Origin of the sequence: Phenylobacterium sp. (assembly GCF_041691455.1) — a bacterium.
Lineage (GTDB): Bacteria > Pseudomonadota > Alphaproteobacteria > Caulobacterales > Caulobacteraceae > Phenylobacterium.
In genome coordinates this window covers 1-54,772 of the sequence record NZ_JBEPUO010000016.1, presented here as the reverse complement: position 1 = coordinate 54,772, position 54,772 = coordinate 1, and the positions used below count along the sequence as shown (strand labels likewise).

The following is a 54,772-nucleotide window of genomic DNA, read 5'->3' as shown; positions in this document are numbered from 1 at the left end:
CGTCCGGCAGAACTCGCTCGACGACAACCCGACCCTCAACGTCGCCATCGACGAGGAAAAGGTCGGTGCGCTCGGGATCCCGCAGGCCCAGGTCGACCAGACCCTCACCGTCGCCTGGGGCGGCAACTACGTGGACGACTTCGTCGACCGCAATCGGGTGAAGCGGGTCTTCGTGCAGGCCGACGCGCAGTACCGTAGCCGGCCCGAAGACCTGGGCGCCTGGTTCGTGCGCTCCTCGAGCGGCGAGATGGCGCCGTTCTCGGCCTTTTCGAAGATCAGCTGGGCGCAGGCGCCGAGCACGCTCGGCCGCTTCAACGGGGTGTCCAACTACGAGATCCAGGGCGACGCGGCGGCGGGCAAGAGCTCGGGCGAGGCGATGGACCGCATGCTGGCGATCGCGGCCAAGCTGCCCGGAGTCTCCGTCGCTTGGAGCGGGCTCTCCTACCAGGAGCGGCTCTCGGGCGGCCAGGCGCCGTTGCTGTACGCCGTCTCGCTGCTGGTGGTCTTCCTGTGCCTGGCGGCGCTCTACGAGAGCTGGTCGGTGCCGTTCTCGGTGCTGCTGGTCATCCCGCTGGGCCTCTTGGGAGCGGCGCTCGCGGTCGCGGCGCGAGGCCTTTCCAACGACGTCTATTTCCAGGTGGGGCTGCTGACCACCATGGGGCTGTCGGCCAAGAACGCGATCTTGATCGTCGAGTTTGCCGAGGGCGCGGAGAAGCGGGGTCTGCGGCCCTATGAGGCGGCGCTGGAGGCCGCGCGGCTGCGGCTGCGGCCGATCCTGATGACCAGCCTGGCCTTCATCTTCGGGGTGCTTCCGTTGGCGATCTCGACCGGCGCGGGCGCCCAGAGTCGGATCGCCATCGGCACGGCGGTGATCGGCGGCATGCTGACCGCCACGGCCATCGCGATCTTCTTCGTGCCGATGTTCTTCGTGATGGTGCGGATGATCTTCAAGAGCCGGCACGCGCCGCCGGCGGAGGGCGAACCGGACGCTGCGCAGGGGACGCCGGCGTGAGGCGCGCGCTCGCCCTTGCGCTCAGCGCCACGGCGCTGGCCGGCTGCACGCTGGAGCCGGCCTACGTCCGCCCGACGCCGGCCGCGCCGCAGACCTGGCCGGTGGGCGCGGCCTATCCGGCGGCCCGCGCCGCGACGCTGCCCTCGGTCAGCTACCGCGACATCTTCAAGGACCCGCATCTGCAGGCGATCATCGACCGCGCGCTGGCCGGCAACCAGGACCTGCGGATCGCCATGGCCAATGTGACCATCGCCAGGGCGCAGTACCGGGTACAGCGCGCTCAGCTCCTGCCGCACATCGACGCCACGGCCGGCGCCACCGAGACCCATGGAAAGGTCCAGGTGATCCAGCCGAACGGGACCATCGCAAGTCCCCGGGAAACCACGCGGAGCTATCAGGCCGACGTCGGCTTCAGCGCCTTCGAGATCGACCTTTTCGGGCGCCTGCGCTCGCTGAGCCATGCCGCCCAGCAGCAATATCTGGCGAGCGAGGCCGGCGTCCATGCCGCGCGGCTGACGCTGGTGGCCGAGGTGGCCGACGCCTACCTGACCTTCGCCGCTGACAGCAGCCTTCTGGCCATCGCGGCGGAGACCGTGACCAGCGCGCAGAAGAGCGTCGACCTGACCCAGGCGCGGCTCTCGGGCGGCGTCGCGCCGCGCACCGACCTGCGCCAGGCGCAGACCGTGCTCGACCAGGCGAAGTCGGATCGCGCCAACCTGACCACACTCGTCGCCCAGGATCGCAATGCGCTGGAGTTGCTGGTCGGCGCACAGGTGGCCGACGCCGACCTGCCGGCCTCGATCGAGAGCGTCGATGGGCTGCTGGGCGAGGTCCCCGCCGGACTGGACAGCCACATCCTGCTGCGCCGGCCCGACGTGGCCGAGGCCGAGCACCGGCTGCGTGCGGCCAACGCCCAGATCGGCGCGGCGCGGGCTAATTTCTTCCCGACCATCAGCCTGACGGCCCTGGCGGGCGCGGCGAGCCCTGAGCTGGGCGCGCTATTCAACGGCAGGAACTTCAGCTGGACGGGTTCAGGCTCGGCCGCCCAGTCGATCTTCGCTGGCGGGGCCAATGTCGCCAACCTGTCGCTGGCCAAGGGCCAGCGGGACCTGGCGCTCGCCCAGTACCAGCAGGCGATCCAGACAGCGTTCCGGGAGGTCGCCGACGGCCTGGCCCGGCGCGGCACCATCGACGACCAGATGGCCGCCCAGACCTCGCTGGAAGCCGAGGCGCGCGACGAATATGTGCTGGCCGACGCGCGCTACAAGGAGGGGATCGACCCGTTCCTGAACAGCCTCGAGGCCCAGCGCACGCTCTACAGCGCGCGCCGGATGCTGGCCTCCACGCGCCTGCTGAAGGCCGACAACCTGGTGACCCTCTACCGCACCCTGGGCGGCGATCAGCTGGTCGACGCCATGGCGCCGCCGAAGACCGCCAGGCCCTGACCGCGTACGGTCAGCGCGCCTCCACCACCGGCAATTCGATGTTCGTGGCCTCCGCGCCGGCGTGGAAGATCCGCTGGGTGGCCTTCTGGTAGTCGGCGGGCTTCGCGAAGAACACGTTGGGGACGAAGGTCTGCGGGTTGCGGTCGTAGAGCGGGAACCAGCTCGACTGGATCTGCACCATGATCCGGTGGCCCGGCAGGAAGACGTGGTTCGCGGTCGGCATCACGAAACGGTACTTCTCGACCTTGCCCGCGGGGATCGCCTTGGGCGTCACAAAGCTCTCGCGGTAGCGGCCGCGGAAGATGTCCATGGCGATGGGCAGCTCGTAGCCGCCCAGCTCCACCTGGCTCGGCACGACGTCCGGATAGACGTCGATGATCTTCACCACCCAGTCGGAGTCCGTGCCGCTGGTCGAGGCGAAAAGGTTGACGATCGGCGCGCCGGAGATCTGCACCGCTGCGGTCAGCGGCGGCGAGGCGTAGGTCAAGACGTCGGGCCGGCCGTCCACATGGCGCTGGTCGGTGGTCAGCCAGTAACGCCACTGATCGCCGTCGTCGTGCCGCACCGGGCGACGCACGTACGGCACGGGCTTGGCGGGATCGGAGACGTATTCGTCGAAGGCGGGCGCTGACCCGGCGGGAGCCGTGAAGCCGAGACCCAGGCCGGGCTCGAGGTAGAGCGGTTTCATCTGCGCCGCGCACCCGCTCTCGCAGGCCCGCGGCCACGTCTGCAGCCGGTTCCACTCCATCGTTCCGGTCTGGAAGATGAACACCGGCGGGGTATCGGCCTTCGGCGCGCCGGTCTTCAGGTGCGAGTCCAGGAACGGTTTCAGCACCTTCAGGCGAAATTCGGTGGCGGTGTCGCCGGGCAGCTTGAGCGCGTTCAGCTGGCGCTGCTCATAGTTGACGCCGGAATGCCGCCAGGGCCCCAGCACCAGGAAGTTCATGTCGTTGTTCGCGTCCTTTGGCTCGGTGGCCATGTAGGCGTGGATCGTCCCCCACATGTCTTCCTGGTCCCACAGCGCGCCGACCCACATGGTCGGGACCTTCAGCGGCTGGCGGGCGAGCTCCTTGTCGAGCGCCTGCTGGCTCCAGAAGTCGTCGTAGGATGGGTGCTCGGTGACCTTGAGGTAGTAGGGGATCTGGTCGAGCCCGGCGGCCTTGCCGTAGTCGCCCGCCGAGCCCGCGCGCAGGAAGTTGGTGTAGTCGTCGAAGGTGTCGCGCGGGATCGGCATGCCCTCGCCGCGGGCGCTCATCTGGCCGGTGAAATAGTCGAAATTGGTCTGGCGGAAGGCGCCGTAGTGGAACCAGTCGTCGCCCATCCAGCCGTCGACCATGGCGCTCTGCGGCACGGCGGCCTTCAGCGCCGGATGCGGGTTGATCAGGCCCATCAAGGTGGTGAAGCCGTCGTAGGACGAGCCGATCATGCCGACCCGGCCGTTGGTCTCGGCCACGTTCTTCACCAGCCAGTCGATGGTGTCCCAGGTGTCCGTTGAGTGGTCGATCCTGGTGTGGTTCAGGGGGCCGATCAGCGGGCGGGTGACGACGTATTCGCCCTCCGAGCCATATTTGCCGCGGATGTCCTGGTAGACCCGGATGTAGCCGTCGGTCACGAAGGGCTCGTCCATCTGGGCGAGTTCGGCGTCGATGTGCGGCGAGGAAAACCGCTCAGCCCGTTTCTTGGCGTTGTAGGGCGTCCGCGTCAGCAGGATCGGGGCGTCGCGCAGGCCCTTCTTCATGACGATGACCGTGTAGAGCTTCACCCCGTCGCGCATCGGGATCATCACCGTGCGCTTGACCCAGTCGTTCCTGGCGGTCGGGACGTCGAACCGGTCGGGAATGTCCGGCGTCATCGCCGGCGTCTGGGCCGCGGCGGGCAGGGCGGCGAGCGCCAGGGCGGCGAAGGCGCTGAGGGCGAAGGCTCTGAAGGTCATGGAGATGTCCTAGGCGCTGGCGAGCGCGCTCTGGAAGAGGATGGCGCCGTCGGCCGAGCCCAGCTCGGCCTCGAAAGCGCGGTCGGGGTGGGGCATGAGCCCCAGCACGTTGCCGCGGCCGTTGACGACGCCGGCGATGCCTCGCGCCGAGCCGTTCGGGTTATCGAGGTAGCGGAACACCACCTGGCCCTCGCCCTCCAGCCGGTCGAGCGTGGGTTCGTCGGCGAAGAAATTGCCCTCGCCGTTGCCGACCGTCATGGCCACCTGCCGGCGGCCGGCGTAGCCCGCGGTGAACCGGGTCTGGGCGTTGGTGACCTCCAGGTCGACGGCCTTGCAGACGTACTTCAGGCGCTCGTTGCGCAAGAGGGCCCCCGGCAGCATCCGGGCCTCGCAGAGCACCTGGAAGCCGTTGCAGATGCCGACGGTCGCCACGCCGCGCTCGGCGGCCGCCTTGACCTCGGTCATCACCGGCGAGAGCGAGGCCATCGCCCCGCAGCGCAGGTAGTCGCCGTAGGAGAAGCCGCCCGGCAGGACGATCAGGTCGAGGCCGTCGGGCAGGGCGGTGTCGCCGTGCCAAACCATGTCGACGGAAGCCCCCGTGGAGCGTTCGATCGCCACCTTGCAGTCGCGGTCGCAGTTGGAGCCGGGGAAGACGATGACGGCGGCTTTCATTCGGGGGCTCCCGTTAGGGTTGGCGCGGGGAAGCGCGTGCGGAAATCGAAGGCGTGAGCCGACGGCCCCCGCGCCCTGATGTGGTCGAGCCGCGCGAAGGACTCGGCGCGGTCGGGCAGGCTCTCGGCCGGGATCCACCACATGGCTTGGTAGGGCTGGGTCGCCGGCTCGAACCAGCGCTCGCGATGTTTCACGAAGTGGCCGTGGGCGCTGCGGTAGGCAAAGGCGGCCAGCGCCTCGGCGCTCTCCCAGACCGAGAGATTGGCGAGGATCATCGGGTCGATGTCCTCGGCGGGGATTTCGGAATCGAAGCCGGCGCCGACGGCGCGCCAGACGAAGCCGTGCGAGGCCTCGGCGAGCGCGTTGATCCGGTCCAGCGCCTCGCGGAACTCCGTGCTCTCGGCTGCCTCGATCGGAGCGGCCAGGCGGGCGACGTTGAACTGGGCGAGGTGGAAGCCGCTCATCTGCGGGTCCATGTCTTGAGGGAGTCGAGGTAGGCCAGGAGCTGCTTGTAGCCCTTCTGGTCGCCATAGGGGCAGCCTGTGGTCACCACCTGGCCGCCGCTTGCCCGCTGCATCATGATCGCCGGATGGCCCGGCGCGCCCTTCTCGGTGATCAGGTAGGAGGCGTGGCCGTCCTCGCTGGAATAGAACAGGTAGGGTTCGGCGGACTCGTGCGGCGCCGGAACCAGATGCGGCTGGGCCTTGATCCGGGCGGCCTGGGCCTCGAAGGGCTGGGCGCAGTCGAGGGCCATGGCGGCGGGGGCCGCGGCTTCGGGTTTCGGCGCACAGGCGCCCGCGAGCGGGAGGATGAGGAGGAGGGGGACGAGCCCCCTCACGCCACCTCCACGCGGTAGCTTTCGATCACGGTGTTGGCGAGCAGCTTGTCGCACATGGCCTTGACCTCGGCCTCGGCCGCCGCCGCGTCCTTGGCGGCGAGGTCGAACTCGATGGTGCGGCCGACCCGGACGTGTTCGACGTCGCCCCAGCCCAGGCCATGCAGCGCTTGCTCGACGGCCTTGCCCTGCACGTCGAGGACGCCGGGCTTCAGCGAGACGTGGACGATGGCCCGCACTAGTGGAGGCCGCCTTGGATCACCGTCGGCATCTCCTTCATGATGCCGAGCCGGCGGGCGACTTCGGTGTAGCTCTCGATGACGTTGCCGAGGTCGCGGCGGAAGCGGTCCTTGTCGAGCTTCTCATTGGTCGTGGAGTCCCAGAGCCGGCAGCTGTCCGGGCTGATCTCGTCGGCCAGGATGATGCGGGCGAAATCGTTCTCCCACACGCGCCCGTACTCGACCTTGAAGTCGACGAGGGTGATGCCGACCGCGCCGAACATGCCGGAGAGGAAGTCGTTCACCCGAAGCGTCAGCGCCATGATGTCGTCGATCTCCTGGGTCGAGGCCCAGTTGAAGGCGGTGATGTGCTCCTCGGAGACCAGCGGGTCGTGCAGCTTGTCGTCCTTCAGGCAGAACTCGATGATCGAGCGCGGCAGGGCCTGGCCCTCGGGCAGGCCCAGGCGAACCGACAGCGAGCCGGCCGCGACGTTGCGGCAGATGACCTCCAGCGGGATGATCTCGACCTCGCGGATCAGCTGCTCGCGCAGGTTCAGCCGGCGGATGAAGTGGTTCTGGACGCCGATGGCGCCCAGCTTGGTCATGATGTGCTCGCTGATCCGGTTGTTGATGACCCCCTTGCCCTCCAGGACCGCCTTTTTGGTGGCGTCGAAGGCGGTGGTGTCGTCCTTGAAGTACTGGATGAGGGTGCCTGGCTCGGGTCCCTCGTAGAGGATCTTCGCCTTGCCCTCGTAGATCTTCTTACGGCGGGTCATCGTCGCGCCTTCTCCGTCGGCGAGGGCTTTACCAGTCGGGACAACGAAAAGCGCGCGCGGCTCACCCTCGCGCGCGGATCCGACTCGGCGTCTCGCTTCATATGAGGCCTCACAAAATTAGCGGATGCCGGCCATGGGCGCAAACCGCGCCGCGGCTTAGCGTTTCGATTGCGACAGGGGGCCGGTCGGGATATGGGAACGCCCGTTCGTGCCACATTTGGGGACCACATGACGACCTTTGACGACCGTGAACGTGGTTTCGAGAAGCGTTTCGCGCTCGATCAAGAGCAGGAATTCAAGGCTTCGGCGCGGCGCAACCGCGCGCTGGGCGAGTGGGCGGCCGGCCTGATGGGCCTGGCGGACAAGCACATCGCCGAATACGCCCAGGCAGTCGTGAAGTCCGACTTCGAGCAGCCCGGCGAAGACGATGTGCTGCGCAAGGTGTTCGAAGACCTCAAGGGCGCCGGCGTCTCGGTGACCGAAGGCGACGTGCGCATGAAGATGGCTGAACTCCTGGCCCAGGCCCGGGAAGGCGTCCGCGAGGGCAAGTAAGCCTTCAGGTCTTCGCCGTTTCGAGCCCCTTTGCCGCCTCAACTATTGGACGGCTGATCTTCTTCGGGACGATACTGGACCAGGCTTCGAGCACGAGGTCGGCCAATTCGGTGTCGTCCAGGCGGTCGAGCTCGACATAGCTCCAGTAGCCCGTCCCCACCCGGCACTTCGAAAACGTCTCCGGCCGCACCTCGAACAGCAACTCCTGATGCGCCTTGTCGAGCTTCAGGATGGTGCGGTCGCGCCAGTGGAGCGCGAACGATTTCTTGCCCACGTTGAACCAGGGGTCGCCCTTGTAGGTGACCTCGTGGGCGCCCGGCAGGGCGAGGCTCAGGCGGCGGAGATCGTCGACGGTCGCGATGCCTTCTGCTCCTCCTGCTCGCCGAACACCCGCGCGAAGATGCGATCGACGGCCTTGAAATGGTAGCCGAGGTCGAAAAGCTCGGCGAGCTCGGCGTCGGAGAGGGTGACCTCTGGGTCGGCCTTCAGGAAGTCCAGGAAGTCGCCTTCGCCGCGCCAGACCCGCATGGCGTTGCGTTGGACCGCGGCGTAGGAGGCCTCGCGAGACATGCCTTTCTGGGTGAGCGCCAGCAGCACGCGCTGCGAATGCACTAGGCCGCCCAGCCGGTTCAGGTTCTTCAGCATATTCTCGGGGTAGATCACCAGGCGTTCGACGACGCCGGCCAGCCTGCGGAGCGCGAAGTCGAGGTGCACCGTGGCGTCCGGGGCGATGCCGCGCTCGACGGAGGAGTGGCTGATGTCGCGCTCGTGCCAGAGGGTGACGTTCTCCAGCGCCGGGATCACGGCCGAGCGGACCAGGCGGGCGAGGCCGGTCAGGTTCTCGGTGAGGATCGGGTTGCGCTTGTGCGGCATGGCGCTCGACCCCTTCTGGCCGACCTCGAAGGGCTCCTCGGCCTCCAGCACCTCGGTGCGCTGCAGGTGGCGGATCTCGGTGGCCAGCCGCTCGACGGAGGAGGCGACCACGGCCAGCGCCGCGAAATAGGCCGCGTGACGGTCGCGGGGGATCACCTGGGTCGAGACCGGCTCGACGGCCAGGCCCAGCTTCCCGGCGACGTACTCCTCCACCTTGGGATCGATGTGGGCGAAGGTGCCGATGGCCCCGGAGATGGCGCAGGTGGCGATCTCGAACTTAGCCATGGCCAGCCGCTCCTTGGCGCGGACGAACTCGGCGTAGTGGCCGGCGAGCTTAAGGCCGAAGGTGGTCGGCTCGGCGTGGATGGCGTGGCTGCGGCCGACGGTCGGCGTCAGGCGGTGCTCGTAGGCCCGGCGCTTCAGCGCGGCCAGCACCAGGTCGACGTCTTCCAGCAAAAGGTCGGTGGCGCGGCAGAGCTGCACGGCCAGCGCCGTGTCGTTGACGTCCGACGAGGTCATCCCCTGGTGCAGGAACCGCGCCTCGGGCCCCACGACCTCGGTCACATGGGTCAGGAAGGCGATGACGTCGTGCTTCACCTCGCGCTCGATCTCGTCGATGCGGTCGGGGTCCCAGACCGCGTCGCGGCCCTTCTCCCAGATCACGCGGGCGGCCTCCTTGGGGATCACCCCCAGCTCGGCCATGGCGTCAGCCGCGTGGGCCTCGATCTCGAACATGATCTTGAAGCGCGTCTGGGGGCTCCAGATCGCGGCGGCTTCCTTGCGGGCGTAACGGGGGATCATGTCGCCCCCTATGCGGGCGGGCTCTCTCCGGAGTCAAATTTTGAGGCGAAAAACCGAGGACCCACGGCGAGGCCCGCGCAGCGGGCGCCGTCAAGATTGACCACGGAAAACACGGAAAGGGCACGGAAGAAAGAGCGCCGGCGCTCTCCGTGTCCTTCCGTGGTTTGAAAGACTGAGCCTCCGCCACCGCGGAGGCCCGAGGTCAGTCGCCCTCGCCGCGGTCGGCGCGGGCCTTGGCGAGCGCTTCCTTCAGGCCGAAGGCGGCCAGCAGGTAGTGGAACGCGCCCCAGAGGCTGAAGGCGTAGGAGACGATCACGCCCTGGCGGGTGCCGAGCACCAGCGCCGTGCTGCAGGCCGCCTTCGCCGCCGCGCCGGCCGTGGCCAGCGCCTTGCCGCCCGGGCAGGCCGCCTGGAACGAACCCGTAGGCGCGCTGAAGAACCCGCCGATCGCCTCCCAGAGCGAGGTCGCGCCCGTATTCGCGAAGTGGAAGGCCGCGAAGTGGTCGATAGCCCAGCCGGCGAAGGTGGGGCCGAGACCCAGGCCGATCAGGTTCAGGAAGAAGAACAGGATCGCCGTCGCGGTCGCCCGCCGGCGGGTCGGCGCCATGTTCTGAACCACCCCGAAGGTGGGGCCGAGATAGACGTAGGAGAACAGCCCGGGCAGCACCAGCAGCGCGGCCGCGACCTGCCAGGTCCCGGCCGTATAGACCGCCACGATGATCGGATAGGCCACGGCGACGCCGATCGCCGGGACCAGCGCGTACCAGCGCGGGTGGAAGCGGGCCAGCCGGTCGGTGAGGTAGCCGCCGGTCAGGGTTCCGATCCCCTGGCCGATCCCGGCCACCAGGCCGGTGATCAGCCCCACGGTGCCGTAGGTCAGGTGGAAGGTGCGGATGAAATAGGGCGGCGCGAACTGGCCGCCGGCGTAGCCCGCGAAGGAGACCAGGGTCACCCCCAGCACCATGTTGACCACCGGCCACTTGCCGAACAGCGTGCCGATCACTGCCCCGATCTCGCGCATCTCCGCCCCGAAGCTGGCGGCGGGTTTGGCCGGCTCGTCGGGCGCGACATCCTCCACCAGCCCCGGCCGCGAGGCGGGTTCGGAATGCCCGCGCGGCGGCTCCTTGATCAAGAGCCTGATGGCCACGGCCACCGCCACGCCCGGCAGGCCGACCAGCATGAACGCCGTGCGCCAGGTGAAGTGGTCGAGGATCTGGCCGCCGATCACCGCCCCCAGCATCGAGCCGAGCGGGATGCCGAAGGAATAGACCGCGAGCGCCGAGGCGCGTTTCTTGGGCTCGAAATAGTCGCTGATCAGCGAGTGCGACGGTGGCGAGAGCCCGGCCTCGCCCACCCCCACCCCAAAGCGGAAGGCGGCCAGCATGGCGAAGTTGGCCGCCAGCCCGCAGAGCCCGGTGAACACCGACCAGATGACGATGGCGCCGGCGATGATGTTGACCCGGGAAAACCGCTCGGCGAACCGCGCGATCGGTATGCCCAGGAAGGTGTAGAGCAGCGCGAAATAGAGCCCGCCCAGCAGGCCCAGCTTGGTGTCGGAGATCTTCAGATCTTCTTTGATCGCCTGGCCGATGGTGGCGATGATCGTGCGGTCGATGAAGTTGAAGGTGTAGGCCGTGACCAGCAGCGCCAGGACCAGGCGCTTGTAGTTGTCCGAATAGACCGGCCGGGCCGGCGCGGACGACCCCGCGCGCGCGGAGTTGGCGGGTGTTGCGGTCATGGCCTGGCGTCGTCCCTATCTCGCGCCCGCTGGCCGGGCGGCGGTGTTTGGGGCGAGGTTAGCGGGGGGAGGGGTGGGGGGATAGACCCATGTCGGCGCGGCGAGCCCGCTCCCCTCACGGCACCGGCGCGGCGGCCAGGTAGTTGTTCCGTTTATCGATGTCGCCGACGGCGCTCATGATGAAGGCGCTGCAGGTTTGGGGGTAGTTGGGGGCCGCCGTCGAGTTGGTGGTGGCGATGGTCACCGTGCGGCGGACCGTGGGGCCTTGCGGGAGCTGGCCCAGGTCGCAGGTCGCCGACGCGGTGAAGCCGCCCAGCGCGGGGCCGGCGACACAGTGGCCGGGGCCGCCGGCGACCTTCATGGCGAGGATCTTCTGCACCTGCAGGGGCAGGAGCACGATCACCCTGGTCTGGCGGGAATCGTCGTCGTTCTGGTTGTTGATCACCGCGGTGCAGGTGAAGGCCTTGGGGGTCTTGGCGCCGGTGACCGAGACGATGTTGACGTCGGCCGAGCTGACGGCCTGGGCGCGGGCGGGACCGGCGTGGGCGAGGATGAGGCCCGCGGCGAGCGGGGCGGCTGCGAGGATAAGCTGGGAGACGAGGGTACGCATGAGGGAGCACTCCCTTTGGTTGCGATACCTGAGGTTGCGCCCGTTGCGCACAGAAGTCACTACCTGGGGTAGTTCCCGCCTTCGGGGGAAGGGCGGGGTCGTTGCTGACGCCGGCTCGCCATTTTCGCATTTCCCGGCCCGGCTCTAACGACCGCTTAGGCAAGGTCCCGTATTTAGGGCGTTGAGGGCAGCGGGCCGGGCGGGGTATCGCCTGTCCCGCTCATGCTATGGAGACCCTATGGAACTGGTGATCGGCACCAAGGCTTGGTCCACCTGGTCGCTTCGGCCGTGGCTCGTCCTGAAACGGACGGGCGAGCCGTTCAAGGAGACCCTGGTGGAGCTGCGCCAGGAGAACGGCGCCTCGGAGGCCGCGATCCTCGTCCATTCGCCGACCGGCCTGGTGCCGGCGCTGAAGGACGGCGACGTGGCGATCTCGGATTCGCTGGCGATCTGCGAATATCTGGCCGAGCGGTTCCCGAACCTGGACCTGTGGCCCAAGGACACCTGGACGCGGGCCTATGCGCGGGCGGCGGCGGCGGAAATGCACGCGGGCTTCGCCTCGCTGCGCGGCGAATGCCCGATGGATCTTTCCATGTGGCCCAAGGCCCGCGCGCTGTCGGACGCCACGCACAAGGACATCCGACGGATCGTCAAACTGTGGACCGGCCTGCTGACCAAGTTCGGCGGCCCCTACCTGGGCGGAGAGACCTGGGGGATCGTCGACGCCTTCTACACCCCCGTGGCGACCCGGTTCCGCACCTATGGCGTCAAGCTGTCGGACTTCGGCGACCGCGGCGCCGCGGCCCGCTACGCCGAGCGGGTGATGGAAGAGCCGGAGTTCAAGGCCTGGCTCGAGGGCATCTGACGGCCGGCCGCGTCCTGCCGGCTCGCGGCGGACGGAGCGCGTCATAAGGTCCGCATAGTTGGCGCGGGCTCGGCCGCGGGCCAGTCTGGCCTTGCCAGCGGCATGGATTGCCGCCGAATGGGGCTCCGCAGTCCGTGAACCTCCGCGAGCCCCCTTTCTTGCCACGCCTTTTGCCATCGCCGTCGGACTGGATCGCGCGGCTGAGCACGCCCGGGCGCTATGCGGTGGGGCTGGGCATGGTGGCGCTGTCCTGGGGGGCGGCGGAGCTGCTGCACCTGTGGACCGGCTCGCCCCGGCTCGGCGGACCGTTCCTGGTCGGCGTGCTGGTCACCTCCTACCTGGTGGGCTCGGGCCCCGGATACCTGGCCGCGATCGTCTCCTTCGTGGTCTACAACGTGCTGCTCGCCAATACCCGCTACAGCCTGGCGTCCTACACGCCCGAGGATGTGCTGGTGCTGCTGACCTTCCCGACGGTGGCGCTCCTGATGGGCAACCTGACGGGCCGCGTGCGCGATGAGGCCAAGCGCGCCGAGGCCCGGGCGCTGGCCACCGCCGTGCTCTTCGAGGGCACGCGAGAATTCTCGATCTCCGACGACCCGGCGCTGATCCGCGCCCGGCTGGCCGACCACCTGGCCGCCGCCGCGCAGGGCCGGGCCTTCGTCATGGCCGGCGAGGCGCTCTATTCGGCGGGCGGCGAGGCCCCGGCGCCGATGGTGCTGAGCGCCGCGCGCGCCCTGGCGCTGGAAGAGGGCGCCGAGCTTCGCACCATCGAGGCGGCCGGCTGGCGGGTGCGGCGGATGACCGGCGGCGGCGCGGCCGGCTGGCGCGCCGATCCGCCGCTCGGCCCCGACGAGGAGAGCCTCCTGCAGATCCTGGCCGACGCCGGGGCCGCGGCCACCGCGCGCGCCCAGCTGGCGGTCGCCAAGGCCGAGGCCGAGGCCCGCGGCCGCACCGAGGACCTGCGGAACGCTCTGCTCTCGTCGATCAGCCACGACCTCAGGACGCCGCTCGCCGCCGTGCTGGCCTCGGCGAGTTCGCTGCAGGAGTTTGGCGACAAGTTCGACGCCAAGACCCGCCGCGACCTGACCGCGACCATCCAGGAGGAGGCCGAGCGGCTGAACGCCTTCGTGACCAACCTGCTGAACATGACCCGGCTGGAATCCGGCGCGCTGGACGCCCAGAACGCCACCTTCGACCTGGCCGAGGTGGTCGATCGCACGCGGCGGCGCTTCGAGCGGCTGCGAGGGCAGCGGCGGATCGTCTGTGCGCTCGGCGAGGACGCCGGGGTGGCGCTGGGGGACCCGGTGCTGTTCGAGGTGGCCCTGGCCAATGTGCTGGAAAACGCGGTCCGCTACAGCCCTGACGGCGGGGAGATCGCGCTGTCGAGCTTCCAGCGCGACGGCGAGGTGGTGGTGCAGGTGACCGACGAAGGGCCGGGCGTCACCGCCGGCGAGCTGCCCCGGCTGTTCGAGAAATTCTACCGCGGCTCGGCCGCCAAGCGGACGCCGGGCACCGGATTGGGGCTCTCCATCGTCCGCGGCGTCATGCAGGGCATGGGGGGCCAGGCCAGCGCGGCCTTGCGGCCGGACGCGCCGAGTGGGCTGGTGTTGTCGCTGATCCTGCCCGCGGCGAAGGCATGACGAAAGGTACTGAATGAGTGGGGCTTTGGGCCGGCTGCTGATCGTCGACGACGAGCCGCAGATCGTGCGCGCGCTGACGCCGGCGCTGGCCGCGGCGGGGTTCAGCGTCACGGCGGCGGAGAACGGCGAGGCGGCGCTGGGCCAGCTGGCCGGCGAGCCCAGCGAGGTGGTGATCCTCGACCTCGGCCTGCCGGACATGGACGGCAAGGAAGTGATCCAGCGTATCCGCGAATGGTCCGACGCCCCGATCATCGTGCTTTCGGCGCGCGACCTGGAGAGCGAGAAGATCGCCGCGCTGGACCTGGGGGCCGACGACTTCGTCAACAAGCCGGTGGGCGTGGGCGAGCTGCTGGCGCGGATCCGGGCGGTGATGCGCGGGCGCGAGCGCCGGTTCTCCGCCCAGCCGAAGTTCCAGTTCGGCGAGCTGGAGATCAACTTCCCGGCCCGTCGGGTGATGATCGCGGGTGAGGAGGTGCGGCTGACGCCGCGCGAATACCAGCTGCTGCGCATCCTGGCGGGCCACGCGGGCCAGGTGGTCACCCACCGCCAGATCATCCTGGCGGTCTGGGGCACGGAGACCAACGCCGACGCCCAGTTCGTGCGCGTGCTGATGGCGCAGCTTCGCCAGAAGCTCGAGGCCAATCCGGCGAGCCCGGAGCTGCTGATGACCGAGCCCGGTATCGGCTACCGCCTGAGCTGCGACGACTAGCGGGGCGGCTCAGGGCTCGTTCGAGGGCCGGTCAGGCTGCCCGCGGTGCGGCTTGCAGGCGGCCACGACGACGAATTCACCGGGGATCGCATAGCCGTCGGCCCCCTTCCACGCGCCAATCGCCTCGAGGTAGCGCGCCTTGGCCCGCACCCGGGTCTCCGCGGCGAACCGCGCCCAGGCCATGGCGACCGGGCCTCCGACGAAGGCGGCCTCGCAGGCTTGATCGCCATGCGCGGCCGAGCGGCAGCGGACATTGAACGACGGCGAGCGCCGCCGGGGTCTTCTGGCGCGCGGCGGGCGGGCCGGACGCCTAGAGACCTGTCCGGACAGATCGGCGCGGTGTCCCGACAGGATGGCGGTTGAGCCGCTCGGCCGGGGGGTGGACACCGGTGATGTGGGACGCCTTGGTCCCGCGCTGCAGCGAGACGAGGCGTCATGGCGGCTGAACACACCGGCGAGCCCGCGGCGGACACCGTCGCCCGCGAGGCGGTGGAGATCGCCAAGACACTGGCCGCGGCGCTGGCGATCGCGCTGGTGCTGCGGGTGGGGGTCTTCCAGCCCTACACGATCCCCTCGTCGTCGATGGAGCCGGGCCTGGTGACCGGCGACTATATCGTGGTGTCGAAGTGGTCCTACGGCTGGAGCCGGGCCTCGGTCCCCTTCAACCTGCCGGTGATCCCGATGATCGGAGGCCACCGGCTCTTCGGCCGCGATCCTGAGCGCGGGGACGTGGTGGTCTTCCGCCTGCCGCGCGAGCCGGACGTCGCCTACGTCAAGCGGCTGATCGGCCTGCCGGGCGACCGGGTGCAAGTGGTGGGCGGCGAGGTGCGGGTGAACGGCCGCGCGATCCCGCGCCAGTTCGCCGGCCTGGCCGAGGACCACGACGCTCCCGGGCGGATCGTGCCGCGGGTCGTGGAGACCGCGCCGAACGGCAAGCGCTATGTGACCTTCGGCGGCTCGCGGGACGGGGACGGCGACAACACCGACGTCTATCTGGTGCCGGCCGGGCGCTACTTCATGATGGGCGACAACCGCGACAACTCGCTGGACAGCCGCTGGCCGATGGAAGTGGGCGTGGGCCTGGTGCCGGCGGAGAACCTGGTCGGCCGGGCCGAGGCGATCGGCGTGTCGTGGCGGGCCGGCGCTTCGGTCTTCAAGCCCTGGACCTGGCTAAACCTCGACCTCAGCCGGGTCTTCCGGCGGATAAACTAGTCACCGTCCGGGCGCGGCCTCGTAGCGGGCGCGGAACTCGGCGAAGCTGACCTTGCCGTCGTGGTCGCTGTCGAGGCGGGCGAACTCGGCCAGGCTGATGGCCTGGTCGCCGTTGAGGTCGAGGCGGTCGAATTCGGCGCGCAGGCTCGGCCGGGCGAGCGAGGGCAGGGCGACGGCGCCGAGCGCGGCTGCGATCAGGGCGCCGGCGATCAGATGCCGCGAACGACGGCCCGCGGCGCGCGGCGGCTCGTGGCCCTGCAGGCGACCGTCGATATAGCCGCGAAGCGCCTCGCTGGCCGACTGGCCCCGGTCGCGGCAGCTGGCCATGAAGGCCAGCTTGGTCGGATAGGGCAGGCGGATTTCGAGCGTCTCGCTCTTCTTCAGGCGGGGGCCCTTGGCGAAGGGTTGGGTGGACATGGCGCCTCGCGATGGCTGGCTGCGCAGGATCTGGGAGGCTGAACCAAGCGCAAATCGCGTGCCGGTGACAGCAAAAACCTGTCCGGACAGGCCCTAGGACGCCGCCCCGTGGCGCTCCAGCAACCGGACGATCTCCGCCTGCTGCGCCTTGGCGTCGGGCGAGCCGGCGCCGCCGCGGCCGCTCTGCCGGGTCGCGAGCAACATCGGCGTCGAGCCGTTTCCGTTGGCCCGCCGCGCATCCGCCCCACCCGCCAGCAAGGCGCTCACCGCCGCTGCGCATCGCGTGCGCACGGCGCGGTGCAGCGGGGTCACGCCGCTTCGGTCGACGGCGTTGGGATCGGCGCCCGCTTCGAGCAGGACCGCGACGGTGGCGGCCTGGGCGCCGGCGTCCCACCGCGGCGAGCCCGGCAGGCCGTCGGCGGCATAGTGCAGCGGCTCCGCGCCTCGCCGATTTCGCGCGCGGACGTCGGCGCCGAGGCTGAGAAGCCTGCGCGCCACCTCCGGCCTGTGGGCGGCGGCGCAGACATGCAGGGCTGTGTCGCCCGCATAGACATAGTGTCCGATCGCATCGAGATGGTGCGGCTTCGCATCCAGCCGTGTCGCGCCGACCTCGACGCGCCCCTGCGCCAGGGCCGGGAGGGCGGCCAGCAGCCGGTAGACCGAAGCGTCGTCATCGGAAGCGATGGCCTTCAGCAGATCGCCGAAGGCGGCATGGTCCGAGGTCATCCCGTTCCGTCCCGTGGCCCGTGAAAGCGCGCGCCCGAACTGTACGGCGGGCGCGGCCGGGACGTCAGCCCCAGAGCGCCGTTGGGAAACAAATCCAACTTCGGACGCTTTTCAGGTCGTTCTAGGGACGCTCAAGGCGGCCGCTTCGGCCCGGCAAGGTGTGGATGGATCCCAGCGGACTCCTCAACGGACTGGCGCAGGCCACGGGCTGGGTCATCGCGCACGCCCAGCTGGTGGCCGGCGTCCTTGTCGCACTGATCATCGCGGCCTTTCTGTTCACCCGCCGCGGCTCGAACTGAACGCCGCACGCCGGCAAGCTGAGCCGTAGGTCATCCACTGTTCACGGGTGGTGGCGCATAAAGGTCCAGCAGCGGCGGTCTATGACGAGCCAATCGACCGCCACTACCCCTTCCCCGAGGAGGCGGTGGCCGCCGCAGCAATCTCCCGCCGGTCCGGGGCGGGTGCGCTGCGAGGCAGCCGCAACGCCCAGTTGAAACCCTGGCGCAACACAAAGCTAACCAAGCAAATCCTTATAAAATCAGCATAAATCGAATCGCGACAATGCGACACGGTTCCGCTTGTTTGCTGAGGTGACATGGGCGCGGGAACGTCATCCGTTCGTAAGGGGACGAGATGGCCAAGCTGTCGGCGGTGCTTTGCGTACACAATGAAGAACGGCGCCTGGGCCCCTGCCTGGAGGCGCTGAAGTTCGCCGATGAGATCGTCCTGGTGCTGGACCGCTGCACCGACCGGACGCGCGCGATCGGCGAGGCGCACGGGGCGGTGATGGTCAGCGGGGTTTTCCCGCTGGAAGGCCCGCGCCGCGCGGCCGGCGTCGCGGCGGCCTCGGGCGATTGGATCCTGGAAGTGGACGCTGACGAGATCGTGGGCGCCGACCTGGCCGCTGAGGTCCTGGGCGCGCTGGATGACGGCGCCTGCGCGTGGCGCAAGGTTCCCGTGGACAACTACGTCGGTGGCCGGGTGATCCGCCGGGGCTGGGGCGGGGCCTTCGGCACGACGCTCGCCGCCAGGCTCTATCGCCGGGGGACGAAGAGCTGGGGCGGCGAGCGGGTGCACCCCAAGGTGACCTTCGATGGCGCGGAGGGCCCGAAGCTCACCGCGGCGATCCGCCATCAGTTCGGCGAGAACGTCTCCGACGTATTCCGCCGGCTCGACCGCTACACCGACCTGCGCGCCCAGGACTTGCGCGAGCACGGCGGCAAGACCGGTCTGGCGGACAACGCCTGGCGCGGGCTTCGGCGGTTCTGGAAATGCTACGTGAAACGGGGCGGCTGGCGCGAAGGCGGCTGGGGCCTCCTGATCTCGCTGATGGCTGGGCTCTATCCGCTGGTCTCGGCGCTTCGGGCCGATCTGGACGCGCCCGAGGCGGAGCCGGCGGTGCTGGCCCAGGCCGCCTGAGGCCCAGGTGCAGACGCCGTCGCTGTGGCTGGAAGCCGGGCGCTGGCGCCGGGCGGGGCGAACCGCGCGGCTCTGGTGGCGCGACGACGACGCGGCCGGTCCCTCGCCACGGCTTGACCGACTGCTGGCGATCTCCCGCGAGACGAAGGTCCCGCTGACCCTCGCGGTGGTGCCGGGCGGCGACATGCCGGCGCTGGCGGCGCGGCTGGCGGATACGGCCGGGGTCGCGGTCGTCCAGCACGGCGTCGATCACCAGAACCGCCGCGCCGGGTCCGTGGCGGGAGAGTTCCCGCACGACTGGACGGAAAGCCAGGTCGAAGCCGAGCTTCGCCGCGGCTGGCGGTTGATACAGGGCCTGCCCCGCGCCCAGCGGGTGTTCGTGCCGCCTTGGAACGACATCCATCCGCGACTGCAGGCGGCGCTGCGGGCCGGTGGCTATGCGGCGTGGTCGGCGAACGGCGCGCTGGGCGGCGGCGCGCCGGCCCGGGCGGACGTCCATCTCGACCTGCTGCGCTGGCGCGGCGGGGCGCGGTTCCGGGGCCAGGGACGGCTGCTGGCGGCGCTGGCCGCGGAGATGCGCCGCCGGCGGCGGGCGGGGCTTTGGGACGCGCCGATCGGCCTTCTGACCCACCATCTGGTCCACGATGAAGCGGCCTGGGGGTTCTTGGCGGACTTCCTGCGCTGGACCTCGCGCCGGCCGGAGTTCGCCTGGGTCTCACTGACGCACCTGGTTCGCGAAAACGGTGAGCGGGGTTTCTCGCCCGTCCGCGCCTGCTAGGATTGCGGCGGGGACAGCTTTCGCGAGACCGGATGACCGAACCGCCGTCAGAACCGAGCAATGAGGCGCGCCTGGAAGCGGTGCTCGAGAGCGTCAGCGACGGCTTCTATGCGCTCGATACGGCCTGGCGCTACGTGGTCTTCAACCGCGCGGCGGAGGAGTATTTCGGGGTCCCGCGCAAGGCGATGCTGGGGCGCAACATCTGGGAGATCTTCCCGCAAGGGATCGGCACGCCGTTCGAAAGCCACTGCCGCGCGGCGATGGACAAGGGGGTCTCCACGACCTTCGAGACCCCGTCGCGGATGCGGCCGGACCGGGTGGTGGAGCTGAGGATCGTGCCGATGCGCGGCGGTGGGGTGGCGATCACGCTGACCGACGTCACCGAGCGGCGCAACGCCGACGCCCGCCAGCGGCTGCTGGTGAACGAGCTCAATCACCGGGTGAAGAACAGCCTGGCCACGGTGCAGGCGATCGCCGCCCAGAGCCTGCGCGGAGCCGATGTCTCGGACGAGGCCCGCGAGCGGTTCATGGCCCGGCTGATGGCCCTGGCGCGGGCCAACGACGTGCTGGTGGCCGAGACGTGGACGGGGGCGAGCCTGACGGCGGTGGCCGCCGAGATGGCCAAGCCGCACGGCGACCGGGAGCGGTTCACGATCGATGGCCCCGACATGCACATGGGCCCGGAGACCGCGACCGCCATGGCGCTGGGGCTGCATGAACTGGCCACCAACGCGGCCAAGTATGGCGCGCTCTCGACGGCGGAGGGGCATGTGTCGCTGACCTGGGCGGTGGACGGCGAGGGAGAGGCGAGGCGGCTGCGCCTCACCTGGCGCGAGGGCGGCGGGCCGACGGTCGCCGAACCCGAAACCCGCGGCTTCGGCAGCCGGCTGATCGAGCGGGGCCTGGCGCGCACGCTGAAGGCCGAGGTGCGGCTGGCCTATGAGCCGACCGGCGTGGTCTTCACCCTGGCGGCGCCGCTGAACGAGAGCCTCAGCGAAGGCGTGGGCGCAGCGGCCTCCTAGGCCTGGTCGTGCGTCTTCACGCGCTCGAAGAAATAGGTGATCGGCACGCCGAGCGCGCCGCCGATCCGCCAGAGCTGGACGGCCGAGACGCTGCACTGGCCGGCTTCGTACTTGTGGATCTGCTGGAAGCTGACCCCGCAGGCGTCGGCGAGGGCGCGCAGGGTCATGTCGACCAGCCGGCGGCGCCGGCGGATGGCGAAGCCGATGTCGGTCTGGATCTGCTGGGCCGCGGCCGCGGACATCCGCATGGAGCGCAAGCCGGGCGTGGCCTCCGCGACCAGGGTCGGGCGGGCCGGGGCGGACGTGGCGCCATCCTGCCAGTCGAGGATCGCGGCGGTAGAGGCTCCATTCAGGTCCATGGGATGCTCCGTAGGCTGCGCCGGGGACTTGCGGCTAGGGTTGAGGGTCGCGGCTAAGGGCCGCGGCCAGCGCGCGCCGCTGGCTGCGCAGGACGGCGCCCATTCCGCCGAAGCCGATGATCATCAGACCCCAGCTGGCGGGTTCCGGGAGGCTGCCGCCGGCGGCGTTGTGGGCGCCGCGAGCGATGTGGACCGCTGTGGCGGCCGCCGCCGGGGCGGCCTGTTCGGGCACCAGGCCCTTGGCCGTGTCGGGTCCTTTGGCGGCGTCGGGCGCGCTTGCCGGATCGGCAAAGGCCGGCGCAGCCGCCAGCATGATCCCGGCCGCGATAGCGGCAGGCACGAATAGTCGCATGACACCCACTCCCTTTATCGCCGCCTGGAGGCCCTCACCTGGGCCTCGCACCCGCCGCGCACTCTGACTTAATGCTGCACTGCGGGGAGATGCAGCAAACGGCAGGACGATGCACAAGGTTGCACGCCCCTATGACGCCGGCATGTCAGCGGCGCCTCAATTGCTGCGCTGCGGCGTCAGGCGCCTTCGCGATAGGCCGGTCCGCGGGCCAGCGACCGGGAAAGCGGCAGACGCAGCAGGAGGTCGCCGCCGATCGCGGCCTGACTCGGCCCGAAGTCGCCGGTCAGATGCTGTCGCAGGGCGTCGGAGATCGAGGCGTCGGGCGCCACGGGATCGAGGGCGGCGAACTCGGCGAAGCGCCTGTCGTCGGCTTCGGGATCGCCGGTGAGATCGCCGACGCGTTCGAAGACCATGCCGTGGGCGGTGGGCGTGCGCCCGGCGTCGAGCGCCGGCGCCAGGACCAGGCCGTCGACCACATCGGCGCGGGCGGTCCCCACCCCGTTGAACAGGCCGAACAGCACCGCGCCGCTGGTGACGTCGATGCAGATGGCGGCGATCTGGTTGCCGAACGGCAGCATCCAGCCGTCGACCACGGTGCCGCCGGTGCCGATCCGCAGGCGCAGGAGGCCGCAGGCGTCGCGGCGGATCATCCCGTGGTCGTGCACGAACCGGCCGGGCGCCAGCACATAGGGTCGCGTGGAGCGGAAGAAGCCCTCATAGGCCTCGCCGCGCAGGGCCGTGGCGGCCAGGAACTGGTCCATCTGGGCCAGCGGCAGGCCCTGCAGGGCGCCGCCGACCCCGGAAAGGCCCTCGAGATCGGCGCCGAGCAGCTCGGCGAAGGCTTGCGGGTTGCGGTCCCAGTCGAGCGCCGTGAAGCCCGGGACACGTTCGGCGATCAGGCCGGAAAGGCGCGAGAGATTGTGCGCTGACGGCTGGACGGCGCCGCTCACCCAGCGCCCGACCACCGACTTGTCGACGCCGAGGTCCGCCGCCAGCCGCGCGCGGCTCATCGACAGCACCTTCAGCACGAGTTCGAGTTTCTTGGCGAAGGGTCCGCTCATCCGTTCTCTCTCTCCCAGATGGGATAAGCCGCCGTTAATTCCGCAGAACGTGTTCTCCGGGAGGAGGGGTTTGACGAGGAGCCCGCGAACGCCGCAACTGAGGCGATGACCCTAGCACCCGCCGGCCCGCGCCCGCTTGCCCTGATCACCGGCGCCTCGGCCGGGATCGGCGCGGCCTTCGCCCGGGCCTATGCGGCGCGGGGCTATGACCTGGCGCTGTCGGCCCGGCGCGCCGACCGGCTGGAGGCGCTGGCCGCGGAGCTTTCGGCGAAGCACCTGATCGAGGCCTTCGCGGTCCCGGCGGACCTGGCGGCGTTCGAGGCGCACGCGGGTGTGCTGGCGGCGGTGGCGGCGCGGGGGCGGGTGGTCGACGCCCTGGTCAACAACGCCGGCTTCTCGGTCGCCCAGAGCTTTGTCGGCGCGCCTTGGGAGCGCCAGCGCGAGTTCCTGATGACCCTGGTCGTGAACGCCTGCGGCCTGGCCTATGGGGTGATCCCGGGCATGGTCGAGCGGGGTCGCGGCGCGATCGTCAACGTCGGCTCCATGGCCGCCTTCGCGCCGGGCGTGGCGGGTCACAGCCTCTATCCGGGCGCCAAGAGCCTGAGCGTGAAGTGGAGCCAGTCGCTGGCCGCGGAGCTGAAGGGGACGGGCGTCAAGGTGACGGTGACCTGCCCGGGCTTCACCCTGACCGAATTCGCGGAGGCCAACGGCACCAAGGCCGTGATGGACGAGGCGCCGCGCCGCTTCTTCCAGACCGCCGAGCAGGTGGTGGCGACCACGCTTGCGGCCAACGACCGCGGCAAGACGGTGGTGGTGCCCGGACTGCACAACAAAATCGCTGCAACAATGCTGCGCTATCTTCCTGAGTCGCTGCTGATCGCGATCCTGACGCGGGCCTCGGCGAAGTATCACCTGGAGGACTAGCCATGGCCCATTTCGATGTCGTGATCATCGGGTCGGGCGCGGGCGGCGGCACGCTGGCCCAGCGGCTGGCGGCGTCCGGCAAGACCATCCTGATCCTGGAGCGCGGCGAGCAGCTGCCCCGCGAGGCGGAGAACTGGAGCTCGCGGGCGGTGTTCGTGCAGCACCGCTACCGCACCCAGGAGAAATGGTACGACAAGCAGGGCAAGCCGTTCACGCCCAACACCCACTACTGGGTCGGCGGCAACACCACCTTCTACGGCGCGGCGCTGATGCGGCTGCGCGGGCGCGATTTCCAGGAGGTGCAGCACGCCGGCGGGGTCTCGCCCGCCTGGCCGCTCAGCCTGACCGACATGGCCTCCTACTACGCCGAGGCCGAGGTCCTGTGGCGCGTGCACGGCTCGCGCGGCGACGACCCGACCGAGGAGGGGAACGAGGGGCCGTACGCCTACGCCGCGGTGCATGACGACCCGGGCATCGCGCAGCTGCGGACCCACTGGCAGGAGCAGGGCTGGAAGCCGTTCTCCCTGCCGTTGGGCATCAACCTCGACCAGGCCCATCCGGTGACCTCGGCCTGCATCAAGTGCAAGACCTGCGGCGGCTATCCGTGCCTCCTGAAGGCCAAGTCGGACGCCCGCTCGATCGCCATCGAACCGATCATGGAACTGCCGAACGTCACCCTGCTGACCGGGCGCAAGGTGACGCGGCTGGAGACCGATCCGGGCGGCCGGACGGTGACCGAGGTGGTCTGCCAGACCGAGCAGGGCGAGGAGCGTTGGAGCGGCGACATCGTGGTGCTGGCGGCCGGCGCGGCGAACAGCGCCGCGGTGCTGCTGGCCTCGGCCAACGCCGCCCACCCCGACGGCCTTGCCAACAGCTCCGACCAGGTGGGGCGGAACTACATGTTCCACACCCTGACCGCGATGGTCTCGCTGACCTGCGCCCATGTGGACGTGACCTTCCCCAAGACGCTGGCCTGCAACGACTTCTACTGGGGCGAGCCGGACGGCAGCTACGACAAGCCCATGGGGCACATCCAGCTCCTGGAATACATGTCCGGCCAGACGCTGGAGGGGCAGGTCTCCGACTGGCTGCCGCCGGGGCTTGTCCCCGACGCGATCTCCGAAGGCATCGCCGAACGGATGCTGTCGATGCTGGTGATCTCCGAGGACCTGCCGCTGCCGGAGAACCGGGTGCGGGTGACCCCGGACGGGCGGATCAACCTCGACTACACCTACAACAACCTGGAGGGCCACGAGCGGCTGGTGAAGAAGCTGCACGCCTCGCTGGACGGCTTCGTCGACCACGCCCACCCGGTCTCGCAGCACCATTTCGAGATCGGCAGCCTGCTGCCGCTCTACGGCACGGCCCACCAGGCCGGCACCGTGCGGTTCGGGACCGACCCGAAGAGCTCGGTGCTGGATCCCTGGTGCAAGGCCCACGACCTCGACAACCTCTATGTGGTGGACACCTCCTTCTTCCCCTCGATCGCCTCGGTGAACCCGACCCTGACGACGGTCGCCAACGCCATGCGGGTCGGCGATCACCTGCTGGAGCGGCTGGGCCACGGCGGCCGGCCGCCGAAGGCCCGCAGCGTGGCGCGGCCCCGGTCCCACAAGAGCGCTGAAAGCCTGGCCTGAGCCGGGAACCGCAAAGCCGGCAAAGCGTTGCCGTAACGGGACGACGCGGTCGCGAGACGCCGCGCGAGGGTCTGCGCTGCCGGGGGGTCTAGCGAATTGGTGTCAGCGAAGCTCAGCGCCGTCTTGGGGATGGCGATCGGCGTGAGTCTGGCCGGCGTCAGTCTGGCCGGCGCCGCGCGCGCCGAGGACGTCGGCGCGGCCGACACCACTGTCGAGAAGCTCAAGGACCTCTCGCTGGAGGACCTGGCGAACCTGACGGTGACCTCGGTTTCCAAGCGCAGCGAACCGCTCGGCGAGGCGGCCTCGGCGATCTATGTCATCACCCACGACGACATCGCCCGGTCGGGCGCCACAAGCGTGGCGGAGATGCTGCGGCTGGCGCCCAACGTCCAGGTGACCCAGACCAGCGCCAGCGGCTATGTGATCACGGCCAGGGGCTTCAACGGCAATCCCGGCGCCCAGAGTTTTTCCAACAAGCTGCTGGTGCTGATCGACGGGCGCAGCGTCTATTCCCCGCTGTTCTCGGGCGTCTACTGGGACATGCAGGACGTGCTGCCCGAGGATGTCGAGCGGATCGAGGTGATCAGCGGCCCGGGCGCGACGCTGTGGGGCGCCAACGCGGTCAACGGCGTCATCAACATCATCACCCGCGCCACCGCCCAGACCCAGGGCGGCCTGCTGGATGCCGGGGTGGGCGATCACGGCCGCCAACTCGGCCTGCGTTACGGCGGCAAGGTTTCCGAGGACCTGACCTGGCGGATCTACGGGCGCGCCGTGGCCGACAACGGCGAGCGGACCGCGGCAGGCGCCAAGGCCGGGGACGAGTGGTCGCGCGTCCAGGGCGGTTTCCGCCTCGACTGGGCGGCGCGGCCTGCGGACATGATCACCTTCCAGGGCGACGTCTTCCGCGGCTCGGAAGACGAGCCCCCGGCGGGTGACGAGAACGTCGGCGGCCGCAACCTCCTGGCGCGCTGGAATCACACCTCGGGCTCAGGGGCGGAGCTGCAGGTGACCGCCTATTACGACCACGCCGAGCGGGCCACGGAGGGCGGCGGCGGCAAGTTCAAGGTGAACACCTACAATATCGACGCCCAGGACAGCTTCACCCTCGGCGAGCGCCAGCAGATCGTGTGGGGCGGCGGGATCCGCACCAGCCAGTACAGGATCAGCGGGACGCCGACGTTCTTCTTCAACCCCGCGTCGGCCGACCTCAACCTGGCCAACCTCTTCGCGCAGGACACCATCACGCTCGCGCCGACGGTGCGGTTGACCCTCGGGCTGAAGGTCGAGGACGACCCCTATGTGAAGCCCGAGCCCCTGCCCAACCTGCGCCTGGCCTGGTCGCCCAACGGGGCGCTGACCCTGTGGGGCGCGGTGTCGAAGGCGGTGCGTTCGCCGACCCCCTTCGACCGCGATGTGGTCGAAAAGTTGGGGCCGACGGCGCCGCCGCAACTGATCGGCGACGCAGCCTTCCAGCACGAGAAGCTGACCGCCTACGAGGCCGGCGCCCGCTTCCATCCATCGCCGCTCGCCAGCTTCTCGGTTTCGGCCTTCTACAACGACTACGATCAGCTGCGGACCATCGAGCTGTCCCCCGGCCGAACCCTGCCGCTGGTGTGGGGCAACCTGCTGGAAGGTTCGACCTATGGGCTGGAGGCCTGGGGCGAAGTCCGGGTGCAGCCGTGGTGGCGGGTGTCGGGCGGCGTCAGCACCCTGCATGAGGACCTGAGGTTCAAGGCGGGCGCGGTCGGCATCGTCGGTCCCCGGCAGGACGGGGAGGACCCGAAGGTCCAGGCGTCGCTGAAGTCCTCCATGGATCTCGGCCGGCGTTTCACGCTCGACGGGGACCTGCGCTATATCGGGGCCCTGCCGGACGGCCTCGCGCCGGCCTATACCGAGCTGAACAGCCGGCTTGGCTGGAACCTCACCGATCGCCTACAAATCTCGGTGTCGGGCCGCAATCTGTTGCACGCCCGGCATGTGGAGTACCCCGGTGGTGAGGCCATCCAACGCACTGTCACCGCCGACCTGCAATGGCGCTTCTGAACGGGCCGCGGCGGATGCCAATGCGCTCTAGGCCGGCGGGTCCGGGATGGCGCGCCGCGGCGGCCGGCCTGGCGGTCCTGATTCTCAGCGCCGTTTCGCCGGCGCAGGCCCAGGGCCCCGGCGGCCTCGAGCTGGCGGTCAAGGCGACCTATCTCTACAAGCTCGCGCCCTTCGTCAGCTGGCCGCCGACGGCCTATGCCGCGCCAAACGCGCCGCTGGTGATCTGCGTCCAGGGCCAGGATCCCTTCGGACCGCTGCTCGACCGGGCGACCAGCGGCCAGGCGGTGGGGACCCATCCGGTGGTGGTGCGCCGGCTCGCCAGGCTCGATGCCGACTCCGGCTGCCAGATCGCCTATGTCGCGGGCGGACCCGCCCAGTCGCAGGCCCAGGCCCTGGAGGCCGTGGAGGACGCCCCGGTGCTGACGGTGACCGACGAGGCGCGCGGCAAGGGCGCCAGGGGCATCGTCCACCTGCTGCTGGAGTCGGGGCGGGTGCGGTTCAGCATCGACGCGGGCAAGGCCGAGGCCGGCGGCGTGGCGATCAGCTCCAAGCTTCTGGCGCTCGCCGTGGCGGTGAAGCGATGAGCGGGCCGCGCCGTTCTCTCGCCGACCGGCGGCTGGTGAACATCGCCTGGCTGAGCGTGGCCGCACTGCTGGCAATCGGCGCGCTGCTCGCCGCGCGCGCCGAGGTCGGCTACCGCACCCAGGCCGAACGTCAGACGGAGGTGCAGGCCGACATCCTGGCCGCCAGCGTCAGCGCCGCACTCGCTTTCGACGACCGCGAGGCGATGCGCGAATATGTCGACGCGCTGCGGGTGAACCGGGCCGTGGCGGCCGCGGCGATCTACAACGCCTCGGGCCGGGCGGTGGTGGTGTTCAACCGCCGCGCCGCGCGCCCGCCGCCCGCCCACTTGCACGACCTGAGCTCGCGCTTCGCCGACCGGCACGTCACGGTGACCCGTCCGGTGGCCGAGAAAGGCCAGCGGCTTGGAGCCGTCTACCTGGAGACCCTGCCGGAGCCCTGGACCACGGTGCTCGGCCGGCACTCCGGCCTGGCGCTGCTGACGGTGCTGGCGTTCCTGCTCCTGGGCGTGGTCACCGCGGCGGCTTCGCAGCTGCAGACCCGCGCGCGGCTGTTGGCCGAGGCCAATGAGCGCCTGCGCGAGGAGATGGTCGCGCGCGGCAAGGCCGAAGAGGAGCTGCGCCAGAGCCAGAAGATGGAGGCCCTGGGCCAGCTCACCGGCGGAATCGCCCATGATTTCAACAATCTGCTGCAGATTGTTCATGGCGCGTTCGAACTGATCCTGCGGAAGCCCGAAGACGCCGCCAAGGTCGCCTCCTGGTCCGAGAACGGCATCGCCGCGGCCGAACGGGGCGCGAGCCTGACCCGGCAGCTGCTGGCCTTCTCGCGCAGCCAGAAGCTGGAGCTGCGGCCGTTCATGGTCAGCGAATTGATCGACGAAATGCGCGACCTTCTGGTCCGTACCCTGGGTCCCGACATCGAACTGGTCTTCGCGCTCGGCGAGGATCAGGCGCCGGTGATGAGCGACCGCACCCAGTTGGAGCTGGCGGTCCTCAACCTGGTGATCAACGCCCGCGACGCCATGCCGAACGGCGGCCGGCTGACCATCGCGACCGGGGTGCGCCACATCGAGGCGGCCAATCCGCTGCTGGATCCCGGCGACTATGTCGAACTGAGCGTTACCGACACCGGGGAAGGCATGCCGCCCGAAGTGATGGATCGCGCGTTCGACCCGTTCTTCACCACCAAGGGGGTCGGCAAGGGCACGGGCCTGGGGTTGAGCCAGGTCTATGGCGTCGCGCGGCAGGCCGGCGGGGCGGCGCAGATCACCAGCGCTGCGGGACTTGGCACGACCATCACCCTCTTCCTGATGCGCTCGGCCAAGGGCGCTGAGCGCGAGCGTGAGCAACGGGAGCAGGCGCCGATCCTGGCCCCGGCCGCCGGGCGCACGGTGCTGGTGGTGGACGACGAGCCGCAGGTCCGGGCGCTCACCTGCGAGACCCTCGAACTGCTGGGCTACCGGGTGCTGCAGGCCGATGGCGGCCCGGCGGCCCTGGACGTCCTGGAGCACGAGACGCCGGACCTCATGCTGTTCGACTACGCCATGCCGGGGATGAACGGGGCGGAGCTGGCCGGGATCGTCCGCGCGCTGTTCCCCGACACGCCGATCGTCTTCGCCAGCGGCCACGCCGACACCGCCGCCGTCGAGGCGGCGCTGGGCGGGCAGGCCACGATCCTGCGCAAACCGTTCAATATGGAGACCCTGGCCCAGACGATCGCGGGCCTGTTGGGCGCCGGCGAATCCTAGCAGGCGGCGCGGCCTTGCAGCCTCGCCGCCTACGGGAGAGATGAGAAGCCGTCAGGGCAGATCGGCCGCGCGTCTCGAGGGGATTGATACCGAAGCGGCCGCGAATTCGCACCCTAGGGGAATTACGGTAGGAAAATTGCCTAGGACGGATCGACGGTGTGCGCCTAGCGGCGGCCGGCGAAGCCGATCTGGGTGAGTTCGGCGGCGGGTTCTGCGATGGCGGCGGCCCGCAGCCGAACGAGCTCGCGGGCCCGGACCCCGCAGAGCACGGCGTCGAGGCCGGTCATCAGCGCGATCAGGAAGCCGAGGTCGCCTTCGCGAAGGCCCTGGCGCCAGACGTAGGAGACCCAGAACCGGCCCAGCGCGCGGCCGATGTCGCCGAAGAGGCCGCCGGTCTCGCCGGCGTCGGCCAGGTCCTGGGCGCGCAGCGCGGCCCGGCGGTCGAGGCGGGACAGCATCTGGCTGACGTCGGGATCGGCGTGGCGGACCAGGGGGGTCTCGATCTCGCCGGAGTAGCGGCCGTCGAGCACCGCGGCCGGGGCGATCCGCCCGGCTTTCCAATGCTTCACGTGGCGGCGATAGAGCCGGGGGGCCATGACGTCGCCCAGGCCCGCGCCCCAGCCGCGGCGCACCAGGGTCTCGCCGACGTAATTGTGCAGCGGCACCTCGAACCAGTCGCCGTCCGGCCGGCCATGGATGGCGGCGCGCACCTCGTAGGCGAGCTTGCCGTCGACCTGCTCGTCGGTCTCGACCTCAAGCACCCATTCGCCGAGGCAGGCGGCGACACCCGCGGCCTTGCGCTGGCTTTCGAGAGGGAAGATCCCGTCGAGCACGCGGGCCCCGAACTGGCGGGCGATCTCCTGGGAGCGGTCGGTGCAGCGGTCGGCCACGACGACGATCTCGTCGCAGAACTCCAGCCGGCGCAGGCAGTCCGCCAGACGCGCCTCGTCGTTGTGCGCGCACACCAGAGCCGAAAGCTTCACCAGCGACCCCCGTCCCGAAAACACCCCGCGGCGTTAATCCGCCGTCAAGGTAAAGACGCCGCGGCTCAGCTTCGCCCCCCGTTCGCCACAATTGGGAATCTGTCGATTTCTCGACTCTGCGGCGGGATGTCGCGGAGGGTCAGAAGTTGGCGGCCAGCCGGACCCCGATGGTGCGGGGGCGCTGGGGGGTCACCTGGCGGACTTGGCCGACCAGGATAAAGGGATTGCCGTAGGCGAAGGTGTTGCTGGCGGCGTTGGCCGGGTTGGTGACGAACAGGCCGACGCTCCAGCGCCGGGCGACGACCTCGGCCAGCAGGTCGGCGTCGATCACCGTGTCGGTGCGCGCCGAAAGCGTCGGGTCGAAGGTGAGGCGGGCCGGGCCCACGATGCTGGCCTGGCCGACCAGCCTCAGGGACAGCTCGCCGACCAATGGGCGGTCGTAGCGCACCAGCAGGCCGCCGGACGCCCGCGGCGCGCCGGGCAGGCCCGAGCCCAGGTGGGCGGCGAAGTCCGGATTGGTGCGGGTGAACTTCGGCGCCGAAAGGAGCGCATTGGCCTGCACCGCCAGGCCGAACGGCCATTCGTAGGCGACCTCGGCCTCCAGCCCCTGGATGTGCGCGTCGCCGACATTGGCGGTGTAGGCGAGGCCGGAGAGCCGGTACTGGTCGGACTGGATATTCGACCACAGGTCGAAGAAGCCCGCCACGCGCAGGACCAGGTGACGGTCGAGGAACCGGCCCTTGGCGCCGATCTCGAAGTTCTCCAGCTTGTCGGGCTCGAAGGTGGTGCGCCGGGGCAGTACGGTCAGGAAGTTGGTCGTGTTGACGCCGCCGGGGCGGAAGCCTTCCGAGAACAGGCCGTAGACCAGGGGCCCGTCGGCGAACTCGTACTGGATGGAGAGCTTCGAGGAGACGCCGCTGAACGTGCGGCTCTCATTCACCTCGCGCGGCTCGGTCGGCGGGGCGCCGACGATGGCGGAGCGCACCTGCAGCTTGCTGTCGAAGGCGCGCGCGCCGGCCGAGGCCGTCCAGCCGGGGGCGAACCGCCAGGTCCCCTCGCCGTAGAGAGCGAGCTCGTGCAGGTGGTCGCGGCGCTCCTCGTTGTAGACGCGGGTGAGCGCACTCGACAGCCTGGACGCCAGGAGGCTCGGGGTGACCGCCTGGTTGGCCAGGATGTCCAACGACGCCGGCGTGCGCTCCTGCGACAGCGAGCCGTAGATCCCGGCCAGCCAATCGACCTCGCCCGCCCCGGTGGAGGTTATGACGATGTCCTGCACCAGGCGGCGGATACGCGCGGCTTCGGAATAGAGGCCGAGGGTGGCGTCGCTGTTGAACCTTTGGATGTCGCCGTTGGTGGCGTCGTAGAGGCTGCTGTAGTCGTGCTGCACGTAGGAGGTCGAGGCGGTCAGGTCCGCCCATCCGAGCTCGCCGCGCAGGGTCGCGGCGCCTCGGGCGAAGTCGTTGCGTGAGGCCTCGCGGACCTGGTTGACCCGGCTGGGGGCGTTCGCGCCGCCGTCGCCGTCGCCGAAGCTCTGTTCGGCGCGGAACGTGGAGGCCGCGGGGGGCGAGGCCAGGGGAGACGCCGGCAAGGTCGTGTACTGGGTGTCGCGCGAGTTCAGGCGCTGGCCGGCCGCGGCGAGGTCCAGCGTCCAGCGGTCGCCGAGCGCGAAGCGCAGCGCCACCCGGCCACCCGCGCGCGAGGTCGAGTCCACGTTGGAGAGCCGCAAGGGGACATTGTCCAGATAGCCGCCCTGTTCGTCGTAATAGGCCACCAGCCGAACGGCCGCGCGGTTCTGGACCAGCGGCAGGTTCAGATAGCCCTCGGCGTCGTAGGAGGGTGAGCCGCCCTGGGTGTTGGCCGCGGTGGCCTGGACGCCGCCCGCGATACGCTCGGGGTCAGGTTTGTTGGTGACGATGCGGTAGACGCCGGTCAGGGCGCCGGAGCCGTAGAGCGCGCCCTGCGGCCCCCGCACGGTCTCCACCCGCTCCACGTCTGTGAGCCGAAGGTCGGGGTCGGGGGCGTTATAGTTGATCGGTCCGTCGTTGAGATAGGTCGAGACCGTCGAGCGGGCGCGCCCGGTGAAGGCCCCGTCCGAGAGGCCGCGCATCATCAGCTTGTCGCGCCCGGGGCCGAGGTTGGTCATCAGGACGCCGACCAGCTGGCCCGCCGTGCCCCGCGTGTCGACCGCGCCGGTGGCGAAGAGCTGTTCCCCGGAGATGACGGAAACGCCGGCCGGCAGGGTGTCGAGACGTTCGGGCCGCTTGCGGGCGGTGACCAGCACCTCGGTGACCAGCGGCGCGCCGGGCGTAGCGGCGGCGGCGTGCGCGGCCGGCGCGAGCGCGGTGATGCGCACGGTCTGGGCGTCGACGATCCGGAAGCTGCAGGGGGCGCCTGAGAGGATGCGGGCGAGCGCGTCGCTCAGGCTGTACTCGCCGGAGAGCCCCGATCGGCCGCCCGCGCCGCAGCCCGAAGCGCCCAGCAGCGAGACATTGGCCTGCACGGCCAGGTCGATCAGGGCCTCGGCGTAGGGTTTGGGAGCGATCTCGAAGCGCCGGCGCGCTTCGGCGGCCTCAGCCCGGCTGGCGAGCGTGAGGAGACACAGTCCCAAAAGGGACGCGCACGTGAAGGCCGCCGGCCTGGATATGGCCCTTTGTCCCCCTCATGGCTTCGCCGCCGGATCGCTGCGAAGCACGATGCCGTCGCCTGAGGGTAACGCCTTGATCGGGGCGAGCAAGGCGAGGCGTCGAATAACCGCCGCCTGGTCGTCGAGCACGAGCACGCCGGAGACCCGGATCTGGGCCAGGGTGGGGTCGCCGATCACGATCGGACGGGCGAATTGCTGGTTGAGGTCGGCGACCACATCGCCCAGCGGCTGGTCGCGGTAGATCAGCCGCCCGCTCTTCCAGCTGAACACCTGCTGGGGATCGGCGGCGCTGACCTGCACGCTGGCCGCGCCCTCCAGGTGGTCGAGGCGCTGGCCGGGATGCAGGCGGAAGGTGCGACCGGCGGCGCCTTCGCTCGGCTGCACCTCGACGACCCCGCGCTCCACGGTGACCGAGAGCAGCCCGGCGCGGCGGCGGACGTCGAAGCGGGTGCCGACCACGCGCACGGTGCGGTCGCCGGCGGCGATCAGGAATGGGCGAGCCTTGTCGGCGGCGACGTCGAACACCGCTTCGCCCTCGGCCATGACGACGCGGCGGTCCTGCGCGCCCAATCGGACGCTGAGACTGGATGCCGCGTTGAGGTCGATCGCCGAGCCGTCGGCGAGCTTGACGCTGCGGTGCTCGCCCTTGGCGGTGGCGTAGGTCTGGGTGGCGGTCTGGAAGCCGCCGAAGGGCATGACCGCGATGGCGACGGTCGCCGCCGCAGCGAGGCCGCCGGCGACCAGCCAGCCGCGGCGGGCGGTCCGCGACATGGGGCGGCTCGGCCGGCGGGCCGGGGCGGCCGCCAGCGCATCGGCGATCCCGGCAGCCGAAGCCTCGAACTCCAGGGCGATGGAAAGCGTCGCGTCATAGGCCGCCGCGTTGGCGGGATGGGCGGCCAGCCAGGCGTCGAACGCCAGGGCCTCGGCCTCGTCGAGGTCGTGAGCCTGCAGGCGCACGAGCCAGTCGGCGGCCGCAGCGCGCCTGGCCTCATCGCCCCTGTTCCAGGCCTCACTCATCAGCGTACCCAACGTGGCGCAAACCGGCGCCTGACAAGGTTATTGACGTCACCGGGAGCCGCTGCCCCCCCGTCCAACTCGCCCCACAGGTGTGCAATTCTGAGTTGTTCATGGCGCAAGCTTCGCCGTAAGGGCCTTGAGCGCGGCGGAGATGTGCTTCTCGACGGCCTTGACCGAGATCCCCATAGCGCTTGCGGTCTGGGCGTGGCTGAGACCCTCCAGCTTGTGTAGGCGGAAGGCGCGGCCGGCCTGAGGCGGCAGGTCCTGGACGGCCGCGACCAGCTGGCGCAGGCGCTGGGACGAGGCGGCCGCGTCGTCGGCGGCGGGCTCGTCGGCCACGTCGACGCCGCCGATCTCGGTACGTGCGACCTGGCGCCAGGCGGTGTCGCGGGCCGCGGCCCGAGCCTCGCCGCGGGCCCGGTCGAGCATCAGGTTCAGCGCCATGCGGTAGAGCATGGCGGCGGGCGCGCCCACCTCGGCGGCGCGGTCGCGCCCGGCGATCTTCAGGTAGAGCTCCTGGGCGAGATCCTCGGCCACCGGCAGGGAGCCCGCGCGCGCGGCCAGGAAGCGCACGAGGTTCGCCCGGCGCTCCAGGTAGGCGGCCAGCAAGGGGTCGTCAGAGGCCTCAGCCATCGGCGACGCCCGCGGGACGGCAGGTCCACACCTGCCAGGCGCCGCCCCAGGGGGCGAGAACCACCGCCTCGTCGAGGATGGTCACCGCCGGCTTCAGCTCGCGCCAAAGCGCCAGCGGGTGGCTGGCCAGCCACTGGGTGACCCCGACCACGCCGCCGGGCGCGAGCAGGCGGCCGCAGCGGCTGAGGGTCTCGCGGACCGGGCCGAGGTATTCCAGGCAGTCGGCGATGACGATGGCGTCGAAGCGGGCCTCCGGCGCCAGGTCCGCCCCGTCGGCCACCTGGAACGCCGCGCGGCCCAGGGCGACGTCCTGGGCGAACCGGGCCTGGGCCCCGGCGATGGCGCGGGGCGCGATGTCCGTCCCCAGGTAGCTTGCCGGGCCAAGCCGGCGCATCGAGTCATAGAAGGCGCCCTGGCCGCAGCCGATCTCGAGGACGCGGGCCCCTGGACGCCGCTCGGCGATCATCCCGGCCAGCATGTGATGGTGGTGGCGCCGTTCGGGGTCGACCAGGCCGTCGTAGAGGCCGGCGGCGTGATGGGCGTCCCACTGCTCGGCGGGCGCGGCGCGGGGCGCGCCCGGGCCACGCGGCCGGAACACATGGGCCAGCCCCGGCCGGTCGAGCACGGCCAGTTCGATCAGGCGGCGTAGGCGCAGATAGGCCATGGCGCTGTGTGCCGCATTTTGGGGGGAGGCGCCTAGACCATGAGGCCCGCGCCCTTGAGGAAGCCGAGCAGGGCGGTGTTGAAGACGGCGGGCTGGTCGAGGTTGGCGCTGTGGCCGGCGTCGAGGATCACCACCTTCTTCGCGCCCGGGATCTTGGCGGCCATGTAGTCGGAGGCGGCCAGGAAGGGCGTGTCCTTGGCCCCGACGATGACCACGGCGGGGACGGCGATCGAGGGCAGGCTTTCGATCACCCGGGCGGTTTTCTGGGTGAGCATGCCGCGGGCGGCGCGGGCGAGGCCCGAGGCGTCCCGATGGCGGGCCAGCCGCACCTCGGCGCTGCCGCGTGCGCCGTCCGGCAGGCCCTCGGCCTCCAGCCGCTCGGCGCGGGCGATGGCGTTGGCGTTCCAGCCCTCGCGGGCCTGATCGTTCTTGTAGCCGGGGCCGGTGTCGACGATCAGCAGGGCCCGCGTGCGCTCGGGGTGCGTGGCGTGGAAGGCGAGGCTCATGTAGCCGCCGAGCGAGAGCCCGCCCACGACCGCGTCCTTGGCGCCCACCGCGTCGAGCAGGGCGGCCATGTCGGCGACCGTGGCGGCTTCGGAATAGGCGGCCTGGTCCGTCGGATAGTCCGAGCGGCCGTGTCCGCGCATGTCCCAGGTGATGACCTTGAAGTGCTTGGCGAGCGGCGCGACCTGGCCGGCCCACATGTCGCCGGTGGACGAATAGCCGTGGGTGAGGATCAGCGCCGGTCCATCGCCTGTGACCTCGTAGTGGATCTTGACCCCGTCACGGTCGAGCATGGGCATGAGCGGCCTCCATCTCTCGGCTCTCACGGCCGATGGAAGAAGGTTAGCCCGCCTGTGGACGGACGGCGAGGCTCAGACGGCCCGGTTAATCCTGTAGGGCGAGATCTTGGGCGCGCTTTGCGGCTCGGCGGCGGCCTTGATGGCGTCCAGCAGGCCGGACACCAGGATCGGCTTGGAGACGTAGCCATTGAAGCCGAGCGCCTTGTAATCCTCGGGGCGGCGGCTGGTGACGTCGGCCGTCAGCGCGATCACCGGGGTGTTGCGCTCGGGGCCGGGCAGGGCGCGAAGGCGCTCGACCGCCTCGATGCCGCTCATGCCGGGCATGTGGATGTCCATCAGGATCACATCGAAGGACTGCTCGGCGACATGCCGCAGGGCCTCGGCGCCTGAGGCGGCCTTGACCGAGCGGTGGTGGAAGGCGGTGAGGATCTCCTCCACGACGCGCAGGTTCATCGGGTCGTCGTCCACGTGCAGGACGACGAGCGAACGACCGACGGTGGGATAGGGCTGCGACAACGCTGCCGGGCTCCAGATTCAGCCTAAATTCTGACGGCAGAACGTTGAGGTAAGGCTGACAAGCTCGGTTAACGCCGATTAAGCGTGAATCCTCACCAGGCTACTGGGTTTGCAGTTCCTCGCCGGTGACGGCGTAGGCGCCGTCTAGCCAGCCCAGCACCTCGCGGGCCGCGGGATGGTCGAAGGCGGCGTAGCGCTCGCGCAGCTTGGCCCGGCGGGCTTCGCTGAGGTCGCCGAGGTTCGCGTCCTGCAGCACGTTGAGGTCGGCGGTGAGCTGGGCGGCGAGCTCCGGCCCGCAGACGGTGAGCGCGGCCTCCTGGAAGGCCCGGCCATAGGCATAGGCCTCGCCCTCAGCGTAGCTGGCGGCGAGCGTCAGCAGGGGAATGGCGCTGAGCATGGCCTGGGAGGCCGGGTTCGCCGCGTGGCCGGCGATGTGCGGTCCGATCACGGCCGGGCGGCCGGTGAAGGCGCGCAGGTGCAGATGGCGGCTCATCCGGGGGCCGTCGTTGACCGGATAGTTGTCCCACAGGAACGGCTTTCGTCCCATCTGCTCGGCGACCCGGGCGAGGTGGCCCGGGGAGAATTCCAGGGCGCAGACCTCCTCGCCGGTCCACATCAGGTCGATGGCGGGGTCTAGCGCCGCGCCCAGGTCGGCCAGGTAGTCGGCGGGGCGCTGGCCGAACACACGGTCGAGGACGGCGTCGTCGGTGTAGTAGCTGGGACAGACGATCAGGCGCTCGGCCCGGGTGCGCTCGGCGGCGAAGTCGACGATCTCGGCCTGTCGCCGGGCCAGGTCGGAGAGGTCGCCGCGCATATCGTCGAAAAAGATCGCCAGCCATTCGCAGCCGGCCGCGCCCAGGGCCGCCAGCTTGCGGGTGAGGTCGGTCTTGGTCTCGGGCGTGAAGTCGAAATGCAGCTCGAACGGCGAGAGGCCAACGCCGAACTTCACCCCGGCAGCGCGGCAAGCCGTGGCGAAGGTTCCGATCCTGGCCATCTCCTCGGCCGGATGCGCCTCTCGCCAGCGGCGGCGCAGGAAGGCGTCGGCCTTGGGCGCGTAAAGGTAGAAGCCGTAGCCGTGGGGCGCCAGGAACTGCATCAAGGCGGTGCGCTCGGCCCAGCTGTAGGGCCGGCCGAAGAAGCCCTCGACGATTCCGAGCGGTGGGGTCATGGCCCCGATCCTTTCGGAGCCGCCGGCGAAGTCAATCGCCGCGGCGTTCAGGGCTTGAAGGTCGCGAGCAGGACCATGAGCTCCGGCTCGTCCACCCGGCGGGCGGCCTCGACGAGGGGGAGCCAGAGCTTCTCGCGCTGGCCGAGCTCGGGATAGGCCTCAGCCTCGCTTTCCACCAACAGCGGGAACACCGCGACCCGCACATGCTGCAGGCGGCCGTTCTTCAGGCGTTTGTCATAGGCGTAGGTCCCCGTCGGGCGCTTGGCGACCTTGCCGCGCACTCCGGATTCTTCGAAGGCCTCCTGGGCGGCGGACTTCCCCGACTTCATGCCCTTGATCGGCCAGCCCTTGGGGATCACCCAGCGATGGGTCTCGCGGCTGGTGATCAGCAGCACCTCGACCTCGCCCTCGGCGTCGCGGCGCCAGGGCAGGGCGGCGAACTGGACGCGCGGCTCGCGGTCGGGCTCGTGGCTGGAGGGCTTCTCGGCGCGGCGCTTGGTCATGCTCAGCCCCACGTCCGGTCGGCCAGGCGCGCCAGCCAATAGAAGCCCGCGCCCAGCAAGCCCGCCACCGGCATGGTGATCACCCAGGCCCAGACGATGCCGCTGGCGACGTTCCAGCGCACGGCCGAGACCCGGCGCGCGGCGCCGACGCCGACGATCGCGCCGGTGATGGTGTGGGTGGTGGAGACCGGCACGCCGATGTTGGTGGCGAAAAACAGCGTCAGCGCGCCCGCGCTCTCGGCGCAGAAGCCCTGCTGTGGCGACAGGTGGGTGATCTTCGAGCCCATGGTGTGGACGATCCGCCAGCCGCCCATCAGCGTGCCGAGCGCCATGGCCGCCTGGCAGGAGATCACCACCCAGAAGGGCACGTGGAAGGCGCCGGTCAGCTTGCCGTGGGCGTAGAGCAGGACGGTGATGATCCCCATGGTCTTCTGGGCGTCGTTGCCGCCGTGGCCCAGCGAGAAGGCGGCCGCGGAGACGAACTGCAGCCTGCGGAACACGCCGTCGGCGAAGGCCGGCCGAGCTTTCACGAAGGCCCAGGAGACGATCAGCACCAGCAGCAGCGCCAGCGCCAGGCCGAGCGCCGGGGAGACGACGATGCCGGCCACCGTCTTCCAGACCCCGCTCCAGATCACCGGGCTGAAGCCCGCCTTGGCGAGACCCGCGCCCAGCAGGCCTCCGATCAGGGCGTGGGATGAGGAGGACGGGATGCCAAAGAGCCAGGTCACGATGTTCCAGGTGATCGCCCCGCCGAGCGCCCCGAAGATCACCGCGTCGGAGACGATGCCGGGCGAAATGATCCCCTTGCCGACCGTCTGGGCCACGTGCTGGCCGAAGATGGCGAAGGCGATGAAGTTGAAGAACGCCGCCCAGAAGACCGCGTAGCGGGCCGGCAGCACCCGGGTCGAGACGATGGTGGCGATGGAGTTGGCGGCGTCGTGAAGCCCGTTCAGGAAGTCGAACGCCAGCGCGACCGCGATCAGCACGATCAGGAGGAGGCCGGGGCCTGCGAGGTCCATCTAGAGGTGCTCGATCAGCACGGCGCTGATGCGGTTGGCCACGTCCTCGAAGCGGTCGACGACCTTTTCCAGGTGGTCGTAGATCTCGGCCCCGACGATGTAGGCCATCGGATCGGCGCGGGCCGGGCCGCGGTAGAGGGCCTGGATGCCGGCGTCGTAAAGGCTGTCGGACTGGTCCTCCAGCGCCGTCACCTCCTCGGCGATCTTGTTGAGGCGCCCGGCGTTGGCCCGCAGCGAGCGCAGCAGCGGGATGGCCTCGGCGGTGAGGTCGGCGGTCTTCACGATCACGTCGCCCAGCCGGACCATGTCGGGCTGGAAGGTCCGCTGCTCGAACAGCATGATCGCCTTGGCGGTCTTGTGCATCTGGTCGATCGCGTCATCCATCGAGGAGATCAGGTCGCGGATGTCGCTGCGGTCGAAGGGCGTGATGAAGGTCCGCCGCACGGCCAGCAGGACGTCGCGGGTGATGTTGTCGGCCTCGTTCTCGTGGCGGGCCACGTCCGCGCAGAACACCGGCACCTGGTCGCCACCGTCGAGCAGCTGGCGCAGCGATTTCGCGCCCGCGACCAGCGTCAGGGCATGGGCCTCGAAATGGTCGAAGAACTTGCCCTCCTTGGGCAGGAGGGCCTGGAACCAGTTCAGCATTGGGGCCTCTTGCGGGGGAAGGTCATGAGCGCTCCGCGGCGGTGCGCAGCCTGGTCGGCAGTAAGGCGCCCCGGGCCCGGAGCACAGGGTAGGCCGCGCCTTCGATGAGGTGGGAGTTGACCTGCTTGAGGTCGCGGAGCGCGTCGAGGTGCAGCGAACTGGTCTCCACCGTCGAGACATTGCCGGACTGCAGGCGCTGATAGTGCGCGTTCACCGCCTCGGTCTCGACGGCGCGGAAGGCTTCCTTCTCGGCGACAAGCAGGCGGGCTGAGGCCTCGTCGCGGCTGACGAACAGCGAGGCGGCGAGCCGGACGTTGGCGGCGACCCGGTCGACGAGGCGCACGAGATCGGCCTGGCCCTCGGGCGAGAAGGACACGCCGCGTTGCAGGCGCCGCTCGGCGATGCTGAGCAGGTTGCGGTCCACCAGATCGCCGGCGTGCTCCATATTGGTGGCGAAGGCCAGGATCTGGGCCAGACGCTCGGCGTCGGCGGGCTTCAGCGTCTCGGGGTCGATCGAGATCAGATAGGCCTTGATGGCGCTGTTCAGCCGATCGAGCACATCGTCGAGTTGCTTGATCGCCTCGATGCCCCCGCGGCTGGGTGCGGCGAAAGTGCCGCGCAGGCCGGCCAGCATGGCCTCCAGCGTATCGGCCATGCGCAGGGCCTCGCGGGTGGCCGCGCCCAGGGCGAGCGGCGGGGTCTCGCGGATGGCCGGATCGAGGTAGAGCGGCGCGCCGGGCTCGATCCCCTCCGCCCGCTGCGGCAGCAGCCGCACGACCAGCTTCGCGTAGCTGCGGATCCACGGCAGGAAGGCCGCGGCCAGGACGAGATTGAAGAGGGTGTGGAAGTTGGCCAGCGCCCGCGCGGGATCGGGGCCCAGCCGGACGGCGTAGGGCGCCAGGAAATGGAAGGCCGCAACCGCGCCTGCGACCCCGACCACGCGCGTCAGGAGATTGCCGAACGGCACGCGCTGGCCGGCCGGGTCGGACCAGTTCGCGCCCTCTAGCAGGGGGTTGATCGCCGAGCCGAGGTTCGCGCCCAGCACCAGCGCCAGGCCCGCATCGAGCGGCAGCATGTTCTTGGCGACCATCGACATGGCGAGCAGCACCGTCACCACGCTGGAATGCGCCGCCCAGGTGAGGATTGCTGCGCCCAGGATGGCGAGCGGCAGGTATTCGCCCGCGTGGGTGAGCAGCACATGGGCCCGGTGATCGGCGACGATGGGGCCCAGCAGCGTGAGGAACTGGTGGAGCGCGGTCAGCACCAGGCCCAGGCCGATCAGGACGCGGCCGAAGTCGTGCGGCGCATTCTCGGCGCGGCGGAAAAGGACGACGCCCGCCAGCACCAGCAGGGGCGCGAGCGCGACCACGTCGAAGGAGAGCAGCTGGACGACGACCGTGGTGCCGACATTGGCCCCCAGCATCACGGCAAGGGCCGGGGCGAGTTCGACCAGGCCGCCGGCCGAGAAGGCGGTGAGCATCAGGGCGGTGGCGGTCGAGCTTTGCAGGGCGACGGTGACCGCCGCACCGGCGCCGAACGCCTTGAAGCGGTTGGAGAGCGCCGCGGTCAGGAAGCTCCGGAGCTTCGGCCCGAAGGTCCGCTGCACTCCGGTCTGCACCATGTGCACGCCCCACAGCAGGAGCGCGGCGAACCCGGCGAGGTCGAGGATGACGAGGTAGAACGAGATGGCGAAGCGCCTCGGAGAGCGGGACTCAAGGGTCGGAAGGGGGACCTAGAATGATCCGCGTCCGGAGCATTGCAAGGACGGATGAGCGCGCGGAATGAGCTTTCTGCGCCTCGCCGCGTTGCGCCACGGGCGTCAGGTCGGCAAAGTCCGGCGCGCTTGAACCAAGGAGTCTCGATGGCAGGGGTGATCTCGCTCGGCGAGTGCATGGTGGAGCTGAGCCTGACGGGGCCGGGAAGCGCGTTGGTGGGATCGGCCGGCGACACCTTCAATACCGCCGTCTACCTGCAGCGGCTGGGCTGGCCCACGGCCTACGGAACGGCGCTGGGCAAGGGCGATCCCTTCAGCCGCGCGATCCTGGCGCGGATGGCCGACGAGGGGATGGACGCGAGCCTCGTGGTGGAAGCCGAAGGCCGGGTGCCGGGGCTCTACGCCATCGAGCGCGACGCCAAGGGGGAGCGACGTTTCTACTACTGGCGGGGCGAGGCGCCGGCGCGGGACTATTTCCAGCTCATCGACCTCGGCAAGCTGAAGGCCGCCATGCTGGGGGCGCGGCTGATCTACGTCTCGGCGATCACGCTGGCGGTCATCGGCGAGGCGGGCCGGGGCGTGCTGCTGCCGCTGCTGCAGGCCGCGGCGGGCGCCGGCGTCGAGGTGGCCTTCGACACCAACTACCGCGCGCAGCTCTGGCCCGGCGCAGAGGTCGCGCGGCCGGCGATCGAGGCGGCGATCGCCACCAGCCGCTACCTCTCGGTCAGCACGGCCGACGTCGCGGCGTTCGGCGGCGGGGACGCCGAGGCCTTCGCACGGGCCTGGTCGGCCAAGGGGGTCGAGGTGGTGCTGCGCTACGATGACCGCCGGATCGAGGTGCTGACCGAGCCGGACACCGAGGGCTTCACACCCGAGCGCGCCATCCCGGTGGTCGACACCACCGGCGCGGGCGACAGCTTCAACGCGGGCTACCTGGCCGCCCGGCTGAAAGGCCGCGACATCCGCACGGCGGTGGCGCAGGCGCGCCGGCTGGCGGCGGTCGTGGTGCAGCATCCCGGCGCGATCATCCCGAAGATGGCGATGCCGGAGTAGGGCGCCTTCAGACGTCCTTGCGGTAGACCAGGAAGCCGGATTTCTCGGCGACCTGGTCGTAGAGGCGCATGGCGGTCAGGTTGGTCTCGTGGGTCTGCCAATAGACGCGCGGAGAGCCGGCGGCGCGGGCCGCGTCGTAGACGGCCTCGATAAGCGCCCGGCCGATCCCGCCGCCGCGGGCCTGGGCGTCGGTGAAGAGGTCCTGCAGGTAGCAGGTGAGCGCGACGGCCGTCGTCGAGCGGTGGAAGAGGTAGTGGACGAGGCCGACCAGCCTGCCATCGCGCTCGGCGACCAGGGCGTGGACGGGCTCGTGCGGATCGAAGAACCGGGCCCAGGTGGTCTGGGTGACCGCCTGGGGGAGGGCGGTGGGACCTGAGCGGCCGTAGAAGGCGTTGTAGCCGTCCCAGAGCGGCAGCCAGGGGTCGAAGTCCGCCTCGCGGATCGGCCGGACGATGAGCGGGCCGGCCATGCTCAGAGGTTCACGACGCCGCCGGCCTTCACATAGCCGTCGACCACGTCGCCGAGCACGGTAAGCGGCACGGCGCCGGTCTTGACCAGAAGGTCGTCGAAGGTCCGCAGATCGTACTTGGCCCCCAGGCCCGCCTTGGCCCGGTCGCGCAGCCTGTTGATCTCGGTGTGGCCGACCTTGTAGCCGCAGGCTTGGCCAGGCGTGCCGCAATAGCGGTCGATCTCGCTGGTCATGGCCGCAGGCGTGCGCCCGGAATTCTCCACGGCCCACTGCACCGCCTGTTCGCGGCTCCAGCGCTTGGCGTGCAGGCCGGTGTCGACCACCAGGCGCACGGCGCGGAACTTCTGGGCCTGCAGGTAGCCGAGCCGCCCGGCCCAGTCGTCGTCATACATGCCGATCTCGTCGCCGAGCTGTTCGGCGTAGAGGGCGTAGCCTTCGACATAGGCGTTGAAGCCCGAAAGCAGGATGCGGATCAGCGGCAGCTTGCCGGTCTCGGTGAGGTAGGCGCCCTGCCAGGTGTGGCCTGGAATCGTCTCGTGATAGGTGAGGCTCGGCAGGGAGAACTTGGGCCAGTTCTCGGTCGATTTCAGGTTGATGTAGTAGGTCGAGGGCCGTGAGCCGTCGATCGAGCCGGTGTTCATATAGCCCTGGCCGGCGCCGTCCTGGATGTCGATCGGCACGCGCTTGACGACGACCGGCGCCTTGAGCTTGAGGTCGAAGGCCTTGGAGAGCTTTGGCCGGACGCCGGCGATCAGACCGTTCAGGTAGGCGATCACCTGCTCGCGGCCCTCGTCGGTGTTGGGGAAGAGGTATTTCGGGTCCTTGCCGAGGGCGGTCATCCGCGCGCCGACCGAACCCTGGGTGAGCCCCTGGGCCTTCAGGAGGCCGTCCATGCGGGCCTCGATGGCCTTGTTCTGCTCGAGGCCCATGGTGTGGACCTCCTCGGCCGTCAGCGTCGTGGTGGTGCCCTCGCGCAGCAGCCAGCGGTAGTAGGCCTCGCCCTCCGGCAGGCGCCAGACGCCGGCCTCGTGGGTCGACTTCGCCTGCAGCCCCTTCAGGACGGCGAGTTGGGCGGCGAGCGCGGGATAGACTTCCTTTTCGACCAGGGCCACGCAGCGGGCCTCGTAGTCGCCGGTCAGGTGGGCCTCCTTGACCTTGCGGCCGAGCGCGGTGGCCAGGCGGGCCTTGGCGGCCGGGATGGCCAGCAGGCCTTCCTGCTGGCCGATGGCGTTGGCCAGGATGAAGTCCGGGGCGACGACGCCCAGGCCCGCGTCCTTGCGGACCCGCTCGGTCTCCTGGCGCACGACGCGGGCCATCTCGTGGACGCGGGCGAGATAGGCCTCGGCGTCGGCCTTGCCGGCCACCTTGTGCTGGCTGTCGAGGAACTCCGGCGTGGCGGAATAGGCGCCGCTCTGCTGGCTCACGACATAGGGCTGGCCGCCTCGCTCATCGCCGAGTTCAGGGTGTTGTCGCCATAGTCGAAGGGCGCGGCGTCGCGGCCGAGTTCGAAGGCGTACTTGACCACCGCCTTGTTGAGCCGCGCAGCGGCGGAGAGGCCGGCGTCAGGGAAAGCCTCGAGTTTCGTGAGCCCCGTGCGGCAGAGCGCCCGGTCGGCGGCGACGTGGGCCATGGAGGCGTCGCTGAGCTTCGATTTCAGCGCCACGCGCGCGCCGGTGTCGAGGCCGTAGCTGGTGGCGCCTTCCGGACCGGCGGCCAGGATCTGCTCGGAAAGGCCATCGAAGTAGCGGTTGATCGCCGCGTCGCCGGGCGCGCCCGCGGCCTTCGGGGCAGCGCCCTTGGCCTTGGCGGCGACGAGACCGGCGGCGGCGGCGGTCAAGAGAAGGCTGCGGCGGTCGAGGCTCATGGAACGTCCTTGTTTTGCGGGCGGCGGCCTCAGCCGCCGGTGACCTTGATGTCGTTGTCGTCGGAGTTGCGGTCGATGCGCTTGTTGTAGGGGTCGACGCCGGCGAAGACCGGCTTCCTGGCCACCGTGACGGTGAAGGTCTGGGTCCCGGACCTGACCGGCAGACGTTGCATGGAGAGCACGTCCTTGGCCGAGAAGTCCTTCTTGCCGGGTTCGGCCGTGAAGACGCCGACATCGACGGTCTCGCCGGTGAGCGGCGCCTCGGTCTCCTTGCCCTGGCCGTTGGCGTAGAGCTTCCTGGCCTCGACGGTCAGCGTCACGTCCCAGCGGCCGTCGGGACGCTTCTTCGCCGCGGCGGTCTTGGTCTTGAAGTCGTAGAGGGTGATCTTCTCGAAGAGGTCGGTGATCAGCTGCTGCTTGTCGGCCGGGGCCTCGGCGCGCAGGTCGGCCACGAACTCGGCCGCGGTCGGATAGGGCGCGGCCTTGAAGGCGTAGTCGTTGAGGAGCTTGCGCAGGGCGCGGTTGACGGCCTCCTCGCCGATCTCGTCCTGCAGCCGGTACATGACCAGCGAGCCCTTGCGGTAGTGGATGTACTGCTGGTTCTCGACCTTCTCGAGGGGCTGTTCCTCGGCGGGGTCGCCGCCGCGGGCCTTCAGGTACGAGTCGAGTTCGTACTTGAGGAACTTCCGGATCATGTCCGGCCCGTACATGTGCTTCATCACCATCAGCGCCGAGTATTGCGCGAAGGTCTCGTCGAGCATGGTCGAGCCCTGCTCGTCGGCGCCGATCACCTGGTGGGCCCACCACTGGTGGCCGAGCTCGTGGGCCCCGACGTAGGTCACCATGTCGATGCGCGAGGGATCGGACTTGGCGTCGGCGATGAACACCAGGCCCTCGGACCAGGGCACGGTGTTGGCGAAGGACTGGGCGAAGGCCCCGTCCGGAGCCGGGAACTCCAGGAAGCGGAGCTGGCGGAACTGATAGGGGCTGAAATTGGCGTCGTAGTAGTCGAGCCCCGCCTTGGCCGTGCGCATCATCCGCTCGACGTTCCACGGGTGTTCGGGGTGGTAATAGACGCTGAGCGCCACGCCCTTGTAGGCCTCGGTTTTCACCGCGTAGCGGGCCGACTGCATCGAGAAAAAGTCGAGAATCGGCGCCTCGGTGACGAAGCGCGCGGTGCGCCGGCCGTTCTCGACGGTGGAGGACACCTGATAGCCAGGCGCGATCGGGGTCTGGTCGGCGTCGGTGGTCAGCGTGATGTCGGCGTTCACCCAGTCGGCATCGTGGCGGATGAAGGTGAACCGCGGGGCCGCCGGATCGCCGAGCTTGGGCATCCGCAACTCCGGCGGCAGGCCGTATTTGCGGCGCTTGGCGCGGTCGGTCAGCATGCCGTTGCGGTCGACGCCGAAGCCGGGAGCGATGTCGGTGTCGTTGATGAAGGTCCCGTTGTCGACCACGCCGGTCCACGGCGCGCCGTTCTTGAAGCCGCGCTCCTCGCGCACCGTCTGGAAGGCGACCGTCCGCCGCTCGCCCGGCTGCATCGGCGTGTCGAGGGCGAAGATCTTGTAGCTGAACCTGGCGAGATCGGTCTTCAGGCGCCCGCCCTGGACCGCCAGGCTCTGCACCTTCAGGTCGCGGTCGAAGAAGCGGACGTGGATTTCGGAGAGTGGCGCGCCCGTGCGGTTCTCGATCAGGTAGACGCCCTTGGTCACCACCTTCGGGGCGTGGGGATAGAGGTCGACGTTGAGCTTCACCGAAACGATCGTCGGCTGCGGCGTGTCGTGGAATTTCCACAGCGCCTTTTCGTAGTCGGCCTGGAATTTCTCGGTGTCGAGGTGGGTGCGGTAGGGATTCCAGACGTTGGTGTTGAGGTAGATGTAGACGCCTGAGGCGACGAAGGCGGTGAGCCCGACGGCCATGACCACCCCCGCGGTCCCCTTCAGCCGCTGCGGAAGCCGGCGCAGGCGCGGCATGAAGCGGGTCTCCGCGCCGCGCCGCCACAGGCCGTAGGCCAGCACCGTCAGCACCAGCGCGAAGGCCGACCAGTAGAGGCGGAACCAGTAGGCGCCGATCCAGAACCGGCCCTGGCCGTTCATGTCGGAGAGCGGCGTGTTGGGCCCGCTGCCGTACTGGTAGAGTCCGTGCTCGAACCCGAGGTTGCCGAGCACCAGGGTGGAGATCAGGAACAGCACCATCAGGCCCCAGCCCACGAACTTGTGCGGGCTGAGCGCCTGGATGAAGATCGCCAGGACCGCGTAGAGGATCACGTCGATTGACTGCGGCAGCAGCCACCAGAGCAGGTACTCGCCGATCTGGAAGCCGAAGTAGCCCTTGATCGCCTGGATGATGACGGCGACCAGGATGCTGACGGCGAAGGACGAGATCAGCACCAGCGAGATCGCGAGCGTCTTGGGGGCGACGAAGGCCCAGTCGGGCACGGCGGTGGCGTCGATGATCTCATGGGTGCGGCGCTCGCGTTCGCGCCAGACGAGCTCGCCCGCGTAATAGATCGCGATGATCAGGCTCATGAAGCTGAAGATCCCGCCGAGCGCGCTGATCGTCACGCGGGTCACCGGATAGATGCGGCCGCCATAGATGCCGATGTCAGTGGAGAACCAGAGGTTCACGACCGAGAGCAGGGCGGCCAGCGCCAGGAGCACGAAATAGGCGGGGCTCTTGAACACCTGGCCCATGTCGAGGCGGGTGCGGGCCCAGAGCTGGGCGCGCGCGGTCTTGGCGTTGAACACCGGCTTGGGCAGGGGCCCGCGCGGCCCAGCGGGGGCCGCTTCGTCGGCGCCGGCCGCGAGCTTGGCGGCCCGGCGCTGCGAGCGCGAGGCCTTGCCGGTCTCGAAGTGGAAGAGGAAATAGGCGAGGGCCAGGAAGGCCAGCGCGATGCCCAGCCAGATGAGCTTGTTCCAGAGCAGATAGCCCTCGATCGGCGGCAGCCGGGCGTTGCGCTCGCTGGCGGTCCAGTAACGGGTGGCGAGGCCGAAGGCGCCGGCCCCGTTCGGCTCCCAGAGCGCGGCCACGGTCTCCATCCCCTGGCGGGTCAGCGCCAGGCTGAAGATCGCGCGCAGCACGATGAAGCCGATGACGCCGACGTAGGTCCACATCATCGAGCGGGTGACGGTGGCCAGGGTGAAGAAGATCGCCGAGGAGGTGAAGAGCACCGGCAGGGCGAGGAAGAAGTAGGCGTAGAGGTAGGCGTTCGGAATGAATGGCCCCAGCGTCTCCTTGTCCACCCAGGGCATCAGCGAGCCCAGCCAGAAGCCCAGCGGCACGGCCACGAAGCTCAAGGCCGCGGCCAGGTAGGCGCCGGCGAAGCGGCCGAACAGATAGTCGAACTTGCTGACCCGGGTGGCGCGGATCAGCGGCCCGAAGCCGGTGTCGTCGTCGCGCACCACGACGTTGGCCACGAAGGCCGTCGTCACGAACATGTAGATGACCGAGAAGATCAGGCTCGACTGGGCGATCACCCAGGGCGCGTTCTTGTGGACGTTGGCTGTGTTGCCGAGCTGGATGTTGTCGGAGGCCACGGCCCCGAACGCCAGCAGCACGAAGACGATCGCCGCGACCCAGAAGATCGGCTGGCGGACCTGGTAGCGGAACTCGAAGCCCGCGATCTTGAGGAACATGCCGGCGCGCCTCACGCTGCCTTGCGGGACGAGGCGAGGGTGGAGAAGTAGACATCCTCCAAGCCGCCCACGACCGGTGCGAAGCCGTCGCCGGGATCCTTGTCGGCGGCGATGTGGATCACGGTGCGGCCAGCGAAGAGGCGGGTGGAGATCACCTGGTATTTGACCCGCGCCGCGTCGAGCTCGGCCTTATCGATAGTCTTCATCCAGATGCGGCCCTTGAGGCCCGCCATCAGGTCGCCCGGGGCGCCTTGGCTGACGATGCGGCCGTCGACGATGATCGCCATGGCCGGGCAGAGGTCGGCGACGTCCTCGACGATATGGGTCGAGAGGATCACCACCACGTTCTCGCCGATCTCGGCCAGCAGGTTCAGGAAGCGGTTGCGCTCTTCCGGGTCGAGGCCGGCGGTGGGCTCGTCGACGATGATCAGCTCCGGATCGCCGATCAGCGCCTGGGCGATGCCGAAGCGCTGGCGCATGCCGCCGGAGAAGCCGGCGAGCGCCTTCTTGCGGACGCTCCACAGGTTGGTCTGGTTGAGCAGGCTCTCCACCGTCTCGCGGCGGGCCTTGGCCTCGGCGACGCCCTTCAGGACGGCCATGTGGTCGAGCATGTCGTAGGCCGAGACCCGCGGGTAGACGCCGAAGTCCTGCGGCAGGTAGCCCAGGGTGCGGCGCAGCCGCTCGGGCTCGGCGATCACGTCGATGCCGCCGAACTGGATGGCGCCGGAGGTCGGCGTCTGCAGGGTGGCGATGGAGCGCATCAGGGTCGACTTGCCGGCGCCGTTGGGACCGAGCAGCCCGAACATCCCCTTCTCGACCTCGAGGTTCACGTTATCCAGGGCGCGCACGCCATTGGCATAGACGTGCGTCAGGCTCTTGATCGACAGCATGGGGCTCCCCTCGTTTGGCGCGGCACGCTGAACCTGTTCCCGCACGGGTGGCAAGTGAGCGAAGTGTAACCTTTTCGCGCGCCGGCGTTACGTGGGCGGAGCGCGGCGGGCCTCAGCCTCCTTGGCCGTCGGGGCCAGCCAGGTGACCAGGTCCCAGGCGTTGCGGATTCCGAGCAAAAGCAAGGCGATGACCACCGCGCCGAGAGCGTCCGGGGCCCAGGTTTCGCGCATCTGCAGCGTCCAGGCCGCGGCGAGCATCGCCAGATAGGCCGTGGTGGGCCAGACGCCATAGCACCAGAAATCCGTCCAGTGCGGCGCCTCGGGCGTGACGCGCTTGGTGCGCAGCATCCAGCAGACGTTGAGCCCATAGGCCAATCCGAGGGTTGCCAGGACGGCGACCGCGACGGCGGCGGCCTCCTGCGGGAGATGCGGAACCGCGGTGAGCGCGCTGGTGACCAGGACAACGGCGAAATGGAAGACGGTGGGCGTCATGTAGATCTGCGCGCCGCGCATCGCCTGCTCGCGGCCGACGTTGCCGGTCAGGGTGGCGACCACGAACAGCAGGCCGATCAGCGCCCCGGCCGCGCCGCCGATCAGGAGGTAGAAGCTGTCCCAGCCTTCGAACATGGCCTGAGCCTAGCCGGGGGCGCCCCTGCAGAGTCAACGCGTCTTCATCACGCTTCGGCACGCAAGCTTAAGCGTACAGCGTTATCTGGGCGGGCGATGGCCTATCTGAACCTACCCCCCGTCCCGCCGCCGCCGCCGGCCGGCTACGTGGCTCGCGCGCCCGCGCCCGCCAGGCCGCCGCAGCTCCAGGTCGAGGCGAAAGCCCCGCCGGCGTCCGGTTCGAGCCATGGTCCGGCGGTGATCCTCGGCGGCGCGCTCGCCAAGCCCGCGCCGCGTGTCACCCGGCAGGAGCCCGACCCGCCCAAGCCCCCCGCGCACCACGTCGACCGGGTGATCTAGAGCTGGCCAGTTGCTCCCCCGAGAAGCGGGAAAGGAACTGATTGCGCGGCGTCTCATGGATTCCATCAAAGCAAGCCCAGCGCCTTGAAGCTGGCGACGCCGTCGCGCGCGACCACGAGGTGGTCGTGGACGGCGATCCGCAGGGAGCGGCCGGCGTCCACCACCTGGCGGGTCATGTCGACGTCGGCGGCCGAGGGCGTCGGGTCGCCGGACGGGTGGTTGTGCACCAGGATCACCGCGCTGGCCGACAGTTCCAGCGCCCGGCGGACGACCTCACGGGGATAGACCGGAGCATGGTCGACGGTGCCGCGGTTCATGGTCTCGTCGGCGATCAGCTGGTTCTTCTTGTCGAGGAAGAGGACACGGAACTGTTCGCGGGCCTCGTGCGCCAGCGCGGTCTTCACATAGGCCAGCAGCGCCGACCAGGACGAGATCACCGGGCGCTTGCCGACCGCCTCGCGGGCGGTGCGTAGCGCGGTTTCGTGCAACAGCTTGAGGTCCAGAGCCAGTGTCTCGCCGACGCCTTTGACGGTCCTGAGCTCCTCGGGCGTGGCGCCCAGCACGCCGCCGAGCGAACCGAAGCGGGCGAGGAGCTGCTTGGCCAGCGGCTTGACGTCGCCCCGCGGTATCGCGCGGAACAGGAAGAGTTCGAGCAGTTCGTAGTCGGGCAGGGCCGCCAGTCCGCCGGCCTGGGCCCGCTCGCGCAGGCGGTCGCGGTGGCCGGCGTAGTGAGGCCTGGGCTTCGGCGCCCGCCGGACGACCCGCCAGAGGTCAGGCTGCGGCGAGGTATCTTCAACGGCGGATGGCGAGCTCATGGGGAACAATGTTCCCTATGTGTTCCAGTTTGGCAAGACGAGATCGGGACCTGGTGAACCTCGTGCCCGGAATTGAACCCGTCTCGCCCGACATTATGTGTTATGTTTCAGACATCGCTGGCACAGGCCCCTGGGCGCCGGCGGCTGAGAGCCTCGGCTGGCGCAGGCCCCACGCTCCCGCTCAAGCGGTCGTGGAGAGTCCGGTGGCGACTTACAGCTTCTTCCTATGCCGGGCGGACGGCCTGCCCATCACCCTGGAGGTCCAGGACCACCCCTCGGACGAGGCGGCGGCGCGGCTAGCGCGCGGCATCCTGGCCGGCCATCCGGCCGCCGATTTCGTCACGATCGCCCGAGGCGAGACCACCCTGGGCGCCTACCACCGAGGCGGCGAACGCGCCGTGGTAGGGCCATCGGAAAGCCCGGCGTCGGACTGACCGGATGGCGCGCCGTCAGATGAGCGCCAGCGGCGTCTTGGCGAGGTCGCCATGCCAGACGCGACGGGCCTGGGCCATGTGCTGCCGGGCGGCGGCGGCGTGGCCCTGCTTGGCCTCGGCCTCGGAGAGCACCTTGAGCGCCAGCGCGTCCTGCGGCCAGCCGGAGAGGCTGGCGTTGGCCTCGCGCACGGCGTCGTCGGGCTTGCCTGCGGCGAGCTCGGCGGCGGCCAGGCTGCGGCGGACCGGATACCACCAGGGCGGCGGGTCGAAGTTCTTAGCCACCGGATAGACCTTCTCCTGGCGGGCCGCGGCGCGGGCGAACAGCTCCACAGCCTTGGCCGGATCGCGGGTCAGCAGGGCCGCGCGGCCGCCCAGGACGTCGGCGGCGATGCTGGCGATGTCGGCGTTGCCGGTTTCCCCGGCCTTGATGGACTCCACCAGCAGGCTGAGCACCCGCTCGGCCTCGCGCCGCACGCCGGCCGCGTCGCCTTGCGCCGCGAGCGCCTCGCCCTTGGCGTAGTGGCGGTAGATGCGCACCAGGCGCGGGTCGTTCGGCCCGTCGGTCAGGGCCGCGGCCAGGGCCGGCGCATAGCGGCCATAGGCGACGAGGCGGCGGGCGTTGACGGTGGTGCGGCGGTCCTGCTGGCGTTCGACGCGGCTGAGGCCGGCCGGCACCATGACCGTGGCGATGTCGGCGCTGGCGGGGAAGGCGACGTCCCCGTGGTCGGCGTATTTCAGGGCCAGCTTGGCGTCGCCCGCCATCAGGGCGCCCGCGAGGCCGAAGGTGTAGTTGTGCAGGTAGTACATCTGGCTGGACAGCGGGCCCGAGTAGCCCATGCGGGCCTCGGTGTCGGCGTCGACCTTCAGCGCCTGGGCGTCGACGATGGCCACCTGCTCGTACTGACCGACGTGCATCAGGGTGTGGGCCGCCATGTGCACCAGGTGGCTGGCGCCGGGCGCGAGGCCGGCCAGCTTCTCGGCATAGGGCAGGGCGTCGGCCGGGCGGCCGGCGAACTCGGTGGCGTGGATGTAGTAGTGGATGGCCGCGGTGTCGTCGGGGCGGCGGGCGAGGACCGCCTTGTTGAGCTCGAGCGCGCGGGCGACGGCGGTGGGGTTGCCGCCGCGGCCGGGGATCATCAGAGCCTGGGCGGCCAGGTTGGCGATCTCGTCGTCGGCCGGATAGCGGCGGGCGAGGTCGTCCATCGCCTTGCCGAAGTCGAGGTCGCGGACCAGCGGCTTGTCCTTGGCGTAGCGGACAACGAGCGCGTCGATCAGGGCCGCCGAGCGCGTATCGCCGGGCTTGAGCAGCGCCTTGGCTTTCTGGGCGTGGGCCAGGGCGGCTGCGGTCTGGGCTTCGGTGACGCCGTAGTTCAGCGTGGGGCCGAGGCCCAGCGCGACCCCCCACTCGCAGAGCGCGCAGGCAGGATCGAGTTCGGCGGCCTTGGCGAAGGCGGCGCGGGCCTCGTTGTGGTTGAAGGCGTGGTAGAGGTTCAGGCCCTCGACATACCAGGCCTGGGCCTCGGGGTTCTTGGTGTCCGCGGGCGATGAGCCATTGCCGACGCCGGCCAGCATGACGGCCGTGGTTGCGGCCTGGAGGGCGCCCGGATGCTCGGCGCCGCAGATGTAACCGATGCCGATCTGGGTGGCGTCGGCGCCCACGGCGGTGGGGACAGCCAGCAGGAGGGCGGCCAGCGCGGCGGCTGCGGCTTTCATGGCGGTCCTTCCCGGGTCATGGCCGGAGCGTCGGGCGTTTTCAGCCCTGGGGCAAGGGTGACGCAACGGACCTCGACTTGGGCTTCGGCCGGAATTCGAGACGCGGGTCGCGGACGCAGGCCTTCACCGGCTTGCGGACCTCGCCCTGGACCGCCCAGCATTCCTCGAACACCGAGCAGTAGCAGTATTCCAGGCTCACGCCCTTGGCGTTCATGCCGGCGTCGAGCAGCTCCCAGTAGCGGGCGTTCTGCGGGGTCATGTCGATCCGGAAGACCATCGCGCGGTCCTTCGCGGCGATGAAACGGGTGGGCTCGTTGTCGTGCAGGTCGACCAGCAGGTCGCCGGCCTTCTCCGCCTCGGCGGCCCCCATGGCCGTGCGGACGAAATCCTTCACATCGGTGACGTAGCGCCCGCCGAGCTTGATCTTCAGGCTTCGCTCGTCGGCCGGGCCGACGCCGTTGTTCAGGAGTTCGATGGAGATGCGCTCCGATCCGTCAGGCGTGGCGTCGCTTACGCCGGAGACCAGGTAGGGATAGGAGTTGGCTTTCAAGAGCCGGGACTCGATGCGGGCGTTGTAAACCGCGATGCCGATCGAGCAGATCGAGATCACCAGGGCCGAAAGAGCGGTGGTCCACTCCAGCCACCGCGGCAGGTTGGAGCGGCCGTGCGGGTGGTGCGGCGGTTCTAGGATGTCAGGCGCCATGCTGTCGAGCTAGGCGATTTGGCCCGGGCCCACAAGCCGCCGGGGGCTCAGGCGGCGGGGATCCAGATGCCGTGGGCCAGCCGCTTGACGGCCTCCGACTGCCACGGGAAGACCCGCGCCTCATAGGCCCATTCATAGGTCCGTTCATCGCCGTCGGCCGTGCGGGCGCGGACCTTGAAGACCACCGTCGCGGAGAGGCCGGTCTTCACCGGCACCTCGCCGAAGGCCACGTCCTGCAGGTCCACCAGGGTTTCACCGCGGCTCTTCAGCATCCGCTCGACCGCCTGGCGACCGCGCCCGCGGTAGGCGTGCTTCATCCGCCAGAAGTTCCAGATCAATAACACGATCGTCAGGAGGCCGGCCGCGATGGCGATCAACGAGGCGAACTGGTGGGGCGTCATCGCGAAGCTCCTCAGGCGCTGATCACTGGCGGCTTATAGAGGCCGGCCGGCGAGAGGGTGAAGACCTCATAGCCCGTCTCGGTGACCCCGATGGAGTGCTCGCACTGGGCCGACAGCGACTTGTCGCGAGTGACCGCGGTCCAGCCGTCGGCGAGCAGCTTCACCTGGTATTTGCCGAGGTTCACCATCGGCTCGATGGTGAAGAACATTCCCGGCCGCAGGAGCTCGCCTGAGCCCTTCTGGCCGAAATGCAGGATGTTGGGCGCGTCGTGGAACACCTTGCCCACGCCATGGCCGCAGAAGTCGCGGACCACCGAGCAGCGCATGCTCTCGACGTAGGACTGGATGGCGAAACCGATGTCGCCGGTGCGCGCGCCGGGCTTCACGGCGGCGAGGCCCCGTTCCAGCGCCTCGTAGGTCACATCGATCAGCCGCTTGGCGCGGGGCGCGACCGCGCCGACGCCGTACATGCGGGAGGTGTCGCCGTGCCAGCCGTCGACGATGACGGTGACGTCGATGTTGGCGATGTCGCCCTCGCGCAGGGCCCGCTCGCCGGGAA

Annotated in this window: 57 protein-coding genes and 1 pseudogene (1 of these 58 cut by a window edge); 19 read left to right on the top strand and 39 right to left on the bottom strand. The window is 69.9% G+C overall.

Translation table 11 applies throughout. The features are described from left to right. Together ACESMY_RS16615 and ACESMY_RS16610 are read left to right on the top strand one after the other, a co-directional pair. A protein-coding gene (locus ACESMY_RS16615) for an efflux RND transporter permease subunit (protein WP_372785727.1) crosses the window boundary here: on the top strand, positions 1-1,012 show its 3' end. The gene continues 2,165 nt to the left of window position 1, outside the view; the window shows 1,012 of its 3,177 coding nt (coding positions 2,166-3,177); its start codon lies beyond the left edge, outside the window; the stop codon is at positions 1,010-1,012. Further along, positions 1,009-2,457, top strand: a complete 1,449-nt coding sequence (locus tag ACESMY_RS16610; RefSeq protein ID WP_372785726.1) for an efflux transporter outer membrane subunit — start codon at positions 1,009-1,011, stop codon at positions 2,455-2,457. The genes ACESMY_RS16615 and ACESMY_RS16610 overlap by 4 nt, the downstream gene beginning before the upstream one ends. 10 nt (positions 2,458-2,467) lie before the next feature. On the opposite strand, the gene ACESMY_RS16605 is transcribed toward ACESMY_RS16610, so the two are convergent. From ACESMY_RS16605 to purC, 6 genes are read right to left on the bottom strand one after another with little or no spacing between them, the layout of a single operon-like run. Continuing rightward, positions 2,468-4,390 (bottom strand): CocE/NonD family hydrolase, encoded by a 1,923-nt coding sequence (locus ACESMY_RS16605; RefSeq protein ID WP_372785725.1) that lies wholly within the window; start codon positions 4,388-4,390, stop codon positions 2,468-2,470. A gap of 9 nt (positions 4,391-4,399) precedes the next feature. Continuing rightward, a complete protein-coding gene (gene purQ, locus ACESMY_RS16600; RefSeq protein WP_372785724.1) occupies positions 4,400-5,062 on the bottom strand; it encodes a phosphoribosylformylglycinamidine synthase subunit PurQ in 663 nt (220 codons plus the stop codon). Further along, positions 5,059-5,526, bottom strand: coding sequence for a DUF3291 domain-containing protein (locus tag ACESMY_RS16595; RefSeq protein ID WP_372785723.1), 468 nt, complete (start codon positions 5,524-5,526; stop codon positions 5,059-5,061). The genes purQ and ACESMY_RS16595 overlap by 4 nt, the downstream gene beginning before the upstream one ends. Next, complete coding sequence (locus ACESMY_RS16590; protein ID WP_372785722.1) at positions 5,523-5,900, bottom strand: hypothetical protein; 378 nt, start codon at positions 5,898-5,900, stop codon at positions 5,523-5,525. Before ACESMY_RS16590 ends, ACESMY_RS16595 begins: the two co-directional genes overlap by 4 nt. Then, on the bottom strand, positions 5,897-6,136 hold the full coding sequence (purS, locus tag ACESMY_RS16585) for a phosphoribosylformylglycinamidine synthase subunit PurS (RefSeq protein ID WP_372785721.1): 240 nt from the start codon (positions 6,134-6,136) through the stop codon (positions 5,897-5,899). Before purS ends, ACESMY_RS16590 begins: the two co-directional genes overlap by 4 nt. Further along, complete coding sequence (gene purC / locus ACESMY_RS16580) at positions 6,136-6,891, bottom strand: phosphoribosylaminoimidazolesuccinocarboxamide synthase (protein ID WP_372785720.1); 756 nt, start codon at positions 6,889-6,891, stop codon at positions 6,136-6,138. Before purC ends, purS begins: the two co-directional genes overlap by 1 nt. 228 nt (positions 6,892-7,119) lie before the next feature. Here purC and ACESMY_RS16575 point away from each other — a divergent pair, with 228 nt between their 5' ends. Then, positions 7,120-7,443, top strand: a complete 324-nt coding sequence (locus ACESMY_RS16575; RefSeq protein WP_372785719.1) for a DUF1476 domain-containing protein — start codon at positions 7,120-7,122, stop codon at positions 7,441-7,443. 4 nt (positions 7,444-7,447) lie between these two features. On the opposite strand, the gene ACESMY_RS16570 is transcribed toward ACESMY_RS16575, so the two are convergent. The 4 genes from ACESMY_RS16570 to ACESMY_RS16555 form a co-directional block, all read right to left on the bottom strand. Continuing rightward, positions 7,448-7,765 (bottom strand): MmcQ/YjbR family DNA-binding protein, encoded by a 318-nt coding sequence (locus ACESMY_RS16570; protein WP_372785749.1) that lies wholly within the window; start codon positions 7,763-7,765, stop codon positions 7,448-7,450. Positions 7,766-7,773: 8 nt separating this feature from the next. Continuing rightward, the gene (gene purB, locus ACESMY_RS16565; RefSeq protein WP_372785718.1) at positions 7,774-9,117 is read right to left on the bottom strand and encodes an adenylosuccinate lyase; all 1,344 of its coding nucleotides are present in this window, start codon (positions 9,115-9,117) and stop codon (positions 7,774-7,776) included. A gap of 202 nt (positions 9,118-9,319) precedes the next feature. After that, positions 9,320-10,855 carry a spinster family MFS transporter gene (locus ACESMY_RS16560; RefSeq protein ID WP_372785717.1) on the bottom strand — a complete coding sequence of 512 codons (1,536 nt, stop codon included), beginning with the start codon at positions 10,853-10,855 and terminating at the stop codon, positions 9,320-9,322. Positions 10,856-10,970: 115 nt separating this feature from the next. Continuing rightward, on the bottom strand, positions 10,971-11,465 hold the full coding sequence (locus ACESMY_RS16555; RefSeq protein ID WP_372785716.1) for a hypothetical protein: 495 nt from the start codon (positions 11,463-11,465) through the stop codon (positions 10,971-10,973). A 238-nt stretch (positions 11,466-11,703) separates the two neighbouring features. Between ACESMY_RS16555 and ACESMY_RS16550 the strand changes: the two genes are divergently transcribed. From ACESMY_RS16550 to ACESMY_RS16540, 3 genes are all read left to right on the top strand, one after another. Continuing rightward, positions 11,704-12,330, top strand: a complete 627-nt coding sequence (locus ACESMY_RS16550) for a glutathione S-transferase family protein (RefSeq protein WP_372785715.1) — start codon at positions 11,704-11,706, stop codon at positions 12,328-12,330. A gap of 158 nt (positions 12,331-12,488) precedes the next feature. Further along, complete coding sequence (locus ACESMY_RS16545; protein WP_372785714.1) at positions 12,489-13,970, top strand: ATP-binding protein; 1,482 nt, start codon at positions 12,489-12,491, stop codon at positions 13,968-13,970. A 13-nt stretch (positions 13,971-13,983) separates the two neighbouring features. Beyond that, on the top strand, positions 13,984-14,679 hold the full coding sequence (locus ACESMY_RS16540) for a response regulator (RefSeq protein WP_372785713.1): 696 nt from the start codon (positions 13,984-13,986) through the stop codon (positions 14,677-14,679). Positions 14,680-14,688: 9 nt separating this feature from the next. On the opposite strand, the gene ACESMY_RS16535 is transcribed toward ACESMY_RS16540, so the two are convergent. Beyond that, a complete protein-coding gene (locus ACESMY_RS16535; protein WP_372785712.1) occupies positions 14,689-15,066 on the bottom strand; it encodes a hypothetical protein in 378 nt (125 codons plus the stop codon). Between the two features lie 48 nt (positions 15,067-15,114). Here ACESMY_RS16535 and lepB point away from each other — a divergent pair, with 48 nt between their 5' ends. Further along, positions 15,115-15,891: a signal peptidase I gene (lepB, locus tag ACESMY_RS16530; protein ID WP_372785711.1), complete on the top strand. Its 777-nt coding sequence runs from the start codon at positions 15,115-15,117 to the stop codon at positions 15,889-15,891. Here lepB and ACESMY_RS16525 read toward each other — a convergent pair whose 3' ends face one another. Beyond that, entirely contained in the window at positions 15,892-16,308 is a 417-nt protein-coding gene (locus ACESMY_RS16525; protein WP_372785710.1) for a hypothetical protein, read from the bottom strand. 93 nt (positions 16,309-16,401) lie between these two features. Then, positions 16,402-17,034, bottom strand: a complete 633-nt coding sequence (locus ACESMY_RS16520) for an ankyrin repeat domain-containing protein (RefSeq protein ID WP_372785709.1) — start codon at positions 17,032-17,034, stop codon at positions 16,402-16,404. Positions 17,035-17,198: 164 nt separating this feature from the next. On the opposite strand from ACESMY_RS16520, the gene ACESMY_RS16515 reads away from it, so the two are divergent. The 4 genes from ACESMY_RS16515 to ACESMY_RS16500 all read left to right on the top strand — a co-directional run bounded on the left by ACESMY_RS16515 (position 17,199) and on the right by ACESMY_RS16500 (position 20,253). Continuing rightward, on the top strand, positions 17,199-17,333 hold the full coding sequence (locus tag ACESMY_RS16515; protein WP_372785708.1) for a hypothetical protein: 135 nt from the start codon (positions 17,199-17,201) through the stop codon (positions 17,331-17,333). 334 nt (positions 17,334-17,667) lie between these two features. Then, a complete protein-coding gene (locus ACESMY_RS16510) occupies positions 17,668-18,453 on the top strand; it encodes a glycosyltransferase family 2 protein (RefSeq protein ID WP_372785707.1) in 786 nt (261 codons plus the stop codon). 7 nt (positions 18,454-18,460) lie between these two features. Then, complete coding sequence (locus ACESMY_RS16505; RefSeq protein ID WP_372785706.1) at positions 18,461-19,231, top strand: polysaccharide deacetylase; 771 nt, start codon at positions 18,461-18,463, stop codon at positions 19,229-19,231. Between the two features lie 32 nt (positions 19,232-19,263). Continuing rightward, a complete protein-coding gene (locus ACESMY_RS16500) occupies positions 19,264-20,253 on the top strand; it encodes a sensor histidine kinase (protein ID WP_372785705.1) in 990 nt (329 codons plus the stop codon). Here the strand turns inward: ACESMY_RS16500 and ACESMY_RS16495 are convergent. From ACESMY_RS16495 to ACESMY_RS16485, 3 genes are all read right to left on the bottom strand, one after another. Next, positions 20,250-20,612 carry a helix-turn-helix domain-containing protein gene (locus tag ACESMY_RS16495; RefSeq protein ID WP_372785704.1) on the bottom strand — a complete coding sequence of 121 codons (363 nt, stop codon included), beginning with the start codon at positions 20,610-20,612 and terminating at the stop codon, positions 20,250-20,252. The genes ACESMY_RS16500 and ACESMY_RS16495 overlap by 4 nt on opposite strands. A 34-nt stretch (positions 20,613-20,646) precedes the next feature. Continuing rightward, positions 20,647-20,964, bottom strand: coding sequence for a PEPxxWA-CTERM sorting domain-containing protein (locus tag ACESMY_RS16490; RefSeq protein WP_372785703.1), 318 nt, complete (start codon positions 20,962-20,964; stop codon positions 20,647-20,649). Positions 20,965-21,140: 176 nt separating this feature from the next. Further along, complete coding sequence (locus ACESMY_RS16485; protein ID WP_372785702.1) at positions 21,141-22,025, bottom strand: helix-turn-helix domain-containing protein; 885 nt, start codon at positions 22,023-22,025, stop codon at positions 21,141-21,143. A 105-nt stretch (positions 22,026-22,130) separates the two neighbouring features. Between ACESMY_RS16485 and ACESMY_RS16480 the strand changes: the two genes are divergently transcribed. The 5 genes from ACESMY_RS16480 (at position 22,131) to ACESMY_RS16460 (ending at position 28,961) form a co-directional block, all read left to right on the top strand. Further along, a complete protein-coding gene (locus ACESMY_RS16480) occupies positions 22,131-22,949 on the top strand; it encodes an SDR family NAD(P)-dependent oxidoreductase (RefSeq protein ID WP_372785701.1) in 819 nt (272 codons plus the stop codon). Positions 22,950-22,951: 2 nt separating this feature from the next. Beyond that, positions 22,952-24,586, top strand: a complete 1,635-nt coding sequence (locus ACESMY_RS16475; protein WP_372785700.1) for a GMC oxidoreductase — start codon at positions 22,952-22,954, stop codon at positions 24,584-24,586. A gap of 141 nt (positions 24,587-24,727) precedes the next feature. Further along, the gene (locus tag ACESMY_RS16470) at positions 24,728-26,632 is read left to right on the top strand and encodes a TonB-dependent receptor plug domain-containing protein (RefSeq protein ID WP_372785699.1); all 1,905 of its coding nucleotides are present in this window, start codon (positions 24,728-24,730) and stop codon (positions 26,630-26,632) included. A 20-nt stretch (positions 26,633-26,652) separates the two neighbouring features. Then, on the top strand, positions 26,653-27,216 hold the full coding sequence (locus ACESMY_RS16465) for a YfiR family protein (protein WP_372785698.1): 564 nt from the start codon (positions 26,653-26,655) through the stop codon (positions 27,214-27,216). Further along, positions 27,213-28,961 (top strand): response regulator, encoded by a 1,749-nt coding sequence (locus ACESMY_RS16460; RefSeq protein ID WP_372785697.1) that lies wholly within the window; start codon positions 27,213-27,215, stop codon positions 28,959-28,961. Before ACESMY_RS16465 ends, ACESMY_RS16460 begins: the two co-directional genes overlap by 4 nt. A gap of 164 nt (positions 28,962-29,125) precedes the next feature. Here ACESMY_RS16460 and ACESMY_RS16455 read toward each other — a convergent pair whose 3' ends face one another. The 12 genes from ACESMY_RS16455 to ACESMY_RS16400 all read right to left on the bottom strand — a co-directional run bounded on the left by ACESMY_RS16455 (position 29,126) and on the right by ACESMY_RS16400 (position 41,192). Next, positions 29,126-29,944, bottom strand: coding sequence for a glycosyltransferase (locus ACESMY_RS16455; protein ID WP_372785696.1), 819 nt, complete (start codon positions 29,942-29,944; stop codon positions 29,126-29,128). Between the two features lie 139 nt (positions 29,945-30,083). Next, entirely contained in the window at positions 30,084-32,552 is a 2,469-nt protein-coding gene (locus tag ACESMY_RS16450; RefSeq protein WP_372785695.1) for a TonB-dependent receptor, read from the bottom strand. 51 nt (positions 32,553-32,603) lie between these two features. Next, on the bottom strand, positions 32,604-33,605 hold the full coding sequence (locus ACESMY_RS16445) for a FecR family protein (protein WP_372785694.1): 1,002 nt from the start codon (positions 33,603-33,605) through the stop codon (positions 32,604-32,606). 108 nt (positions 33,606-33,713) lie between these two features. Continuing rightward, positions 33,714-34,238, bottom strand: coding sequence for a sigma-70 family RNA polymerase sigma factor (locus ACESMY_RS16440; RefSeq protein ID WP_372785693.1), 525 nt, complete (start codon positions 34,236-34,238; stop codon positions 33,714-33,716). Then, positions 34,231-34,902 carry a class I SAM-dependent methyltransferase gene (locus tag ACESMY_RS16435; RefSeq protein WP_372785692.1) on the bottom strand — a complete coding sequence of 224 codons (672 nt, stop codon included), beginning with the start codon at positions 34,900-34,902 and terminating at the stop codon, positions 34,231-34,233. Before ACESMY_RS16435 ends, ACESMY_RS16440 begins: the two co-directional genes overlap by 8 nt. A gap of 32 nt (positions 34,903-34,934) precedes the next feature. Beyond that, entirely contained in the window at positions 34,935-35,705 is a 771-nt protein-coding gene (locus tag ACESMY_RS16430; protein ID WP_372785691.1) for an alpha/beta fold hydrolase, read from the bottom strand. 72 nt (positions 35,706-35,777) lie between these two features. Continuing rightward, positions 35,778-36,221: a response regulator gene (locus ACESMY_RS16425; protein WP_372785690.1), complete on the bottom strand. Its 444-nt coding sequence runs from the start codon at positions 36,219-36,221 to the stop codon at positions 35,778-35,780. Between the two features lie 100 nt (positions 36,222-36,321). Then, positions 36,322-37,389, bottom strand: coding sequence for a beta-N-acetylglucosaminidase domain-containing protein (locus ACESMY_RS16420; RefSeq protein WP_372785689.1), 1,068 nt, complete (start codon positions 37,387-37,389; stop codon positions 36,322-36,324). A 47-nt stretch (positions 37,390-37,436) separates the two neighbouring features. Then, entirely contained in the window at positions 37,437-37,892 is a 456-nt protein-coding gene (locus ACESMY_RS16415; protein ID WP_372785688.1) for an NUDIX hydrolase, read from the bottom strand. Between the two features lie 2 nt (positions 37,893-37,894). After that, entirely contained in the window at positions 37,895-38,911 is a 1,017-nt protein-coding gene (locus ACESMY_RS16410) for an anion permease (protein WP_372785687.1), read from the bottom strand. Next, positions 38,912-39,556 (bottom strand): DUF47 domain-containing protein, encoded by a 645-nt coding sequence (locus ACESMY_RS16405; RefSeq protein WP_372785686.1) that lies wholly within the window; start codon positions 39,554-39,556, stop codon positions 38,912-38,914. Positions 39,557-39,578: 22 nt separating this feature from the next. Then, positions 39,579-41,192 carry a Na/Pi cotransporter family protein gene (locus ACESMY_RS16400; protein ID WP_372785748.1) on the bottom strand — a complete coding sequence of 538 codons (1,614 nt, stop codon included), beginning with the start codon at positions 41,190-41,192 and terminating at the stop codon, positions 39,579-39,581. Between the two features lie 225 nt (positions 41,193-41,417). Between ACESMY_RS16400 and ACESMY_RS16395 the strand changes: the two genes are divergently transcribed. Next, positions 41,418-42,323: a sugar kinase gene (locus tag ACESMY_RS16395; protein ID WP_372785685.1), complete on the top strand. Its 906-nt coding sequence runs from the start codon at positions 41,418-41,420 to the stop codon at positions 42,321-42,323. 7 nt (positions 42,324-42,330) lie between these two features. On the opposite strand, the gene ACESMY_RS16390 is transcribed toward ACESMY_RS16395, so the two are convergent. The 6 genes and pseudogenes from ACESMY_RS16390 to ACESMY_RS16365 all read right to left on the bottom strand — a co-directional run bounded on the left by ACESMY_RS16390 (position 42,331) and on the right by ACESMY_RS16365 (position 49,808). Continuing rightward, complete coding sequence (locus ACESMY_RS16390; RefSeq protein ID WP_372785684.1) at positions 42,331-42,792, bottom strand: N-acetyltransferase family protein; 462 nt, start codon at positions 42,790-42,792, stop codon at positions 42,331-42,333. A gap of 2 nt (positions 42,793-42,794) precedes the next feature. Then, positions 42,795-44,228, bottom strand: a pseudogene (locus ACESMY_RS16385) (DUF885 family protein); the annotation flags it as partial. Then, complete coding sequence (locus tag ACESMY_RS16380) at positions 44,213-44,656, bottom strand: hypothetical protein (protein WP_372785683.1); 444 nt, start codon at positions 44,654-44,656, stop codon at positions 44,213-44,215. The pseudogene ACESMY_RS16385 and the gene ACESMY_RS16380, both read right to left, overlap by 16 nt. A 29-nt stretch (positions 44,657-44,685) precedes the next feature. After that, positions 44,686-48,291, bottom strand: a complete 3,606-nt coding sequence (locus ACESMY_RS16375; RefSeq protein WP_372785682.1) for an ABC transporter permease/M1 family aminopeptidase — start codon at positions 48,289-48,291, stop codon at positions 44,686-44,688. A gap of 11 nt (positions 48,292-48,302) precedes the next feature. Continuing rightward, the gene (locus ACESMY_RS16370; RefSeq protein ID WP_372785681.1) at positions 48,303-49,181 is read right to left on the bottom strand and encodes an ABC transporter ATP-binding protein; all 879 of its coding nucleotides are present in this window, start codon (positions 49,179-49,181) and stop codon (positions 48,303-48,305) included. A gap of 87 nt (positions 49,182-49,268) precedes the next feature. Next, positions 49,269-49,808, bottom strand: a complete 540-nt coding sequence (locus ACESMY_RS16365) for a hypothetical protein (protein WP_372785680.1) — start codon at positions 49,806-49,808, stop codon at positions 49,269-49,271. 96 nt (positions 49,809-49,904) lie between these two features. Between ACESMY_RS16365 and ACESMY_RS16360 the strand changes: the two genes are divergently transcribed. Continuing rightward, positions 49,905-50,147 carry a hypothetical protein gene (locus tag ACESMY_RS16360; protein WP_372785679.1) on the top strand — a complete coding sequence of 81 codons (243 nt, stop codon included), beginning with the start codon at positions 49,905-49,907 and terminating at the stop codon, positions 50,145-50,147. Positions 50,148-50,212: 65 nt separating this feature from the next. Here the strand turns inward: ACESMY_RS16360 and radC are convergent, their stop codons facing one another. Continuing rightward, a complete protein-coding gene (gene radC / locus ACESMY_RS16355; protein ID WP_372785678.1) occupies positions 50,213-50,962 on the bottom strand; it encodes a DNA repair protein RadC in 750 nt (249 codons plus the stop codon). 203 nt (positions 50,963-51,165) lie between these two features. Between radC and ACESMY_RS16350 the strand changes: the two genes are divergently transcribed. Next, positions 51,166-51,396, top strand: a complete 231-nt coding sequence (locus ACESMY_RS16350; protein WP_372785677.1) for a hypothetical protein — start codon at positions 51,166-51,168, stop codon at positions 51,394-51,396. A gap of 15 nt (positions 51,397-51,411) precedes the next feature. On the opposite strand, the gene ACESMY_RS16345 is transcribed toward ACESMY_RS16350, so the two are convergent. The 4 genes from ACESMY_RS16345 to map all read right to left on the bottom strand — a co-directional run. Next, positions 51,412-53,109 (bottom strand): hypothetical protein, encoded by a 1,698-nt coding sequence (locus tag ACESMY_RS16345; protein ID WP_372785676.1) that lies wholly within the window; start codon positions 53,107-53,109, stop codon positions 51,412-51,414. Positions 53,110-53,149: 40 nt separating this feature from the next. Then, positions 53,150-53,812 carry a hypothetical protein gene (locus tag ACESMY_RS16340; RefSeq protein ID WP_372785675.1) on the bottom strand — a complete coding sequence of 221 codons (663 nt, stop codon included), beginning with the start codon at positions 53,810-53,812 and terminating at the stop codon, positions 53,150-53,152. Between the two features lie 47 nt (positions 53,813-53,859). After that, on the bottom strand, positions 53,860-54,213 hold the full coding sequence (locus ACESMY_RS16335; protein WP_372785674.1) for a hypothetical protein: 354 nt from the start codon (positions 54,211-54,213) through the stop codon (positions 53,860-53,862). Between the two features lie 11 nt (positions 54,214-54,224). Beyond that, positions 54,225-54,772 (bottom strand): type I methionyl aminopeptidase (gene map, locus ACESMY_RS16330; protein ID WP_372785673.1); only part of this gene is annotated, 548 nt, incomplete at its 5' end.

Coding starts and splice junctions, on each gene's coding strand:
- ACESMY_RS16435 (WP_372785692.1), bottom strand. CDS start 34,902: ATGGCCTATCTGCGCCTACGCCGCCTGATCGAACTGGCCGTGCTCGAC.
- ACESMY_RS16445 (WP_372785694.1), bottom strand. CDS start 33,605: ATGAGTGAGGCCTGGAACAGGGGCGATGAGGCCAGGCGCGCTGCGGCC.
- ACESMY_RS16500 (WP_372785705.1), top strand. CDS start 19,264: ATGACCGAACCGCCGTCAGAACCGAGCAATGAGGCGCGCCTGGAAGCG.
- ACESMY_RS16460 (WP_372785697.1), top strand. CDS start 27,213: ATGAGCGGGCCGCGCCGTTCTCTCGCCGACCGGCGGCTGGTGAACATC.
- ACESMY_RS16540 (WP_372785713.1), top strand. CDS start 13,984: ATGAGTGGGGCTTTGGGCCGGCTGCTGATCGTCGACGACGAGCCGCAG.
- ACESMY_RS16365 (WP_372785680.1), bottom strand. CDS start 49,808: ATGTTCGAAGGCTGGGACAGCTTCTACCTCCTGATCGGCGGCGCGGCC.
- lepB (WP_372785711.1), top strand. CDS start 15,115: ATGGCGGCTGAACACACCGGCGAGCCCGCGGCGGACACCGTCGCCCGC.
- ACESMY_RS16550 (WP_372785715.1), top strand. CDS start 11,704: ATGGAACTGGTGATCGGCACCAAGGCTTGGTCCACCTGGTCGCTTCGG.
- ACESMY_RS16415 (WP_372785688.1), bottom strand. CDS start 37,892: ATGACCAAGCGCCGCGCCGAGAAGCCCTCCAGCCACGAGCCCGACCGC.
- ACESMY_RS16520 (WP_372785709.1), bottom strand. CDS start 17,034: ATGACCTCGGACCATGCCGCCTTCGGCGATCTGCTGAAGGCCATCGCT.
- ACESMY_RS16440 (WP_372785693.1), bottom strand. CDS start 34,238: ATGGCTGAGGCCTCTGACGACCCCTTGCTGGCCGCCTACCTGGAGCGC.
- ACESMY_RS16560 (WP_372785717.1), bottom strand. CDS start 10,855: ATGACCGCAACACCCGCCAACTCCGCGCGCGCGGGGTCGTCCGCGCCG.
- ACESMY_RS16375 (WP_372785682.1), bottom strand. CDS start 48,291: ATGTTCCTCAAGATCGCGGGCTTCGAGTTCCGCTACCAGGTCCGCCAG.
- ACESMY_RS16515 (WP_372785708.1), top strand. CDS start 17,199: ATGGATCCCAGCGGACTCCTCAACGGACTGGCGCAGGCCACGGGCTGG.
- ACESMY_RS16360 (WP_372785679.1), top strand. CDS start 49,905: ATGGCCTATCTGAACCTACCCCCCGTCCCGCCGCCGCCGCCGGCCGGC.
- ACESMY_RS16335 (WP_372785674.1), bottom strand. CDS start 54,213: ATGACGCCCCACCAGTTCGCCTCGTTGATCGCCATCGCGGCCGGCCTC.
- ACESMY_RS16395 (WP_372785685.1), top strand. CDS start 41,418: ATGGCAGGGGTGATCTCGCTCGGCGAGTGCATGGTGGAGCTGAGCCTG.
- ACESMY_RS16340 (WP_372785675.1), bottom strand. CDS start 53,812: ATGGCGCCTGACATCCTAGAACCGCCGCACCACCCGCACGGCCGCTCC.
- radC (WP_372785678.1), bottom strand. CDS start 50,962: ATGAGCTCGCCATCCGCCGTTGAAGATACCTCGCCGCAGCCTGACCTC.
- ACESMY_RS16495 (WP_372785704.1), bottom strand. CDS start 20,612: ATGGACCTGAATGGAGCCTCTACCGCCGCGATCCTCGACTGGCAGGAT.
- purC (WP_372785720.1), bottom strand. CDS start 6,891: ATGACCCGCCGTAAGAAGATCTACGAGGGCAAGGCGAAGATCCTCTAC.
- ACESMY_RS16410 (WP_372785687.1), bottom strand. CDS start 38,911: ATGGACCTCGCAGGCCCCGGCCTCCTCCTGATCGTGCTGATCGCGGTC.
- purB (WP_372785718.1), bottom strand. CDS start 9,117: ATGATCCCCCGTTACGCCCGCAAGGAAGCCGCCGCGATCTGGAGCCCC.
- ACESMY_RS16390 (WP_372785684.1), bottom strand. CDS start 42,792: ATGGCCGGCCCGCTCATCGTCCGGCCGATCCGCGAGGCGGACTTCGAC.
- ACESMY_RS16510 (WP_372785707.1), top strand. CDS start 17,668: ATGGCCAAGCTGTCGGCGGTGCTTTGCGTACACAATGAAGAACGGCGC.
- ACESMY_RS16380 (WP_372785683.1), bottom strand. CDS start 44,656: ATGAGCCTCGACCGCCGCAGCCTTCTCTTGACCGCCGCCGCCGCCGGT.
- purQ (WP_372785724.1), bottom strand. CDS start 5,062: ATGAAAGCCGCCGTCATCGTCTTCCCCGGCTCCAACTGCGACCGCGAC.
- ACESMY_RS16595 (WP_372785723.1), bottom strand. CDS start 5,526: ATGAGCGGCTTCCACCTCGCCCAGTTCAACGTCGCCCGCCTGGCCGCT.
- ACESMY_RS16575 (WP_372785719.1), top strand. CDS start 7,120: ATGACGACCTTTGACGACCGTGAACGTGGTTTCGAGAAGCGTTTCGCG.
- ACESMY_RS16475 (WP_372785700.1), top strand. CDS start 22,952: ATGGCCCATTTCGATGTCGTGATCATCGGGTCGGGCGCGGGCGGCGGC.
- ACESMY_RS16405 (WP_372785686.1), bottom strand. CDS start 39,556: ATGCTGAACTGGTTCCAGGCCCTCCTGCCCAAGGAGGGCAAGTTCTTC.
- ACESMY_RS16370 (WP_372785681.1), bottom strand. CDS start 49,181: ATGCTGTCGATCAAGAGCCTGACGCACGTCTATGCCAATGGCGTGCGC.
- ACESMY_RS16480 (WP_372785701.1), top strand. CDS start 22,131: ATGACCCTAGCACCCGCCGGCCCGCGCCCGCTTGCCCTGATCACCGGC.
- ACESMY_RS16605 (WP_372785725.1), bottom strand. CDS start 4,390: ATGACCTTCAGAGCCTTCGCCCTCAGCGCCTTCGCCGCCCTGGCGCTC.
- ACESMY_RS16490 (WP_372785703.1), bottom strand. CDS start 20,964: ATGCGACTATTCGTGCCTGCCGCTATCGCGGCCGGGATCATGCTGGCG.
- ACESMY_RS16465 (WP_372785698.1), top strand. CDS start 26,653: ATGCGCTCTAGGCCGGCGGGTCCGGGATGGCGCGCCGCGGCGGCCGGC.
- ACESMY_RS16345 (WP_372785676.1), bottom strand. CDS start 53,109: ATGAAAGCCGCAGCCGCCGCGCTGGCCGCCCTCCTGCTGGCTGTCCCC.
- ACESMY_RS16485 (WP_372785702.1), bottom strand. CDS start 22,025: ATGAGCGGACCCTTCGCCAAGAAACTCGAACTCGTGCTGAAGGTGCTG.
- ACESMY_RS16420 (WP_372785689.1), bottom strand. CDS start 37,389: ATGACCCCACCGCTCGGAATCGTCGAGGGCTTCTTCGGCCGGCCCTAC.
- ACESMY_RS16555 (WP_372785716.1), bottom strand. CDS start 11,465: ATGCGTACCCTCGTCTCCCAGCTTATCCTCGCAGCCGCCCCGCTCGCC.
- ACESMY_RS16430 (WP_372785691.1), bottom strand. CDS start 35,705: ATGCCCATGCTCGACCGTGACGGGGTCAAGATCCACTACGAGGTCACA.
- ACESMY_RS16525 (WP_372785710.1), bottom strand. CDS start 16,308: ATGTCCACCCAACCCTTCGCCAAGGGCCCCCGCCTGAAGAAGAGCGAG.